The sequence below is a fragment of the Marisediminitalea oceani genome, assembly GCF_003731635.1.
Lineage (GTDB): Bacteria > Pseudomonadota > Gammaproteobacteria > Enterobacterales > Alteromonadaceae > Alteromonas > Alteromonas oceani.
In genome coordinates, this window is record NZ_RCUA01000010.1 from 1 (window position 1) to 57671 (window position 57671).

Annotated in this window: 60 protein-coding genes; 24 read left to right on the forward strand and 36 right to left on the reverse strand. The window is 50.0% G+C overall.

The window, feature by feature from the left end; all coding sequences use genetic code 11:
• Nucleotides 1-390: 390 nt before the first annotated feature.
• Together D9T21_RS02475 and D9T21_RS02480 are read left to right on the forward strand one after the other, a co-directional pair.
• Nucleotides 391-1401: a trypsin-like peptidase domain-containing protein gene (locus D9T21_RS02475; RefSeq protein ID WP_377908574.1), complete on the forward strand. Its 1011-nt coding sequence runs from the start codon at nt 391-393 to the stop codon at nt 1399-1401.
• An 82-nt stretch (nt 1402-1483) separates the two neighbouring features.
• Complete coding sequence (locus D9T21_RS02480) at nt 1484-1957, forward strand: hypothetical protein (protein WP_123323576.1); 474 nt, start codon at nt 1484-1486, stop codon at nt 1955-1957.
• A 13-nt stretch (nt 1958-1970) separates the two neighbouring features.
• On the opposite strand, the gene murA is transcribed toward D9T21_RS02480, so the two are convergent.
• The 7 genes from murA to mlaF all read right to left on the reverse strand — a co-directional run bounded on the left by murA (nt 1971) and on the right by mlaF (nt 6614).
• Entirely contained in the window at nt 1971-3233 is a 1263-nt protein-coding gene (gene murA / locus D9T21_RS02485) for a UDP-N-acetylglucosamine 1-carboxyvinyltransferase (protein ID WP_123323577.1), read from the reverse strand.
• Between the two features lie 18 nt (nt 3234-3251).
• Nucleotides 3252-3509 carry a BolA family protein gene (locus D9T21_RS02490; protein ID WP_105936574.1) on the reverse strand — a complete coding sequence of 86 codons (258 nt, stop codon included), beginning with the start codon at nt 3507-3509 and terminating at the stop codon, nt 3252-3254.
• Between the two features lie 21 nt (nt 3510-3530).
• A complete protein-coding gene (locus tag D9T21_RS02495) occupies nt 3531-3824 on the reverse strand; it encodes an STAS domain-containing protein (protein ID WP_240622056.1) in 294 nt (97 codons plus the stop codon).
• A 2-nt stretch (nt 3825-3826) separates the two neighbouring features.
• Nucleotides 3827-4459 carry an MlaC/ttg2D family ABC transporter substrate-binding protein gene (locus D9T21_RS02500; protein ID WP_123323631.1) on the reverse strand — a complete coding sequence of 211 codons (633 nt, stop codon included), beginning with the start codon at nt 4457-4459 and terminating at the stop codon, nt 3827-3829.
• 96 nt (nt 4460-4555) lie between these two features.
• Nucleotides 4556-5026 (reverse strand): outer membrane lipid asymmetry maintenance protein MlaD, encoded by a 471-nt coding sequence (mlaD, locus tag D9T21_RS02505; RefSeq protein ID WP_105936572.1) that lies wholly within the window; start codon nt 5024-5026, stop codon nt 4556-4558.
• 14 nt (nt 5027-5040) lie between these two features.
• Nucleotides 5041-5817, reverse strand: coding sequence for a lipid asymmetry maintenance ABC transporter permease subunit MlaE (gene mlaE, locus D9T21_RS02510; protein ID WP_105936571.1), 777 nt, complete (start codon nt 5815-5817; stop codon nt 5041-5043).
• A complete protein-coding gene (gene mlaF / locus D9T21_RS02515) occupies nt 5814-6614 on the reverse strand; it encodes a phospholipid ABC transporter ATP-binding protein MlaF (protein ID WP_105936586.1) in 801 nt (266 codons plus the stop codon). The genes mlaE and mlaF overlap by 4 nt, the downstream gene beginning before the upstream one ends.
• 649 nt (nt 6615-7263) lie before the next feature.
• On the opposite strand from mlaF, the gene D9T21_RS02520 reads away from it, so the two are divergent.
• The 11 genes from D9T21_RS02520 (at nt 7264) to D9T21_RS02570 (ending at nt 15051) form a co-directional block, all read left to right on the forward strand.
• Entirely contained in the window at nt 7264-8220 is a 957-nt protein-coding gene (locus D9T21_RS02520; protein WP_123323632.1) for a calcium/sodium antiporter, read from the forward strand.
• Nucleotides 8220-9200: a KpsF/GutQ family sugar-phosphate isomerase gene (locus tag D9T21_RS02525; protein WP_123323578.1), complete on the forward strand. Its 981-nt coding sequence runs from the start codon at nt 8220-8222 to the stop codon at nt 9198-9200. The genes D9T21_RS02520 and D9T21_RS02525 overlap by 1 nt, the downstream gene beginning before the upstream one ends.
• A gap of 5 nt (nt 9201-9205) precedes the next feature.
• Entirely contained in the window at nt 9206-9754 is a 549-nt protein-coding gene (gene kdsC, locus D9T21_RS02530; RefSeq protein ID WP_123323633.1) for a 3-deoxy-manno-octulosonate-8-phosphatase KdsC, read from the forward strand.
• A complete protein-coding gene (lptC, locus tag D9T21_RS02535; RefSeq protein ID WP_123323579.1) occupies nt 9751-10314 on the forward strand; it encodes an LPS export ABC transporter periplasmic protein LptC in 564 nt (187 codons plus the stop codon). The genes kdsC and lptC overlap by 4 nt, the downstream gene beginning before the upstream one ends.
• Entirely contained in the window at nt 10283-10855 is a 573-nt protein-coding gene (lptA, locus tag D9T21_RS02540; protein ID WP_123323580.1) for a lipopolysaccharide transport periplasmic protein LptA, read from the forward strand. The genes lptC and lptA overlap by 32 nt, the downstream gene beginning before the upstream one ends.
• Complete coding sequence (gene lptB, locus D9T21_RS02545) at nt 10852-11577, forward strand: LPS export ABC transporter ATP-binding protein (RefSeq protein WP_105936567.1); 726 nt, start codon at nt 10852-10854, stop codon at nt 11575-11577. The genes lptA and lptB overlap by 4 nt, the downstream gene beginning before the upstream one ends.
• Before the next feature lie 67 nt (nt 11578-11644).
• The gene (locus tag D9T21_RS02550) at nt 11645-13123 is read left to right on the forward strand and encodes an RNA polymerase factor sigma-54 (RefSeq protein ID WP_123323581.1); all 1479 of its coding nucleotides are present in this window, start codon (nt 11645-11647) and stop codon (nt 13121-13123) included.
• 24 nt (nt 13124-13147) lie between these two features.
• Entirely contained in the window at nt 13148-13435 is a 288-nt protein-coding gene (gene hpf, locus D9T21_RS02555) for a ribosome hibernation promoting factor (protein WP_105936565.1), read from the forward strand.
• 15 nt (nt 13436-13450) lie between these two features.
• Nucleotides 13451-13909: a PTS IIA-like nitrogen regulatory protein PtsN gene (gene ptsN / locus D9T21_RS02560; RefSeq protein ID WP_123323582.1), complete on the forward strand. Its 459-nt coding sequence runs from the start codon at nt 13451-13453 to the stop codon at nt 13907-13909.
• A 24-nt stretch (nt 13910-13933) separates the two neighbouring features.
• Entirely contained in the window at nt 13934-14779 is an 846-nt protein-coding gene (rapZ, locus tag D9T21_RS02565) for an RNase adapter RapZ (protein ID WP_105936563.1), read from the forward strand.
• Nucleotides 14779-15051, forward strand: a complete 273-nt coding sequence (locus tag D9T21_RS02570) for an HPr family phosphocarrier protein (protein WP_123323583.1) — start codon at nt 14779-14781, stop codon at nt 15049-15051. The genes rapZ and D9T21_RS02570 overlap by 1 nt, the downstream gene beginning before the upstream one ends.
• Nucleotides 15052-15069: 18 nt before the next feature.
• Here the strand turns inward: D9T21_RS02570 and D9T21_RS02575 are convergent, their stop codons facing one another.
• The 7 genes from D9T21_RS02575 to D9T21_RS02605 form a co-directional block, all read right to left on the reverse strand.
• The gene (locus tag D9T21_RS02575; protein ID WP_123323634.1) at nt 15070-16776 is read right to left on the reverse strand and encodes a bifunctional protein-serine/threonine kinase/phosphatase; all 1707 of its coding nucleotides are present in this window, start codon (nt 16774-16776) and stop codon (nt 15070-15072) included.
• 80 nt (nt 16777-16856) lie between these two features.
• Nucleotides 16857-18323 carry a NarK family nitrate/nitrite MFS transporter gene (locus D9T21_RS02580; RefSeq protein WP_123323584.1) on the reverse strand — a complete coding sequence of 489 codons (1467 nt, stop codon included), beginning with the start codon at nt 18321-18323 and terminating at the stop codon, nt 16857-16859.
• A 278-nt stretch (nt 18324-18601) separates the two neighbouring features.
• Nucleotides 18602-19639, reverse strand: coding sequence for a mechanosensitive ion channel family protein (locus D9T21_RS02585; RefSeq protein ID WP_123323585.1), 1038 nt, complete (start codon nt 19637-19639; stop codon nt 18602-18604).
• A 115-nt stretch (nt 19640-19754) separates the two neighbouring features.
• Nucleotides 19755-20207 carry a hypothetical protein gene (locus tag D9T21_RS02590; RefSeq protein WP_123323586.1) on the reverse strand — a complete coding sequence of 151 codons (453 nt, stop codon included), beginning with the start codon at nt 20205-20207 and terminating at the stop codon, nt 19755-19757.
• Nucleotides 20208-20267: 60 nt separating this feature from the next.
• Nucleotides 20268-20741: an inner membrane protein YiaA gene (gene yiaA / locus D9T21_RS02595; RefSeq protein ID WP_123323587.1), complete on the reverse strand. Its 474-nt coding sequence runs from the start codon at nt 20739-20741 to the stop codon at nt 20268-20270.
• A gap of 14 nt (nt 20742-20755) precedes the next feature.
• Nucleotides 20756-21547, reverse strand: coding sequence for a DUF2145 domain-containing protein (locus tag D9T21_RS02600; protein WP_123323588.1), 792 nt, complete (start codon nt 21545-21547; stop codon nt 20756-20758).
• Between the two features lie 51 nt (nt 21548-21598).
• A complete protein-coding gene (locus tag D9T21_RS02605) occupies nt 21599-21940 on the reverse strand; it encodes a hypothetical protein (protein WP_241155605.1) in 342 nt (113 codons plus the stop codon).
• A gap of 115 nt (nt 21941-22055) precedes the next feature.
• Here D9T21_RS02605 and D9T21_RS02610 point away from each other — a divergent pair, with 115 nt between their 5' ends.
• The 3 genes from D9T21_RS02610 to D9T21_RS02620 all read left to right on the forward strand — a co-directional run bounded on the left by D9T21_RS02610 (nt 22056) and on the right by D9T21_RS02620 (nt 26714).
• Complete coding sequence (locus D9T21_RS02610) at nt 22056-22790, forward strand: helix-turn-helix domain-containing protein (RefSeq protein ID WP_123323590.1); 735 nt, start codon at nt 22056-22058, stop codon at nt 22788-22790.
• Nucleotides 22791-23051: 261 nt separating this feature from the next.
• A complete protein-coding gene (mgtE, locus tag D9T21_RS02615) occupies nt 23052-24410 on the forward strand; it encodes a magnesium transporter (RefSeq protein WP_105936553.1) in 1359 nt (452 codons plus the stop codon).
• A gap of 111 nt (nt 24411-24521) precedes the next feature.
• On the forward strand, nt 24522-26714 hold the full coding sequence (locus D9T21_RS02620) for a prolyl oligopeptidase family serine peptidase (RefSeq protein ID WP_123323591.1): 2193 nt from the start codon (nt 24522-24524) through the stop codon (nt 26712-26714).
• Between the two features lie 92 nt (nt 26715-26806).
• Here the strand turns inward: D9T21_RS02620 and D9T21_RS02625 are convergent, their stop codons facing one another.
• The 10 genes from D9T21_RS02625 to rplM form a co-directional block, all read right to left on the reverse strand.
• The gene (locus D9T21_RS02625) at nt 26807-27520 is read right to left on the reverse strand and encodes a response regulator transcription factor (RefSeq protein ID WP_123323592.1); all 714 of its coding nucleotides are present in this window, start codon (nt 27518-27520) and stop codon (nt 26807-26809) included.
• A 105-nt stretch (nt 27521-27625) separates the two neighbouring features.
• Entirely contained in the window at nt 27626-28333 is a 708-nt protein-coding gene (locus D9T21_RS02630) for a spondin domain-containing protein (protein ID WP_123323593.1), read from the reverse strand.
• Nucleotides 28334-28341: 8 nt separating this feature from the next.
• Nucleotides 28342-29055 carry a spondin domain-containing protein gene (locus D9T21_RS02635; RefSeq protein ID WP_123323594.1) on the reverse strand — a complete coding sequence of 238 codons (714 nt, stop codon included), beginning with the start codon at nt 29053-29055 and terminating at the stop codon, nt 28342-28344.
• Between the two features lie 241 nt (nt 29056-29296).
• Entirely contained in the window at nt 29297-29743 is a 447-nt protein-coding gene (locus D9T21_RS02640) for a ClpXP protease specificity-enhancing factor (RefSeq protein WP_123323595.1), read from the reverse strand.
• A complete protein-coding gene (sspA, locus tag D9T21_RS02645; RefSeq protein WP_105936547.1) occupies nt 29740-30372 on the reverse strand; it encodes a stringent starvation protein SspA in 633 nt (210 codons plus the stop codon). Before sspA ends, D9T21_RS02640 begins: the two co-directional genes overlap by 4 nt.
• 120 nt (nt 30373-30492) lie before the next feature.
• Nucleotides 30493-31227, reverse strand: a complete 735-nt coding sequence (locus D9T21_RS02650; RefSeq protein ID WP_123323596.1) for a cytochrome c1 — start codon at nt 31225-31227, stop codon at nt 30493-30495.
• Complete coding sequence (locus D9T21_RS02655; protein ID WP_123323597.1) at nt 31224-32489, reverse strand: cytochrome b; 1266 nt, start codon at nt 32487-32489, stop codon at nt 31224-31226. The genes D9T21_RS02650 and D9T21_RS02655 overlap by 4 nt, the downstream gene beginning before the upstream one ends.
• Nucleotide 32490: 1 nt before the next feature.
• The gene (gene petA / locus D9T21_RS02660) at nt 32491-33123 is read right to left on the reverse strand and encodes a ubiquinol-cytochrome c reductase iron-sulfur subunit (protein WP_105936544.1); all 633 of its coding nucleotides are present in this window, start codon (nt 33121-33123) and stop codon (nt 32491-32493) included.
• A 414-nt stretch (nt 33124-33537) separates the two neighbouring features.
• Entirely contained in the window at nt 33538-33930 is a 393-nt protein-coding gene (rpsI, locus tag D9T21_RS02665) for a 30S ribosomal protein S9 (protein ID WP_123323598.1), read from the reverse strand.
• Nucleotides 33931-33942: 12 nt separating this feature from the next.
• Nucleotides 33943-34371, reverse strand: a complete 429-nt coding sequence (rplM, locus tag D9T21_RS02670) for a 50S ribosomal protein L13 (protein ID WP_123323635.1) — start codon at nt 34369-34371, stop codon at nt 33943-33945.
• Nucleotides 34372-34641: 270 nt separating this feature from the next.
• Between rplM and D9T21_RS02675 the strand changes: the two genes are divergently transcribed.
• Nucleotides 34642-35544 carry a type 2 periplasmic-binding domain-containing protein gene (locus tag D9T21_RS02675; protein ID WP_164464552.1) on the forward strand — a complete coding sequence of 301 codons (903 nt, stop codon included), beginning with the start codon at nt 34642-34644 and terminating at the stop codon, nt 35542-35544.
• Nucleotides 35545-35559: 15 nt separating this feature from the next.
• Here the strand turns inward: D9T21_RS02675 and mazG are convergent, their stop codons facing one another.
• The 11 genes from mazG to djlA form a co-directional block, all read right to left on the reverse strand.
• On the reverse strand, nt 35560-36372 hold the full coding sequence (gene mazG, locus D9T21_RS02680; RefSeq protein WP_123323600.1) for a nucleoside triphosphate pyrophosphohydrolase: 813 nt from the start codon (nt 36370-36372) through the stop codon (nt 35560-35562).
• Nucleotides 36350-38530, reverse strand: a complete 2181-nt coding sequence (relA, locus tag D9T21_RS02685) for a GTP diphosphokinase (protein ID WP_123323601.1) — start codon at nt 38528-38530, stop codon at nt 36350-36352. The genes mazG and relA overlap by 23 nt, the downstream gene beginning before the upstream one ends.
• A gap of 9 nt (nt 38531-38539) precedes the next feature.
• On the reverse strand, nt 38540-39898 hold the full coding sequence (gene rlmD / locus D9T21_RS02690) for a 23S rRNA (uracil(1939)-C(5))-methyltransferase RlmD (protein WP_123323602.1): 1359 nt from the start codon (nt 39896-39898) through the stop codon (nt 38540-38542).
• 9 nt (nt 39899-39907) lie between these two features.
• Complete coding sequence (gene acpS / locus D9T21_RS02695; protein ID WP_123323603.1) at nt 39908-40288, reverse strand: holo-ACP synthase; 381 nt, start codon at nt 40286-40288, stop codon at nt 39908-39910.
• 18 nt (nt 40289-40306) lie between these two features.
• Nucleotides 40307-41053 (reverse strand): pyridoxine 5'-phosphate synthase, encoded by a 747-nt coding sequence (gene pdxJ / locus D9T21_RS02700; RefSeq protein WP_123323604.1) that lies wholly within the window; start codon nt 41051-41053, stop codon nt 40307-40309.
• A 55-nt stretch (nt 41054-41108) separates the two neighbouring features.
• A complete protein-coding gene (recO, locus tag D9T21_RS02705) occupies nt 41109-41807 on the reverse strand; it encodes a DNA repair protein RecO (protein WP_123323605.1) in 699 nt (232 codons plus the stop codon).
• Nucleotides 41808-41809: 2 nt separating this feature from the next.
• Nucleotides 41810-42079 carry a hypothetical protein gene (locus D9T21_RS02710; RefSeq protein WP_123323606.1) on the reverse strand — a complete coding sequence of 90 codons (270 nt, stop codon included), beginning with the start codon at nt 42077-42079 and terminating at the stop codon, nt 41810-41812.
• A 16-nt stretch (nt 42080-42095) separates the two neighbouring features.
• A complete protein-coding gene (gene recJ, locus D9T21_RS02715; protein WP_123323607.1) occupies nt 42096-43820 on the reverse strand; it encodes a single-stranded-DNA-specific exonuclease RecJ in 1725 nt (574 codons plus the stop codon).
• Between the two features lie 97 nt (nt 43821-43917).
• Nucleotides 43918-44649 (reverse strand): bifunctional protein-disulfide isomerase/oxidoreductase DsbC, encoded by a 732-nt coding sequence (gene dsbC, locus D9T21_RS02720; protein ID WP_123323608.1) that lies wholly within the window; start codon nt 44647-44649, stop codon nt 43918-43920.
• Between the two features lie 196 nt (nt 44650-44845).
• Entirely contained in the window at nt 44846-45760 is a 915-nt protein-coding gene (gene xerD, locus D9T21_RS02725) for a site-specific tyrosine recombinase XerD (RefSeq protein WP_206427220.1), read from the reverse strand.
• Nucleotides 45757-46593 (reverse strand): co-chaperone DjlA, encoded by an 837-nt coding sequence (djlA, locus tag D9T21_RS02730; protein ID WP_123323609.1) that lies wholly within the window; start codon nt 46591-46593, stop codon nt 45757-45759. The genes xerD and djlA overlap by 4 nt, the downstream gene beginning before the upstream one ends.
• A gap of 289 nt (nt 46594-46882) precedes the next feature.
• Here djlA and D9T21_RS02735 point away from each other — a divergent pair, with 289 nt between their 5' ends.
• The 7 genes from D9T21_RS02735 (at nt 46883) to D9T21_RS02765 (ending at nt 55885) form a co-directional block, all read left to right on the forward strand.
• Nucleotides 46883-49198: an LPS-assembly protein LptD gene (locus tag D9T21_RS02735; RefSeq protein WP_241155606.1), complete on the forward strand. Its 2316-nt coding sequence runs from the start codon at nt 46883-46885 to the stop codon at nt 49196-49198.
• Nucleotides 49199-49254: 56 nt separating this feature from the next.
• Nucleotides 49255-50538: a peptidylprolyl isomerase SurA gene (gene surA / locus D9T21_RS02740; RefSeq protein WP_105936528.1), complete on the forward strand. Its 1284-nt coding sequence runs from the start codon at nt 49255-49257 to the stop codon at nt 50536-50538.
• Nucleotides 50539-50553: 15 nt separating this feature from the next.
• Complete coding sequence (gene pdxA / locus D9T21_RS02745; protein WP_123323611.1) at nt 50554-51537, forward strand: 4-hydroxythreonine-4-phosphate dehydrogenase PdxA; 984 nt, start codon at nt 50554-50556, stop codon at nt 51535-51537.
• Nucleotides 51534-52352 (forward strand): 16S rRNA (adenine(1518)-N(6)/adenine(1519)-N(6))-dimethyltransferase RsmA, encoded by an 819-nt coding sequence (gene rsmA, locus D9T21_RS02750; protein ID WP_123323612.1) that lies wholly within the window; start codon nt 51534-51536, stop codon nt 52350-52352. Before pdxA ends, rsmA begins: the two co-directional genes overlap by 4 nt.
• The gene (gene apaG, locus D9T21_RS02755) at nt 52327-52725 is read left to right on the forward strand and encodes a Co2+/Mg2+ efflux protein ApaG (protein WP_123323613.1); all 399 of its coding nucleotides are present in this window, start codon (nt 52327-52329) and stop codon (nt 52723-52725) included. The genes rsmA and apaG overlap by 26 nt, the downstream gene beginning before the upstream one ends.
• A gap of 9 nt (nt 52726-52734) precedes the next feature.
• A complete protein-coding gene (locus tag D9T21_RS02760; RefSeq protein ID WP_123323614.1) occupies nt 52735-53541 on the forward strand; it encodes a symmetrical bis(5'-nucleosyl)-tetraphosphatase in 807 nt (268 codons plus the stop codon).
• 319 nt (nt 53542-53860) lie between these two features.
• On the forward strand, nt 53861-55885 hold the full coding sequence (locus D9T21_RS02765) for a methyl-accepting chemotaxis protein (protein ID WP_123323615.1): 2025 nt from the start codon (nt 53861-53863) through the stop codon (nt 55883-55885).
• 1065 nt (nt 55886-56950) lie between these two features.
• Here D9T21_RS02765 and D9T21_RS02770 read toward each other — a convergent pair.
• Nucleotides 56951-57547 (reverse strand): hypothetical protein, encoded by a 597-nt coding sequence (locus D9T21_RS02770; protein ID WP_123323616.1) that lies wholly within the window; start codon nt 57545-57547, stop codon nt 56951-56953.
• Between the last annotated feature and the right edge of the window lie 124 nt (nt 57548-57671).

Below are 57671 nucleotides of genomic sequence, written 5' to 3' on the forward strand. Positions count from 1 at the left end.
CTGCAGCTAATATACACCGTCAGACCGGCCTACGAGCCGGGATCTCCTTAACCGACTGTCTACCCGTAAATATTCTTTTGAATGAGTAAAACTGTTCAGAAGATCCCCGCTCAAGAGCATGCGGGGATGACGGAGGCGGTGCATGCAGGGATGACAGGGTCATAAGGGATGAGGAAAGTAACGAATGATGAGTTAATAGAAACGTTAGCCCCGATTACATAAGTTGTTTGGCAAAACTACTTATAACCTTCCTGACGAAAATGTTATGATTATCGTTATTATTAATCTCTCTGGGTTGTGGCAGGCCCAACGTCAAGCAGAATAAGAATTAACGTGGCGAGCAGACAACTCTTTTCATATATTTTTCGTTCAGTCTTTTTAGGGCTGGTAGTGGCATTACTTATCCTGTTTCTGGTGCCGGATTTACGCCAGGGTACCGGCTTTGGCACCAGTTGGTTAGCGCAAACGCCACAAAGTGCCAAGCGTGAAACATATTATCCGGCCCTGAGTCGCGCCGCTCCTGCTGTGGTTAACATCTACAGCGTCAGTATTGAGAATAACCCCAATTATTATAATCAGGCGCGGCAACGCACCAGTCTGGGATCTGGCGTTATCATGACCGAATCCGGTTATATCCTTACCTGCCATCACGTTATTAAAGACGCCAACAGTATTTTCGTAGCGCTGCAGGATAACCGGGTCGCCGAAGCGCAAATTATCGGTTCCGACCAGCTTACCGATTTAGCCGTACTCAAAGTGAACGAAAATAACCTGCATGTTATCCCCCAGTTAGAGGAGCCGGATTTACGTGTGGGTGATGTGGTTATGGCCATTGGTAACCCTTATAACCTCGGTCAAACCATCACGCAGGGTATCGTAAGCCGCGCCGGCAGAACCGGTCTTTCCAACAGTTACGTTGATTTTATTCAGACCGATGCGGTACTTAACCAGGGTAACTCTGGTGGTGCACTGGTCGACAGCAACGGCTACCTGGTAGGTATTACCAACGCTAATTTCCAGGTCCGTGATGAACGTCGCGGCACTTACATCGTCGACGGTATCAACTTCGCGGTTCCTTACGAGCTTGCAGTACGGGTGATGGAATCGATTATCACCAATGGCAAAGTCACCCGTGGCCAGTTAGGTTTTATCGGTGAAGAGTTACGCGGCGGCCCCGGCATTGAGGTAAAAGCAGTAGCAGCCAATTCGCCCGCTGCGCAGGCCGGTTTACGCCCGGGCGACATAATTATGTCAATTGATGGCATTCGCCTTGAGAGCGCCTCTAAAGCACTGGATATGATAGCGGAAACCCAACCCGGCACTGTGCTGGAACTGGAAGTCAGCCGCAATGCCAGCTTGTTTACTATGCAGGTCACCGTGGCAGAACTTCAACTTCAGTAGTGTTTTACTAAAAAACTTACGCTGTTTTTGAATTACTCATCTATTATTTAGGTAATGGATCTGCAGTTCAGGAACAATTTTAATGGTAGAAGTGATTACCAGGGTCGACTCCAGCCCAAGCCTTAAATACGGGAGTTACTCCATTCATATCAGTGGTAACCTGTTGTTGTTGTTTTTTCGTGGCACCTGGTCGGAAAAATGTGCGGCAGATTATATTCGCGACGTTTCCCGATTCCGCCACGAGCAAGGTCTTAATCACTTTGCATCCATAGCTATTATCAGTGAATGGCAACTGGGCACGCCCGAAGCGATTAATATGGTGTCTAATGTGATCCGCCGAGGCGCAGAGATGTGCATGGTGGCGCAATTTCTTCTTGCAGAAGGTAACAACCATCTATCGTTACATATCGCACGGCAAAATGTTGAAAAGGCTTTTCCCGGTGCCATTACCGGCGCTGCTCTGGATGACTTCCTACCCGCTCTCGACAAACATGGAATTCATTTTGACGAACAGCGGGTACGAAATATTCTGGCCGCTAATGACCGGTGTGATTAGCAGGTAACGCAGGTTATTCGCTAACCCGCGATACTACTGCGCCCAAACCACCTAGCTTGTGCTCGATGGCTTCGTAGCCACGATCCAGGTGATAAATGCGGCTGATATGGGTTTCACCCTCGGCGACAAGTCCGGCAATGATCAGACTGGCTGATGCTCTTAGGTCGGTTGCCATTACGGGCGCGCCTTTCAACGAAGACTCACCTTTACTTACCGCACTGTTAGTTTCCAGCGCGATTTCCGCGCCCATGCGCTGTAACTCAGGCACATGCATAAAACGGTTTTCAAAGATGGTTTCTGTAATCACGCCGGTGCCTTTTGCAACGGCATTAAGCGCCACAAACTGCGCCTGCATATCGGTAGGAAAGCCCGGGTGAGGCGCGGTTTTTACTTTTACAGCAGTTAACGGCGTGGTGCGACGGTCCAGCTCAATCCAGTCTTTACCGGTTGTAATCACTGCCCCGGCCTGTTGCAGTTTGGATAGCACAGCATCAAGTGTTTCTGGTGCCGCATTTAAGCATTTAACATGGCCGCCGGTTACAGCCGCGGCAACCAGGTAGGTTCCGGTTTCAATGCGATCCGGCAATACCGCGTAATCGCAGCCGTTTAGAGCTTCAACACCATGAATTCGAATCTTATCGGTACCGGCGCCTGAGATACGTGCGCCCATGCTGTTCAGGCAGTTGGCCAGATCAACAATTTCCGGCTCCCGGGCGGCGTTTTCGATAACTGTTTCGCCATCGGCCAGGGCCGCGGCCATCATCAAATTTTCGGTAGCCCCAACACTCACGATATCCATGAAGATACGCGCGCCTTTCAGGCGACCATCAACACTGGCACGTACATAGCCTTCATCTACATTGATAACAGCGCCCATTTTTTCCAGGCCTTCCAGGTGCAGATTAACCGGTCTGGCACCAATGGCACAGCCACCGGGTAAAGACACATTGGCCGTGCCTAATCTGGCCAGCAGCGGGCCGAGCACCAGAATGGATGCGCGCATAGTACGCACTAATTCATAAGAAGCGGTATCACTGGAGAGTTCAGCAGCATGCAACAGTACGGTATTGGTGTCCTGTTGCTCTACGCCTACGCCTAAGTCTTTCAACAGCGCCAGCGTGGTGCTGATATCTTTAAGTTGAGGAACGTTGCTGTACCTGCAGGGCTGTGCCGTTAGCAAGCTGGTCATTAATAATGGCAAGGCGGCGTTTTTAGCGCCAGAAATAACCACTTCGCCATTCAAGGGCGGACTTTTTTTAATAATGAGTTTATCCACTGGTGAATCCTGCGTGGGTTATTGCGGCATATTAAACTGACGCTCGCGCTGCCAGTCTTTTTCAGTAAAGGTTTTAATCGATACAGCATGCATTGAACCATCGGCAATGAATGCATTTAGAGGAGCGTATACCGCTTGCTGGCGTTTCACCCGGCTCATTTCTGCAAAGGCATCGCTCACCGCAATTACGGTAAAGTGTGAGCCGTCACCTTTGACATAAACTTCGGCTAAGTCGAGTTTTTCTTTCAGTAAGCTTTCAATTTCTTTAGTGTCCATGACTCTCCGGCAGTATGGTTTTTACCCGACCGGCAATACGTCGTCGAGTTCGCTGATTTTTGCCAATTTAAGCATTTTTTCCGGCAGGTTGCACAAGGTAATTTTAACCCCTTGCGCATTTCCCTCGCGAATGGCATTGAGTGTCCATGCAAGGCCGGCACTGTCGACTCGCTGCACATCCTGAAAGTCCAGTTCGCAATGTTTAGCAGCGCGCAGGCGCTGCTGTTCACTATTGCCCAGCGAAGACCACCATTCCTGGCTCAGAGTCTGACGATCCAGAGCGCCGTTGAGCTTGATGGTTTGTTTATCGGCCACTATTAATCTGCCTCACGGGTACTGCCATCCAGAGATTTCAGCTGGATAGGCTTAGCGATGCGCTCGCGCATGATTTCAATTACTTTTTCAATGCCTTCAGTACGCATTACCGGCTCATACTGCTTGATTTCGTTTTGCAGCATGCTGATACCTTCGGCAACCATGTCGTAAGCTTTCCACTCTTTATCCTTTTTACGCACTTTAAAAGCCACTTTAATGTCCGGACGTTCGCCATCACGGATAAGTGCACGTACGGTTACCGTTTTATCCCCTTCAAATTCCTGTGGTGGGGAAAACAGCACTTCCTGGTCATCGTAATAGCTCAGTGCATCAGCATAGCTGGTTACCAGATACTGACGAAACACACGAATGTATTCGATCAGTGTCTCGCGATCGGTTTTCTTCATATCGAAATATTTGCCCAGTACTTTAAACGCACTGTACTGGTAATCGATGTAGGGCATCAGTTCTTCGTCCATAATGTCGCGAAGGATTTCAGGGTTAGCGGCAATTTCCTGCTTTGAGGACTTAATACGCTCAAAGGTACGGTTACCGACCTGCTCCACCATTTTATACGGGTCCTGGCTATTGACCTCTGGCAAAGAATCCTGAGCACTTACCGGCAGGACAACCATCACCAGTAATGTAAAAAATGCGGCTAATTTTGCTTTCAACTTCTCTCTCCTAACCTGACAATGCGATGCTTATTAATAAAGACCGGCTTGTTGTCACTATTCTTCACTATTGCGGCTGAACAGGAACTGACCAATCAGTTCTTCCAGCACTAACGCTGAACTGGTGTCCTCGATATAGTCACCTTCAGCCAGATTCTCAACCCCATCGATGGTAAATCCGGGTTCAAAACCAATATATTGTTCGCCGAGTAAACCAGAGGTCAAAATTGACGCCGAACTGGTTTCCGGAAACTCGTTGTATTCACTCTGGATAGTTAACTCAACGACCGGACTATAATCGTCTTTATCCAGCTTGATTGCATTTACGCGACCAATGGTAACGCCGCCCACTTTTACCGGTGAACGAACTTTCAGGCCACCAATGTTTTCAAACTTGGCATACAGGGTGTAGGTATCACCGTCGGTTACCACCGTCTGATTAGCTACCTTTAACGCCAGCAGTAACAAGGCTGCGATAGTCATTAAGACAAACACACCTACCATTAATTCCGTTTTATAACGATTCATCGTACCCAGCCCCCTTATTCAATACCAAACATCAGGGCGGTGAGCACGAAGTCCAACCCTAATACTGCCAATGACGAAAACACCACGGTTTGTGTGGTTGCCTGACTGATACCTTCTGAGGTTGGTATCGAATCATATCCTTTAAATATGGCAATCCAGGTCACAACCAGGGCAAATACGAGGCTTTTTATCACCCCATTTATGACATCTTTGTCCCAATCGACGGTTGCCTGCATAATTGACCAGTAACTGCCGGCATCAACGCCCAGCCAGTCAACGCCAACCAAGTGGCCGCCAAGTATGCCTACTGCAGAGAAAATGAGTGCCAGCATAGGCATGGCTATCATACCGGCCCAAAAGCGTGGCGCGACCACACGGCGCAGCGGATCCACCGCCATCATTTCCAGACTGCTTAATTGTTCAGTGGCTTTCATTAAGCCAATTTCGGCGGTAAGCGCAGAACCTGCGCGGCCTGCAAATAACAGGGCGGTTACCACGGGCCCTAACTCACGCAGCAGCGACAGCGCTACCATGGGACCCAGGCTGCCTTCTGCACCGTAGTCGGTAAGAATGGTGTAGCCCTGTAATGCCATAACCATGCCGATAAACAGGCCTGACACAATAATAATTGCCAGTGACTGCACACCCACCACATAAAGCTGGCGGATGGTTAGCGGGATATTTTTCAGGCTGGGCGCAGCAAACAGCGCGCCGAACAGCATTAATCCAGCCCGGCCGGAGGCAGCTACCCGTTCCAGAGTGTGGCGACCGGTTTGTTGTATCCAGTTCAATCGCTTTCTCCCAAAAATGCTGCTCGTAAATCATCCGCCGGATAGTGAAACGGTACCGGACCATCTGCCTTGCCCTGCAGAAATTGTTGTACCAACTCTGAATCACTACCTTTGATTTGCTCGGCGGTGCCCTCCCCGATAACCCGCTGGTCGGCGAGAATATAGATATAATCGGCGATAGTCAGTACCTCGGTAACATCGTGGGTTACCACAATACTGGTGAGGTTAAGGGCATCGTTAAGCTCGCGGATCAGCTTTACCAGCACGCCCATGGAAATCGGGTCCTGGCCGGCAAATGGCTCATCGTACATAATTAAATCCGGATCCAAAGCAATTGCTCTGGCCAGCGCTGCCCGTCGGGCCATACCGCCGGATAGTTCACTGGGCATCATTTGCGCTGCCCCTCGTAACCCTACAGCCTGCAGCTTAAGAGCAACGATAGTGGCGATGATAGATTCTGATAATTTTGTGTGCTCGCGCAGCGGAAAAGCGACATTATCAAACACGGTCATGTCGGTGAACAATGCGCCACTCTGGAACAGCATGCTCATGCGACGACGATTATGATAAAGCGCTTTGCGACTCATTGCCGGGATGGACTCACCGTCAAAGGTAATATCGCCACCGTCAGGAATGAGTTGTCCGCCTATCAGCTTAAGCAACGTGGTTTTACCTATTCCACTCGGGCCCATCACGGCAGTGATTTTGCCTTTGGGCACACGCAGTGAGATGCCGTCATAAATAACGCGCTCCCCACGGGAAAAGGTCATATTTTTTACGTCGACTAAATAGTCCATGTTACTTTGCATTTCCTGTGCAGGCCTTAGCCCTGAAGCCTGGTTACACTACCCGACTTCGGTTTATCTGTTCCGCGTTCATTGTATGACGGTTTGCTTATTCTGCCTAAACCGAAAAGGTTACAATTTATATCACGAACGCCACTGCAGGATATAGCCTACCAGCGAAGTATATTAGATTTTCATTATCCTGTTATTCGCCCGGAATTTCCGTTTTATTTAACGAATAACATTGTTCTATGCTGTAGAATAGAAGCTGAATCTTCGCTGAAGCTGTTACCAACTTAAGTGCAGAGGATTCTACCATAGTATAAGTCGATTACATACATTCATGTAGGTATATTTAATAACCAGTTGCGCATAGCGTTTAATTCAGCGTCTAATCAATTACTTGCCAATTGCTATCAAATAGCACCACGGTTAACTCTGTGACACTCTACACAAGCATACGTTCCATGACGATGCGACTTGAGCACAGAAAAGCTCCGTCTTTAGCCATTAAAACGCCCCGCAGGTTTATAAAGTTCACTTGATATATATCGCCCCGCCTTTAATAAGACCGTGTTTACGCGTTTTTCTGTCAGGCTAAACATAGGAATAAGCGCATTTTTTTGCGAGAATACAACTTTCGATGGAAGCAGGTTTTGTTGTGATACTTCAGGTAGCTATTTTTCTGGCCGGACTCGCGGTACTAAGCTGGAGTGCCGACAAATTTGTTTACGGCGCTTCTGCCCTGGCCAGGAACATCGGCATCTCTCCCATGATGATTGGTCTGACGATTGTGGCCATGGGTTCGTCGGCACCGGAGATTGTGGTTTCAGCGGTGGCGTCGATCAACGGTAATCCAAACACCGCAGTCGGTAATGCGCTGGGTTCCAATATTACCAATATTGGCCTGGTACTTGGTATTACTGCCCTAATCAAGCCCTTGCTGGTATCGTCGACAACCCTGAAACGGGAGTTCCCGTTATTGCTGGTAATCAACCTGATTGCTGTTTACTTCCTGTATGACGGTGAATTGTCTTCGTTGGAAGGCATCATTCTTATTCTGCTGTTTATTTTTGTGTTAGCCGGGATGGCCTGGATTTCTCTGCTGGTCGACAAAGGCGATCCGCTGATGAATGAAACCAGCGATGAAATTCCCAACGCAGTGGAAACCTCACATGCCGTGCTCTGGATAGGTCTGGGGTTAGTGCTGTTGCCGGTGAGCGCTCAGTTTATGGTAGACTCCGCCGTGCATATTGCACGGTACTTTGGCATGAGCGATTTGGTGATCGGATTAACCATTATTGCCCTGGGCACCAGTTTACCAGAACTAGCGGCCAGTGTAGCCGGTGTGTTGAAAGGCGAAGACGACCTCGCCCTGGGTAATGTCATCGGCTCTAATATTTTTAATTTGCTGGCGGTACTCGGCATGCCTGGGCTAATTGCACCAGGTATCCTTGATGAAAACGCCGCACATCGGGACGCGCTGGTGATGCTGGGACTGACCCTGCTATTATTAGTGTTTAGTTTTAATTTCCGTGGGACACGACGAATCAACCGTGTCGAGGCGGCCCTGCTAGCAGGCTGCTACCTGGGTTATCAGTATTGGTTATTTGCCTAATGACATCACAACAACAATCTTCCTTTATTGAATCAGCCAGGCGCGTTGTCGCAATCGAACAAGCCGCCATTGCCGCGCTGGGCGAACGCTTTGATGAGCGTTTTGTGAAAGCCTGCGAGCTACTTAAAAACTGTCAGGGTAAGGTGGTAGTAAGTGGCATGGGTAAATCAGGTCATGTGGGTAACAAAATTGCCGCCACCCTCGCCAGCACTGGTACGCCGGCATTTTTTATGCACCCGGGCGAAGCCAATCACGGCGATCTGGGCATGCTCGGTTCTAACGATGTGCTGTTAGCCATTTCCAACTCTGGCGAAACCGGTGAACTACTCAATTTGCTGCCCGTAGTAAAACGCCTGAATGTGCCGGTGATAGCCATGACCAACCGCGCAGACAGCACCCTGGGCAAACATGCCGACGTGGTACTCGACATTGGCGTAGAACAGGAAGCCTGTACGCTGGGCCTGGCGCCAACCACCAGCACCACCGTAACGCTGGTAATGGGCGATGCCCTGGCGGTGGCCCTGCTGGACGCCAATGGCTTTACCTCAGATGACTTCGCGCTCTCGCACCCTGGCGGTAGCCTGGGCCGTAAATTACTGCTTACCGTTGCAGACATTATGCTGACCGGTGATGAAATTCCACTGGTCCCCGAGCAGGCAACAGTCTCTGAAGCATTACTGGAGATATCCCGTAAAGGCCTGGGCCTAACCGGCATTACCGATACAGAGCGCAACCTGCTGGGCGTATTTACCGACGGGGATTTACGCCGCTTGCTGGATGCCCGGGTGGATATCCACAATACCCGCGTAGAAGAAGTAATGACCCGTGGGTGTAAAACCTCGCGCGGTGAAGACCTCGCCGTTGAGGCTCTTAACTTAATGGAACAATATAAAATCAGCGCCCTGTTGGTGGTTGATGATAACAACCAGCCAGTGGGTGCGTTTAACATGCACATGCTGTTAAAAGCGGGAGTACTGTAATGAGCATGGTAAAAACCCTGTATACTGAACTTCCCCATGCTTTTTACCAGCAACTGCAACAGATTAAGCTGTTGGTTTGCGATGTGGATGGCGTATTCTCAGATGGACGCATTTATCTGGGCAATCAGGGCGAAGAATTAAAGGCCTTCCATACCCGCGATGGCTATGGCGTTAAAGCATTGGTAAATGCTGGCATTGAAGTGGCGGTTATTACCGGCCGGCGTTCAGCTATCGTTAAGGACCGTATGACATCATTAAAGGTGTCACACATTATTCAGGGTGAAGAAAACAAGGCCGATGCGTTGGCTGAGTTAATCACCTCGCTGGGGCTTAGCCGTGAACAGGTAGCTGCTATTGGTGATGATATGCCGGATACCGGCATGTATACCCACAGCGCGGTTAACATTGCGGTGAAGGATGCGCACCCACAGGTTATTGCGCAGGCAAACTGGGTAACCACCCTGCCGGGCGGCTTTGGAGCGGTAAGGGAAGTGTGTGACACCCTGCTGCAGGCCAATGATAAGTTAAAAGGCATTCTAGGAGCCAGTGTATGAGTAAAGTAGGGCTGAGCATTGCCTGCCTGTTTATTCTGGCCACACTGCTTTACCTGCCCGGGTTTCTGGCTGAAGAACCAGTGATCACTCCGGATCAGGATGTACTGGCTATTACACCGAGTTATAAAGCCCGTAACCTGACCACCACGTTATATAACGAACAGGGTCAGCGCGTACACGAAGTGTTTTCTTCCACCATGGAAAACTACGAGCAACTGGGCTTTGTGCTGTTTTTAGCGCCGCAGTACACCATTTACCAGGAGTCTGGCGAGCCGCCCTGGCAGGTAGTCGCCGACGAAGGGACGTTGTATGATAACAACATGATACAACTGGAAAATAACGTAGTGATTGTGAGTAAGGACCAGGCTGACTTTGTACAGCGGGTAACCACAGACTACCTTGAGATAGATTTGGACCAACAAACCATGGTGTCCGACGCCAGGGTGGAAATTTCGGGGCCTGATTTCCTGATATTTAGTAACGGACTTCGCGCCAACCTATTGAATAAAACTTATGAGTTGAATCAACATGTGCAAACGACTTATTCCCCTGCTAACTAGCCTGTCGCTGGCGCTCGCGCCGGCTGTGGTCATGGCAGCCAAGTCTGATTTCAAAAAAGACATCGAGGTGTTTTCCGAATCCCAGTTCCTCGACGGTAAAAATAAAAAGTCGATCCTGATTGATAATGTTCAGGTTACTCAGGGCTCGTTGAGCATTAAGGCCGACCGGGTAGAAGTAGAAGCTGGCGGTGGCAAGGGCAAGGAAATATTTATCGCTACTGGCAAACCTGCTGTATACAGCCAGACTCTGGACGATGGCCGGGTTGTGGAAGCCCGTGCATTTGAGATCCGTTATGAAGTGGCGAATCGCACTATTTCGCTGGCCGGTGATGCCGAATTGAATCAGAATACCAGTGTCGTAAAAGGTGAAACCATCGTTTACGACATGGAAAAAGAACAACTTAAAGCCACCGGTGACGGCAGCGGCAGTGAAGATGGCCGGGTGCGTACCGTATTTAGTCTGGAAGATATTGAAGCCGTACGCAACGAAAGCAAGGCCAGCGATAGCACAGATGATCAACAGGATGACGACAACGAATGACCACCCTGACCGCCACCCACTTAGCTAAGTCGTATAAGTCCCGGCAGGTAGTAAGGGATGTCAGCGTTGAGGTGTCTGCCGGCCAGATTGTTGGCCTGCTTGGCCCCAATGGCGCAGGTAAAACCACCACCTTTTACATGATTGTAGGCCTGGTGGCGCTGGATAAGGGCGATATTCGCATCGACGAGATGGATCTGACCCGCCAGCCCATGCACGAACGTGCCCGCAACGGGATTGGCTATTTACCCCAGGAAGCCTCTATTTTCAGAAAGTTAACGGTTTTTGACAATATCATGGCAATATTGCAGACACGCAAAGACCTTTCTTCTGCCGAACAGCAAAATGAAGCAGACGCCCTACTTGATGAATTCAATATCAACCATATACGTAATAGTACAGGGATGAGTTTGTCGGGAGGAGAGCGGCGACGGGTAGAAATTGCCCGGGCACTGGCGGCGAATCCGAAATTTATTTTGCTCGATGAACCCTTTGCGGGAGTTGACCCAATTTCGGTTAATGATATAAAGAAGATCATACAACATCTTCGTGACCGCGGAATTGGTATCCTGATTACTGACCACAACGTCCGGGAAACCCTCGACGTCTGTGAGAAAGCCTATATTGTGAGTCAGGGCGAATTAATTGCCCAGGGCACTGCCGAACAGGTTTTAAGTAATCAAAAGGTCAAGGATGTATACCTGGGTGAGCAATTCAGGCTATAGTTAGATACATAAAGACAACAAGTTTTGTCCCTATCAATAACAAGCAAGGCGTTAAGAACAGAAGTAGATGAAACCATCTTTACAGCTCAAATTTAGTCAACAACTTACTATGACGCCACAATTGCAGCAGGCGATTAAACTGCTGCAACTATCTACCCTGGATTTACAACAGGAAATCCAGGAAGCGCTCGATTCGAATCCGTTACTAGAAGTTGATGACAACAGCGACAACGATACGGTTGAGAAAAGTAAACTCGATGCTGAAGCTGATGCCGCAGCAACCGCCAGCACCGATACCAGCATGGACACTAACGAGGCCCTCGAGAAAAACGAGTTGCCCGACGAATTACCCATCGACAGCACCTGGGATGAATATTATTCGGCCTCTTCAGCGCCAGCTCCCGGCCCTGCATCCAATGACGATGAAAATGTTTTTCAGGGTGAAACCACCGACAATATTCAGGACCACCTGCTCTGGCAAATGCGCCTCACGCCCTTCAGTGATGTAGACCGTGCCATTGCCATTGCCATTATTGATTCGATTGACGAGTCAGGATATTTAACCGTAACAGTTGAAGATATCCTGCAGAGCGTCAATACTGAAGATATGGAAGAGCCGGTTGAAGTCGACGAAATTGAATGCGTGCTTAAGCGGATCCAGATGTTCGACCCGATTGGTTCAGGCTCACGTACCCCGCAGGAGTGTCTACTGGTCCAGTTAAAACAATTTGCTCCCGACACGCCATGGCTTAAGGAAGCAAAAATCCTTATCGAAGACTATGCCGACCTGCTGGGCAGCAAGGACTACCGCACCTTAATGCGTAAGTCGCGCCTGAAGGAAGACGATTTGCGTGAAGCAATGCGCTTACTGCAAACCCTTAATCCGCGTCCGGGCAGTGCCTTAATTACTCAGGAGCCTGAGTACGTTATTCCCGACGTATCGGTAACCAAGAAAAAAGGCCGTTGGGTGGTTGAACTCAACCCCGACAGTCTGCCTAAACTGAGCGTAAACCAGCAATATGCTGCGATGAGCCGTCAGGCTCGCAACAGCTCAGATTCGCAGTTTATTCGCTCGCATATGCAGGAAGCCAAATGGTTCATCAAGAGCCTGGAGTCGCGTAACGAAACCTTGCTCAAAGTTGCTAACTGCATTGTGCAGCAGCAAATGGGCTTTTTCGAACACGGCCCGGAAATGATGAAGCCTATGGTCCTCAATGACGTAGCCGAGATGGTTGATATGCATGAATCTACCATTTCGCGGGTAACCACCCAAAAGTATATGCACACCCCCCGCGGTATTTTTGAGTTGAAATATTTCTTCTCCAGCCACGTTGCCACCGAGTCTGGCGGAGAATGTTCATCCACTGCCATCCGCGCTCTGATTAAAAAACTGGTTGCCGCCGAGAAGCCCAGTAAACCACTAAGCGACAGCAAAATTGCTCAATTGTTGGCCGAACAAGGTATTAAAGTTGCCCGGCGGACAATAGCAAAATACCGGGAATCCTTGTCGATTCCGCCGTCTAACCAACGCAAGAGCCTTATTTAGGCCGAAATATAAGGAAGACGAACTATGCAAATAAATCTTACAGGTCATCACATCGAGATAACCGATTCTTTGCGTAATTATGTTGATACCAAGTTTAGTAAACTGGAGCGCCACTTTGATCACATATCCAATGTGCATGTGATCCTCAACGTGGAAAAGCTTGCTCAGAAAGCCGAAGCCACGATGCATTTAAGTGGTGCGGAAGTATTTGCCTCGTCAGAAAATCAAGATATGTATGCCGCGATAGACAGTATGGTCGACAAACTGGATCGCCAGGTAATCAAGCATAAGGAAAAGCTTAAAAAGCACTAGGCCCAAGATAACCTTATGAATATTCAAGCCTTAGTTAGCCTGGATCGCACTGAATGTGCGGTCCAGTGCAACAGTAAAAAACGAATTTTAGAAATCATCAGCGATATAGCTGCCGAAACCAACGCCGAAATTCAAAAAGAAGACGCGCTTAACGCCCTGCTCAGTCGCGAAAAAATGGGCAGCACCGGCATTGGTAATGGTATAGCGTTGCCGCATGGCAGACTGGCTAATCTTTCCAAAGTGACTGCCGTGGTAGTCACCACCACCCCAGCCATTGCCTTTGACGCCATTGATGATAAACCGGTTGATATCTTTTTTGCCATTCTGGTACCAGAAAACCAGACCGAGGGGCATTTACAGACCCTCGCCACTATCGCCGGCAAGTTAAGCCAGAAAAGCATTGTAAAAACCATCCGTAACGCCGAATCGAAGGAACAGGTTATCGCCGCACTATGCGACGAGGCTGCACAGTAGTCCGGCAGGGAGTCTGACAAAACCATGAAACTCATTATTATCAGCGGGCGCTCCGGCTCCGGCAAATCCGTTGCGCTAAGGGCCCTGGAAGATTTAGGCTACTACTGCGTTGATAACATTCCGGTGAATCTGCTCCCCACCCTCACCCATACCGTGGTCGACGAATACGATCAGGTAGCCGTGAGTATCGATGTGCGTAACCTGCCAAAGGATCCCGACGAATTAGTCGAGATCCTAGACTATCTGCCCTCGTCATGGTCGATGACCATCGTGTATCTTGATGCCAGCGATGACATGCTGGTGAAGCGCTTTAGTGAAACCCGCCGCCTGCATCCGCTGGCGAAACTTAACAAGTCACTGGCCGATGCCATTCTGGCAGAAAAAGAACTGCTAGCGCCTATTGTGGAGCGTGCTGACCTGTATATCGACACCGACCGCTTGTCGATTCATCAGTTGGCCGAGCTTATCCGGGAGCGAATTCTGGGTAAGAAAAGCTCAAGACTGGTGCTGGTATTTGAATCCTTTGGCTTTAAGCACGGTATCCCGAAAGACGCAGATTACGTGTTTGATGTGCGGTTTTTACCTAACCCGCACTGGGAACCTGATTTGAAGCATTTAACCGGGCTGGATTCACCGGTTGAGGCCTTTCTGGGCTCTCAACCGATTGTCACCAAGTTTATCTGGCAAATCCAAAACCTGCTCGATACCTGGATGCCGCACCTGGAACGGAATAATCGCAGCTATGTAACCATTGCTATAGGCTGTACCGGAGGCCAGCACCGCTCGGTGTTTGTAGCCCAGTCACTGGCCAAAATATACAGCGATAAGCATCCGGATGTGCAAATCCGTCACCGGGAGTTAAACCGATAATGCGCGTAGAAAAAACTCTTACCATCGTTAATAAACTTGGCCTGCATGCCAGAGCGGCCACACAGTTAGTGCAACTGGCCAATCAGTTTGATGCTGAAATCACCCTTAAGAAGGGGGATAAAGAAGCTAATGCCAACAGTGTGCTGGGGTTAATGCTGATGGAAAGTCACCAGGGCGAACAGGTTGATGTGATCAGCGAAGGCCCGGATGCCGAAGCCGCCATGGCGGCGGTAGAAAACCTGATTGTTGGCCGCTTTAACGAAGACGAATAGTCTCTGCGATCATAGCAGCTAACCACTGATTGACTGCCAAACAATAATCACAAACAAAATAGCGCTGATTAATTGCCACACCAGTACCGGATTGCGTTCGATTAGCGGCTTTGTTACCTCCCCAGAGATAATTTCAGCGGGATTACACAACGCGGTTTCGAAATCCGAAAAGGCCTCAAAGCGTTTACTTTCTTCAGGGTGAGTTATTTTCTTCAGGCAAATATCCAGCCATGCAGGCAAATCTGCTCTAGTCTTTCGAACACTCTGATACCTATATTCATCTGTACTTGCAGGAATATAGTCTTTAAAACCAAACGGCGCATAGGGTAATTTACCGGTAAACATTTCGTAAACGATCACCCCAAGAGAAAACATGTCCGCTTTAAAGCTACTCCGGTTGTGAATCAGAAACTCTGGAGCAATGTAGTGCACTGAGCCTACCGGGTACTTTTCTTGTTGTTGCTCGCCGGTTTCCAGTAACGACGACACCTGAACCGTACCAAAATCGATAAGCTTCACCTCGCCGTGTTCGGTTATCATAATGTTTTCAGGTTTCAGATCCCGATGCACCATGTCATTACGCTGAAATGCCCTTAACGCCTTTACCACTTGTAAAACTATACGGCGCACCTGATCCAGTGATGGTGCTGGATGATCTATCATCCATTGCCTTAATGATTGCCCCTCAATGTATTCGCAGACATGAAAGATAAAATGGGTATTGGCTGGTCTTGGTAATATTTTCATGACGTAGGGGCTGTCCATATTCCGCCCTACCCACTCCTCACGCAAAAAGCCCTGCATAAAATCGGCATCATCCCCATGCTTTACCGTTGGCGCTTTAAGGCCGTAAATCTGCCCACTGGTTTCGTCGACTACTTTGTATAAACAGGAGCGTGTTCCGTTAAATACCTGCTCAATTACCCGAAAACCTTCCAGTTTATGACCTACCTCCAGTGGTGGCGGGATAACCATTTCACTGGCGATTACACCCAGTTCGTTAAGGTTAGCTTCAGGGAGTGCTTCTACCATTGCAATAAAACAAGTGACGTTATCATTGCTCCCGGCATCCAGCGCAGCATCAACAATGTCTCGTGCAGCCTGTTCCGGGTTGTGCATATCCCTGAGCTTTTTGGCAAGCGTTTTGGCGCCCAGAAAATCATGTACCCCATCGGTCGTGAGTAAATAAACTTCGCCCTGTCGTAAAGCGAAAGAAGCAAAGTCAACATCAAGCTTAGCATCCAGTCCTATCGCTCTGGTTAAAATATTTTTACTGCGTTGTTTTATGACATGATCGGTGGATAACTGCTCAAGTAAACCCTCCTGATATCGATAAATCCGACTATCCCCAACATGCATAAGAAAGCCAGTGGCTGATTTGAATATAAGGCAACTCAGCGTAGTTAACATTTGGCTGCCTCCGCCCTGAGCATAATCAAACTGCCCGTAACACCAGCGATTTAAACTGGTTAGAATCTTCCCTACCGAACGTTTAACCGACCAGCTTGACGGTGCCTGAATATAATCATAGATAAAGGTGTTTACCGCTGTGTGCGAGGCATCTTTAGCTTTAGTACAAGCCGATACGCCATCGGCAATAGCGATTACCGCCCCTTTATCTTTGAGTTGAGTACCCTCACCATGCCAGGCCGCGAACGCATCCTGGTTTTCAAATTTAATACCCTGTGAGGTATAACCACCATAGTGAATTTTTAGTGCTGACATGCTCATCTCACAAATATAAAAGCACCTGCCTTAAGGAGAAAGCAGGTGCCCAAACCACTTACGCTGGTTAGCTGTAAACGCTATCCGACCTGAATAAGTTCAACAGTGCCATCTTCATTTACCTCGGTAATTGCACCACTGGGCTCCTTCATCAGCAATAATGTAATAAAACCGAACGCTGCCGTACCACTAATCACCAGAAAAAAGGTACTGGCATCCACAAATGAGTACACTGTCAGATAAGTGACTGCGCCGACGTTTCCGTAGGCTCCGGTCATACCGGCAATTTGCCCGGTAAGACGACGTTTAATTAATGGTACTACTGCAAACACAGCACCTTCTCCGGACTGAACGAAAAATGAGCACGCCATAACCGCCAGTACAGCCAGCCAAATTGGCCAGTTTGCGTCAATGAAGCTTAAAGTAAAGTAACCACCAGCTAAACCGGCGGTTAAGATCAGCAGTGTTTTCTTACGACCAAACTTATCTGAGATAATGCCCCCTCCAGGTCGGGACATCAGATTCATAAAAGCGTACATTCCCGCCAGTAAACCGGCTGTAGCCATTGATAATTCGAAGGTTTCAGCAAAAAAAGCCGGTAACATCGACACTACCGCCAGTTCAGAACCAAAAGTTGCAAAATAAAGAATGTTAAGCACCGCGACTTGCTTAAACTGGTATTGATGTTCAGTAGGCACCGGTTTGGTAAATAGCGAACGATTCACCTTAAAATTCGAGTAGGCGTCGAAGCAGTAAATTCCGAACAGCGCCAGGTAAATCATAGTACAAACGTTAGCGCTAAGCATATCAACGCCACTGGGAGACAGTTTCCAGTTAAGTAGCGCCAGCGCCAGGTACATTGGTGTTTTCATTACCAGCAGGAAGTAAAAGTCGCCCTTGCTGGTCACTTCCATTCCGCCTAGATTCTTTGGCTTAAAATAAGTTGAGCCTTTGGGTGTATCCCTGACGTTGGTGTAATAAATAACACTAAAAATTAAACATAGCACGCCGGTAAGAGCGACGGCGTAACGCCATCCGTCATCACCGCCGAATAGCACCGCCAGGGTGGGCAATGTAAATGCCGCTGCGGCAGAGCCAAAATTTCCCCAACCACCATAAACGCCTTCTGCAGTACCCAGTTCTTTGGGGGGGAACCACTCACTGACCATTCGAATACCAATGACAAACCCAGCCCCGATAAAGCCCAGTGCAAACCGGGCAATAGCTAACTGGATAAAGTCGCTGGCAAAGGCAAACATAAAACAAGGTATTGCACAAATGGCCAGAAGTGAAGAGTAAACTAAACGTGGGCCATATTTATCAGTTAAGGCACCAATAATAACCCGGGCCGGAATAGTCAGTGCCACATTAAGGATCAGCAAGGTTTTCCATTCTTCTATACTCAGCCCCATGTCATTCATAATGACCTGTTTCAGCGGCGCCATATTAAACCACACCATAAAAGTAACGAAGAAAACCATCCAGGAAAGATGAAGAATTTTCATTTTCCCGCTAAAGGAAAATATATTGAATTTATCTGCGCTCATGAAATTGTGTCCTAAAAAACAAAAAGCCCGCGCTCTGTAAACAGAGTGCGGGCTTCATTACCAAATCAATTTCCCAAAACTAGTGCAAAAAATACGCCATATAAAAACAACCATAAAATCATAGGGGTAAATTATAAACTTGCGTAACCCCAGCTCTTTTATGCACCATAAAAGAGCGAGATAACCAATTAAGTGCAACGCCTTGAATAGTAATAACCCTACTTAATACAGGTCTACAAAGCCAATACTTCTCTTTTCCTCACGCCCTGTTACGCATTCTACGACAAAATATTCGCCCCCTGCTCTGGTGCTCTGGCTTGTTCTGCCTGGCGGCGGATATCGTCATTTTCACTGGAGACATCGTCATGCGCGGCTGAGTGTTTCTCTGGGGTTGCCGCGGGTTTGCTGACGATGCGTTGTTTAACCGGTGCTTTTTGCTCGCTAACCTGCTCCTGACTATTCACCATCGTCACCGGCACGCCCTGCGGGAAAATCACTTCACGTGCGTCATCCGGCATACTGATACCCTGAACGGTAAACAGCTCTACCAGGTCGCGCATTAATACCGATGCCATTTTAATTACACTGGTACTTTCTACGTCGATCCAGAAATACACTTTGAGATTTACCGTCGCCGAGCCAAGCTCATCAACCAGCACTAATGGCTCAGGTTCTTTAAGTACGTTAGGGTGCTCACCAATGAGCTGTAACGCCAACCGCTGAGCCTGCTGACAATCCGCATCGTAGCCTATGCCTAAGGTAAACTGGCCACGCATTTTAGGGTTTGCGGTGAGATTTTTAATGGTCCCTTTGTAAATCACAGCATTGGGGATCTGAATATGATTGCCATCGAAGTCTACCAGCGTGGTAGCCCGCGTGGTGACTTTCTGAACCACCCCGGTATAACTATTTATTTGCACCACGTCATCAATGCGGAACGGGCGCTGCACTGTTAATAGCAAACTGGCTATCATGTTTTCCGCGATATCCCGAAAGGCAAATCCCAGAATGAGCCCCAGCACACCAGTACCGCTCATTATCGCCACGGCAAACTCGGTAAGGCCGGAAAGTTTCAAAAAGATATACAGTGCAAGCAGAATAAGAACCAGGCTCACCGCGCGCTGGCTTACCGAACGCAACAGCGGGCTGGAAGAAAGGTAACGAACAGGTCTAATCAAAGCTTGTGAAACACGTCCGGCGAGCCACAAGGTCAGCATCAATATAACTAACCCCAATGCAATAGCAGGCAGCTTCACGATAAAAGCCTGCCAGTATGCCTCTAACGAGGTAACCAGTTCACTGGTAGAGGATCCCATTAATCTATTCCTTTGCGCTGTTCCTGCTAGTTAATAATCGCTTTTCCCATGAATAGATCAGAAATGCCAGGGCCCCCTGGCATCACACAGTTCATTGCGTTGTTACTCCGATATATTACCGTTTGAAGAGCCGCACCCCGAGCTTCGTCAACACAAACACAGCTCCACCGGTAAGCGCCCCTATCCATGCTGCGTGGATAGGTACAAAGATTAGTGCCAACGCAGAAGTTGAGGATGTGTGGGCCGTGGTATACAGTGAATGCTGCATACCCCAATAGCCGCAAAAATGAATTGCCGCAATGGCCAATAAGGCCAGCCAGAGAGCGAGCTTGCCTGGCACGGAACGTTTCAGACTGGTCGTTAGCCCCACCAGCAGCAGAGCACCGTAGGGAATGGCTCTGAATGCTGCGGCAAATAGCAGACTGTCGATAGTTAAAAACCGCGTAACCCTGGCAAATCCTTCTGCCACGCCGTAATCGCCAACGAATATTGCCAGTACCCAGTCCACCAGGGTTTCATTAATAACAACGAAGGCGATAATTAGCACTATCCAGAAACTTTTACCCATCACTCAATCCTTGTTTAGTTTATTACCTGAATATCGATAGTAAGTAGCCAGCAGGGCGACTTACTCAGCATCCGGAACGAAAGTGGTTGCCTGTCTCGTGGTTGATTGATTAGTGGCGGTCTCGGATTTCGCCTCAGCACAATCCCGCACGTTCTTTTGCACGGTAATAGCGGCAAACATACTCAATACAAAGGCCATCCCGAAAAAGCCCTTTTCACTGAGTGCCAGTTGCGCGTTGTACAACCCCACAATTAACAGAGCGATAGCGGCCACAGTAGCTACGCCACAAGCGATAAAGTAGGCACGGGTTACTTCAATCCCAGCCATTTTATCGCGGATGGTTTTCTGTAAAGACACCACTGCGAAAAGCCCCAGTAGCATTACGGTCAGGTAGTAGCCTTTTTCATTAAGCTGCATATAAGCGTTAAATAAACCAATCAGATAACTGGCAACCCCAATAATCAGCGCCGCTACTGCAGCAATCCGAAAAGCCTTGGTAGGTGTATTTGTCATTGTCTGAGCTGAGTATTCCATGATGATATCCTTGATTAAATAGCTTGAGTGCGGCCGTTGGCATAGAGCACTACGGCATGTTGAGACAAGTTAAACTGCGTTAAATAGTGGCTAATAGTGGTAAAGGTAGCTGTGCGAACCCGCCCTTTGTGATCAGAAGTAGTTACACCGTCTGTCACCATACTGCCTACCGCCAGCTTTAGCGGGCTGATGTGGACTCGCTGAGGCTTAAAATAGGCGACGTTATTGGCTTTAATTCGCTTTTTATCCGCGGTTTGGTACAGGGCCGCCTGCAGCATATCCAGGGTGAATTCAGTACAGTTCTGGCGCTCGCTGTTAAATGGATTGGCTATCACCGAATAACGGGGATTGTGCAAACCAAGGTGCTTTTGTTCACTGATTAGCGCTATGAGCCGTTCCTGCACCGCCGGGGTTGGTATTACAATGCCAGCCTTAAGCGTTTGGGCGCCCCAGAAAAAATCCACCGGGTAATCAACAATGATGTCGCTGCGACCCGGATCGTCGGCGCGCTGATAGAGATTGTGAATAGCGTATCCGTATTCGGTACTCCCATCATCCAGGCTGATAGCAGAGTAAATCGCTACCGCTGTATGGGTAAAATGAATACCTTTTGGCAGATCTTTTTGCTGACGGCCGACCCGACCGATAATAAAGGCATGAGCCTGATGCTCTGCCGCATAGCGCTCTACTTGCTTGGCAAAGTCAATGATCTGCTCAGGTTGAAACACCGATTTTGACGGGGTCTGACTGCCGGCCTGGGCGCCGGCAGTAAGTATAATCAATAGTACTGCAATAATGACTCGCATAACCTGCTCCTTGTCGAATTAACCCTTAGGGCGAACCCTGAGGGTGAACCCTTACTGTTTTACCGTTTGTTCTACCACGACTTCTGAGGGCGGTGGGTCGCGCGTGATCACGCGGGTAGTAATAGTGAGAGGTTTAGTGTTTCGCTGATGTTTGGCATGCAGCGCTTTAACCGAGTGGTGGGTTGAGTCGGCGACAGCCACCACGCTCATGCCGGTAACAATCACCGGTGCTGCTACTACGGCACTGGCTACCGATGCCGTTGACGCAGCACCTTCCACACTGGCCAGTACACTGTGTTTACTGGCCTGACCGCTGTGATCAACAGAATCAGCCGCCATAGCTCCCTGACTAACAACAACACTGGTAAGTAACGCAATAACTAATTTCTTCATGGTCATATTCCTTCATTGGTTGGTTCCCCTTCAAGCTAATCCCCGGTAGAAAATAAGTAAACTCAATTAAAATTTGTAGTATATTCCTACACCAAAGGTATCGGAATTTAATACTATGAGTCAGATTAAGCAGGTAACACAGCGTTTAAAGCAATTACTTAAGGAACAGGGAATGACCTATAAATCCCTGTCTGAACAACTGCAACTGAGTGAAGCGAGTATAAAACGGTGCTTCTCACAACAGAGTTTTACCCTGGAGCGCCTGGAGCAGGTTTGTGAGGCTTTAGGACTCACCCTGAGCGATGTGTTTATTCAGGTTGCCCAAACTCAGCCTCGGGTTTCCCAACTATCGGAAGCGCAGGAGCGCGAACTGCTGGAGAATCCGCGCTTGCTGTTGGCCGCGGTGTGTGTGCGCGACGGCTGGCAATTTAACGAGATAATTGACTACTACGCTATCAGCGAGCCTGAAGCCGTGCGCCTGATGGTAAAACTGGATCGCCTGAAGTTGATTGAATTTCTGCCCGGTAATCGCTATCGCCTGTTGATTGCCCAGGACTTTCGGTGGATCCCCGGCGGCCCTCTGGAAAGGTTTATGGAACAGGAAGTAATGGTCAAGTTTATGGCGCCAAAGAAAAACGAACCCTGGGCTTTTCGTTTTTACCTGCGCGGGCGCTATTCGGCAAGCTCGGTGGAAATTATTCAGCGCCGGCTCAATCAGCTAACCCGGGAGGCGGCCGAGCTCAATGAAGAAGATGCCCGCTTACCCATAAACGAACGAACGCATATGGGCTTGCTCATGGCAATGCGCCCCTGGGAACCGTCCCTATTTGAGGCGATGCGCCGGGAATAAGCAATATGGCCTCTTCATGCACCGCCTGAAGGCTATTGTTTTCTACCAATTAAAGTAACAAGGACTCCCAACGCCAGGCGAACCTATTTTTTGATATTTCCCGGGCATGATACTCACTAAATTGTCATAACCTTTAGCTATACAAATCACATTAAAACTCGCCAGACAGAATAAAAAAGCGCCAGTTAACATTTTAATCCATGACAGAAATCAGCCTCTGAGTTACCCTTACAGGCATAGCGATATTCTTAAGGATTACGGGTGGCAGAAGCGATTGAAGCGAATTATGCGCGTGGACAATTACGTGCCATCAATCAGGCGCTGTCTGAGGGTCGCTTTGTTTCTGTGCGCAAGCAACTGCACGAAATGCCCCCCAGCGACGTCGCGCTGATTCTTGAGTCCAGCCCCACTAAAACCCGTGATGACCTGTGGGAATTACTCGACAGTGATTTTCACGGCGATGTTATCGAAGAGCTCTCCGAAGAAGTCCGTAACGGTATTATTGCCAAAATGATGCCCGCCAAGGTGGTCGATGCCCTCGAAGACATGGACACCGACGATCTTGCCGAAACCCTGTCGAGCCTGCCGGAAGAAGTGTTGCAGGATGTCTTGCAGTCTATGGATGCCCAGGACCGCCATCGTGCAGAACAAGCCATGTCCTACGGTGAGGAAACCGCTGGTTTCATCATGAACACCGACACCATTACGCTGCGTCCGGAAGTCTCCATTGATGTGGTGCTGCGGTATCTGCGTCTGAAAGGTGAGCTGCCGGAAAATACCGATACGTTTTACGTTGTCAGCCGCACCGATAATCTGGTTGGCATTGTGCCTGTAGCGCGGCTACTCACTACCGATCCGGAAGCCAAGGTGTCTGATGTCATGGACGAAGAGCCGGAAGCTATTCCGGTGAATATGCCCGATGACGAAGTGGCCAGCATGTTTGAACGGTATAACTGGCTATCGGCACCGGTAGTCGACGACAAGCACCGTCTGGTAGGCCGGATCACCATTGATGACGTGGTGGATATTATTCGTGAAGACGCCGAACACTCGATGATGAGTATGGCCGGTCTGGATGATGAAGAAGATACCTTCGCCCCGGTGTGGCAAAGTACCCGGCGACGCTCGGTATGGCTCGGCGTTAACCTGCTTACCGCCCTGATGGCCGCTGCTGTAAGCGATTTATTTGAAGCGACGCTGAGTCAACTGGCGGTACTGGCCATTCTTAATACCATTGTGCCCAGTATGGGTGGCGTGGCAGGTAACCAAACCCTCACCTTAGTGATCCGCGGTATGGCTCTGGGCCACGTAAACCCGTCTAACTCGCGCTGGCTGATCACCAAGGAGTTTGCCATCGGTCTGCTCAATGGTGTGATCTGGGCAGTCCTGATTGCTACCGTGATTGCCGCATGGAAACAAGACCTTACACTCGGTATTATCATTGCCTTCGCGATGCTTATGAACATGATTGCCGCTGCGCTGTCAGGCGCTACACTACCTATTGTGATGAAAAAACTGCGTATCGATCCTGCCCTGGCAGGCAGTGTCATTCTGACAACCATCACCGACGTTGTGGGTATCTTTGCATTTTTAGGCACCGCAACCCTGTTTCTGGTGTAGCGGCACCGCGCCCCGTCTGCACTTACTGTATAACAACCAATAATTAAAATAGTGTGCCGTTATCATCCGCCGCTGAGAGATGTGCGGCGCATCTGTCAAAGGAGAGAATACATGGAACTGATCCGCTCTTTGAGCATGGCCGTGGCCACCGCACTCGCGCTAAGCGGCTGCATGACACCGCAAAACACCACTACAGAGGAAGCCGCCAGTGCGGTACCCCCTGCCGCCTCTGCCACCACTGAAGATCCTTACCTGTGGTTGGAAGAAGTAGAAGGCGACAGGGCACTTAGCTGGGTGCGTAACCAGAACCAGCGCACCCTGAGCGACCTTCAGGCGAATCCAATTTATGCCGACCTGAATGAGCAGGCGCTCGAAGTAGTTAACTCATCTGAGCGTATTCCCTACGGTACTATCCGCGATGGCTATGTTTACAACTTCTGGCAGGATGCAACGAATATAAGGGGCCTCTGGCGCCGCACCACGCTCGAAAGCTATGCCAGCGAAGCCCCCCAATGGGAAACGATCCTCGACTTCGACAAACTGGCCGAAAGCGAAAATAAAAACTGGGTGTATAAAGGCGCTAACTGTTACACCGCCAAGGCAAAAGCCGATTACAAATGCCTGATTAGCTTATCCAATGGCGGCAAAGACGCGGTGGTGATCCGTGAGTTTGACCTTGCCAGCAAGAGCTTTGTGAGTGACGGCTTTACCCTGCCCGAGGCCAAATCCGGAGTGGCCTGGGTTGATTATAATACACTTTTGGTCGCGACTGACTGGGGCGGCGATGGCAGTACGTTAACGGCTTCCGGCTACCCGTCTACCGTTAAGCGCTGGCAACGCGGTACATCACTTAGCGAAGCCACACCTTTGTTTAGCGGCAATAAAACCGATGTTGGCGTATTCCCTTACACCCAGGAGCGGGATGACGGAACCCGTCTGGAAGGGGTGGTGGTTGCCCCCACTTTCTTTACCCGCGAAAATTATATTTTCCCGGCCGGTAAAGATGCAGTGCGCCTGCCGCTGCCAGATAAAGCCGATATCGTTGGCTTATTTGAAGGGCAACTGATATTTACCATCAAACAAGACTGGACCGTGGAAGCCGGTGGCGGTGCCACCCATTATTCTACCGGTAGCTTGCTGGCGATGCCTTTCACTGAAGCAGGCGAAATCACCCCTGAAACTGTGCCCGAGGTGATCTTTGAACCTAACGATCGTCAGGCCATCGAAGGTGTTTCGATGACTCAGGGACAACTGCTGATGACCTTAAGCGACAATGTGGTAGGTAAAGTGTTTGCCATCACCAAAGCCAGTAATCAATGGCAACGGGAACGACTCGACTTGCCTGCCAATGGCACTCTGTCGGTCTCTTTTGCCGATAAGGATGAAGCCACGGTACTGATCAATTACGAAGGCTTCCTGACGCCCGATTCATTAATGAGTTACTCACCGCAAAGCGGCGAAATTAAAACGTTAAAGAGCCTGCCAAGCTGGTTTAACGCTGACGACCTGGTAGTAGAGCAAAAAGAAGCAAAATCGAAAGACGGCACTATGGTTCCATTTTTCGTGATCCATAAAAAAGGCATTAAGCACGATGGCAAAACGCCTACCCTGCTGTATGGCTATGGCGGCTTTCAAATCTCTATGCGACCCAGCTACAGTGGCTTAAGAGGCAAGCTGTGGTTAGAACGGGGCGGTGCTTTTGTGCTGGCGAATATTCGTGGCGGCGGTGAATTCGGGCCTAAGTGGCATCAGGCCGGTCTGAAAACCAACCGTCAGGTGGTTTATGACGACTTTATCGCAGTAGGCGAATGGCTGATTGATCACAAGCTGACGTCTCCTGAACATCTGGGGATCCAGGGCGGCTCTAACGGTGGCCTGTTAATGGGTGTTATGCTCACTCAACGCCCCGATTTGTGGAATGCAGTGATTGTGCAGGTGCCGCTACTCGATATGTTGCGTTTCCACCTGCTGCTGGCCGGCGCCAGCTGGGTGGGTGAATACGGCTCACCAGAAGTGCCCGAAGAGCGCGAATGGCTGGAAAAAATGTCGCCCTACCACAACTTTGATGCCGATGCGGATTACCCGGAACCGTTCTTTGTGACCTCCACCAAGGATGACAGGGTACATCCCGGACACGCCCGTAAGATGGCTAAATTGTTTGAAGCCGCAGGCAAGCCGTTTTTGTACTACGAGAACATCGACGGTGGTCACTCAGCAGCGGCTAACCAGCAGGAAACCGCTAAGCGGGTAGCACTTGAATTTACCTACCTGACTGAGAAACTGATGGCTGAAAGCGCAGATTAAGCCTGCTGATTTTCACCAGAAAAGCCCACAAGAAAGCCCGTTACGTTAACGGGCTTTTTTCATTTTAATGGCTAATCAATGACCCCAGTCCCCTAAGCGGATTGGGATAACTGTAAACAGTCGCTATTAAATTTGTAGCCTACGCCCCACACCGTCTCGACAAGATGAGCGCCGCCTTTGGTTTTACCCAACTTGGCACGCAGGCGGTTCACATGACTGGCCACTGTGTGTTCAAAGCCCCCATAATGATACCCCCAGACTGACGTTAACAACTGCTCTCTGGAAAATACCTGATCCGGGTGACTGGCTAAAAAATGCAGCAACGAGAATTCCTTTGCGGTAAGCGCTAATGCCTGGCCGTCCAGCTCGGCTCGATGATAGCTGTTATCAATATAGAAGCGACCGATGCGAACCGGGTGCTCACTGCTTTTATCCTCTGTAGTTCGACCGGCTGCGCGGCGTAACTGAACCCTTATCCGGGCCTGTACTTCGGCCGGATTAAACGGATATTCAATGTAATCCTGTGCACCGAGTTCAAGGCTGACAATACGCTCTGAATCACAGCCCTGATGGGCCATAACGATGATTGCGCTATCGGGTAACTTAGTCTGAAGCTGGGCAATCAGCTCAAAGTGTTCGGCAAGCTTGCTGTAGCTGTCGATAATGATTACCGGGTAGCGTTTTTGCAAGCAACGCTGAATGACTCCGGATGAAGTGCATACCAGTTCACAGTTTTCGCTGATCCGCTCAACGCAAGTAAGTAGCGGCCGACAATGATGACGATTATCGCTGACAATTAGAATCATTCCCTCTCCCGGTCTGTTGCCTGACTGCAGACGCAGTCAGCGTACCTGTTATTAATCAACAGACCGGAAGACAGGAAACTTTATTCCACTTTTTTACTACCGTGATTATTCAACCCGGGTAATGGTGAGTTTTACCGCTGGATTATCAAAACGATGCGCAGCGGTAAGAACCGACATCGTCAGGCCGTCGTCAGCCGACACCACGCCAGGGTGAAAGCTCACCAAATCGGCATCGTCCCGTTCCGCATTATAGCCTTCCCCGCCATCGGCAGGGCCGGGAATAGTGCCTGCAACCTCGCTGTTGGCTTCTGTACCTGCATCGAGGACTGGCAATACCATAGTCATGCTCTGGTTCACTTCAAGTTCACCCAAAGCATGGCCGGTAATACCGGCAAACGAGTCGTTGGTGTTAACCAGCATGGTAGCAACGCTGATAAACGTATCAGGTTCATTGACCACCGTAACAGTTATGGCTTCACTGCTACCCGGCGCGATGGGTCCTGCACCTGATGCCGATGCCATTACCCCTTCTGAGGCAGTAAAATCGCTATTATCACCACCCTCAGCAAGTACTTCTAATGCCGCCGAAGCTGACATACCAACTTCCCACATAACCGCATCACCATGCAGCGCTACACCCACCGGCGAAAGCGGTTGTCCCTGCGTCAGGTTTTGAACTGTCACCTCATAGGAATACGAGACATCAGCAGGTGGTACCGGGGCTGGCTCGTCATCATCGTTATGATCACATGCAGTCAGGGCCAGGCAGCTTAACGCTAGCATTGAAAGCCCAAATCGTTTTTGTATAACCATGGGACCTCCTACTCAGATACTGTAACGGTGACCATGGCAACAGGGTTTAACCAGCGCTGGACGGTATTGGAAATATCAGACATACCAGCCTCGGTATCATTGTCGCCAAGGTTTCCGGGGTGAATATGTACCGTGGCATTGGTAACTTCGCTGGTTACGCCACTACCACCTGTGCCCACCAGGTCCTCAAGCGGTGGTGGAACAGGCAGACCCGGTGCGCCAGGTGCGCCGCCGCCGCGAATTTCATCGTTGGCTTCAGTGCCCGCATCATAGGCATTAATATACACGGTATAAGTACCCGGCTCTTCAGGGATCATCCAGCTATTCAGGCCAATAAAGCCATCATTAGTGGGCAGCATCATGGCAACAATAGACAATGCAGTATTGCCGTCCATGGTCGACAAAGTCGTTGTCGTCGCTGCAGTAGGCATTAATAAACCACCGGCGGGATTTGCTACGGTATCGGCACTTAATGCATCGACTGCCGTTTCAAAACCAGAAATATCACCGCCTTCGGCCATCGCCTGCAGCTCTGTGCTGGCGGCTTCGCCTACATTGAAAAGCTGCTGTTCGGGGCTATGGGCCGTAATTAAAATAGGCGTAAAATAAATACCGCGAGTGAGGTTTTGCACGGTTACTTCAAGCTCGGCGGCCTGAGCGAATCCGCTCATTGCAGTCAGGCCGGTGGCGACCATCAAGGGTGTCAGTTGCTTTAGTTTCATAAATATTCCTTTTGCGCTTAATCATTCTCAGGCCTCGATAGTTCGCTGGATTAGTTGTATACACCGCCAGATACCGAGGATTAGAAAATCGGAGCCACGCCTGAGCGCGTTATCAACCGTTCTTCATAGCGCTAAGCATGGCCGACAAAGTTCGCAAAAGTTTCACAGAAAAATCACAATTTTCAGGCATAAAAAAACCGGCGATTAAGCCGGTTTTTAAAGTTTATCTATTCACGCCAGATTATTTAATGACCTTCAGATTTGGTTTACCACGAGGTTTTGGTGGCGTCTGAGGCGGCACCTCAGCGTCTGTTTTGGCTTCTTCCAGAACCGGAGCGCTGTCGTCTGCTTCGGGCTCATCAGCCGGCATGCCCTCAGGGGCAAATACCGTACCAGCGCCATTCTCGCGCGCGTAGATAGCCAGAACCGCCTCACAAGGCATACTCAGGCTGCGCGGCTGGCCACTAAAACGGGCCTGAAACGACAAACCATCTTTATCCAGATAGAAATTAACACAGGCAGACGGCGAGATGTTCAGCACAATCTGACCGTCTTTAACAAATTCCTGTGGCACATCAACCAGATTATTTGTGGCGTCTACAACAATGTAGGGCGTAAGATCGTTATCAACAATCCAGTCGAAAAACGCTTTCAACAAATACGGTTGGTTGGAGGTCATTTGACTCATAACGGGTTATGAATTTCGCGTTCTTGATCAGTCAGCGACGCTTTGAACGAGCTTCTTGAGAAGATACGGTTCATGTAAGCGTGGATGTCTTTAGCGCCACCACCGTTTAGCTCAATGCCCAGGGCAGGTAAACGCCATAACAGCGGCGCCAGGTAGCAATCTACCAGACTGAATTCTTCGCTCATAAAGTAAGGCATTTCGGCAAACACCGGCGCCAGGCTTAACAGCGCTTCGCGTAAATCGTTGCGGGCAGTTTCCACATCACCTTCGCCACGGAAGATTTGCGCTGCCAGGCTGTACCAGTCCTGTTCGATGCGGTGCATCATCAGGCGGCTCTGACCACGGGATACCGGATAAACAGGCATCAGCGGCGGATGAGGAAAACGCTCATCAAGGTATTCCATGATGATGTGAGACTTATACAGCACTAATTCACGATCAACCAAAGTGGGCACTGTTCCATAAGGGTTCAGCTCCATCAGGTCTTCAGGCAGTTTGGTGGGATCAGTGTAGCTGATCTCAACGCCAACGCCTTTTTCGGCCAATACAATACGAACCTGATGACTATAGATGTCAATCGTGTCTGAGAACAACGTCATGATTGAACGCTTATTCGCGGCTACGGCCATTCATTCTCCTCCGAGATACATTAAATCGAGCATGGTTGAACGCTAATTTGCGGCCAACATAAACTAAAAAAAGGGGGCGAGAGGCCCCCTGTCATTTATTATACTATAAAACCCTGACGATTAGTGAACGTCTCGCCAGAATTCTTTCTTAAGCATGAACACAAATACAAACAGTACCAGGATGAAGATCAGTACCCATTTACCAATGGATTCGGACTCCAGACGGAACGGTTCGCCGGTATATTCCAGGTAGTTAACCAGATCCAGAATAGCCTGGTCGTATTCTTCGGTTGTCAGTGCACCGTCACCGTCGGTTTTAATACCGGCGTGACGCATTACTGTTTCACCATCTACCATTGCTTCTTCTTCAACCATGCGCGGCGTACCTTGCAGTGGTTGCAGCACGTGCGGCATACCTACTTCAGGGAATACCGTGTTGTTTACGCCAAACGGACGCGACTCATCCACGTAGAAAGAACGCAGGTAAGTGTAAATCCAGTCTGCGCCACGAACACGGGCAACCAGAGTCAGATCCGGCGGCGCCGCACCAAACCACTGAGCTGCAGATTCTGCTGGCATAGAGCGCTCAATGTAGTCTGAGATTTTCTCACCGGTGAACTGCAGGTTTTCTTCTGCCAGTTCTTCCGGAATGCCCAGGTCGTTGAACGTACGCTGGTAGCGCTGATACTGCTGGCCGTGACAACCAAGGCAGTAGTTCATGAATAATTTCGCACCACGCTGCAACGACGCTTTGTCGCTCAAATCGTAGTTAGCTTTGTCCAGGTGGACGTTGCCGCCAGCGGCCAGAGCCATCCCAGGCAACAGCAACGCCAGTACACAAATTAGTTTTCTCATTTAGGGATCCTCGCTGGTACAGGCTTAGTTGTTTCATTTTTACTGTAGATAAACAGCAGGATGAAGAAACCGAAATACATCACTGTTAAGATTTGCGACGCAGTAATTTTCCAGTTTTCCTGAGGCGTACCGCCTAAGTAACCTAAGAAAATAAACACACCGGCAAACACAAGCAGGTTCAGCTTATGCAGACCGCTGCGATAGCGCCATGACTTAACTGTACCGCGGTCGAACCAAGGTAACAGGAACAGGAAGATAATCGCACCAAACATCGCGATAACCCCAAACAGCTTATCCGGAACCGCTTTCAGAATCGCGTAGAACGGCGTGAAGTACCATACCGGGAAGATGTGAGCAGGCGTTTTCAGCGGGTTAGCAATTTCAAAGTTTGGATGCTCAAGGAATTTACCGCCCATTTCCGGCGCAAAGAACATGATGTAAGTAAACGCCGCCAGGAAAATACAGAACGCTACCAGGTCTTTCAACACGATGTGCGGGAAGAACGGTACGATATCATCTGCGATGTCATACTTGCTGGTGTAGTACTCGTGAATTTCGAACTTGGTTTTTTCGTCTTCTGACAGGCTGCCTTTCTTATGCTTGATTGCCACGCCATCAGGGTTGTTAGAACCCACTTCGTGCAGTGCAATGATATGCAGGAACACTAAAATAACGATAACCAGTGGCAGTGCAATAACGTGCAGTGCAAAGAAACGGTTTAGTGTGGCACCAGAGATAACGTAGTCACCCTGAATCCATTGTACTAAGTCCGGGCCAATCACCGGAATGGCACTGAACAGTGATACGATTACCTGTGCCCCCCAGTAAGACATCTGACCCCATGGCAATACGTATCCCATGAAGGCTTCAGCCATCAGGGCCAGGTAAATCAGCATACCGAAGATCCACAGCAGCTCACGTGGCTTCTGGTAAGAACCGTAGATCATGCCACGGAACATGTGCATGTATACCACGATAAAGAACGCTGACGCGCCGGTGCTGTGCATATAACGGATGATCCATCCGTAATCGATTTCACGCATGATGTATTCAACCGACGCGAAGGCGCCTTCGGCAGTTGGGTTGAAGTTCATGGTTAACCAGATACCGGTGACGATTTGGTTTACTAATACAATGGTGGCCAGAAACCCGAACACGTACCAGAAGTTCATGTTACGTGGTGCCGGATACTGGATAGCGTGCATGTTGGCCACACGCATCATTGGGATACGTGCTTCAATCCAGGCTAGAAATGCTTGCATGTTACGCAACCTCCGCTTCTGAACCAATGATCACTGTTGTGTCGTCAACAAACTGATACGGTGGAACAACCAGATTTAATGGCGCTGGAACGTTTTGGAAAACGCGACCGGCCATATCGAATTTAGAACCGTGGCACGGGCAGAAGAAGCCTTCTGGCACGCCTTCAACGTATTCTTCAAACGCACCATCTTTCATGTGTTGTGGAGAGCAACCAAGATGCGTACAAATACCTACCAGGATGAGGTATTCCTCTTTCATTGAGCGGTACTGGTTCTGCGCAAATGCAGGTTGTTGCTCATTTTCAGAGTTAGGGTCACGTAACTGATCTTCGTGTTGACCAAGTTCTGCCAGGATTTCAGGCGTACGACGTACGATCCATACCGGCTTGCTTCGCCACATAACACGAATCAGCTGGCCAGGTTCGATTGCGCTGATATCAACTTCTACATCAGCACCGGCCGCTTTCGCTTTTGCACTCGGATTCCAGGACGCAACGAAAGGTACAGCTGCACCTACTACACCCACACCACCAACAACCGATGTCGCAACGGTTAAAAACCGACGACGCGGATTATCTTGCGGTTTGTTATCACTCAGCGCAGACTCTTTTGCATCTACAGATACATTGCTCATCCACTTTTCTCCAGGTTTTGGATAATATGAAAACCCGCAAATCACCGCCCCAGGCGGGTTTTACAGGCTTTCATTAAACTTGTCGTGTCCGTATCGCCAGACCGTTTCAGCGAGGTGGCGATTTAGCACGAAAGATTGTCATAATTTTCGACCGAAAATGATAAAAGAAAACCCCCTCAAAACACAAGGAATTACTGGAATTAACTGGATAAATATTTGCGCCAAATCAGGCCGGGAAAGCTGCCTGAGACGAAAGTCGTAGTCAGATTTACGGCTCTACACAATATTTTTACATTTAATTATCACAATTGTGCATCAGGCGCTTCGCGCTTTGCCCGAAAGCGTAAAAATCCCTGTACGTGAGGCATAAAAAAACCCGGCATAAGCCGGGTTTTTGCATTCTGTAAAAACGTATTAACGTTTTGAGAATTGTGGTTTCTTACGTGCTTTATGAAGACCCACTTTCTTACGTTCAACGCGACGAGCGTCACGAGTAACGAAGCCTGCTTTACGCAGCGCTGGGCGAAGTGCTTCATCATATTCCATCAGTGCACGGGTGATACCGTGACGGATTGCACCAGCCTGACCGTTTGAACCACCACCTTTAACAGTGATGTACAGGTCAAACTTTTCAGTCATTTCTACCAGTTCCAGTGGCTGACGAACAACCATGCACTCGGTTTCACGACCAAAGTACTCGTCAAGAGCACGTGAGTTTACTGTGATGTTTCCTGTACCTGGACGCAGGAATACACGAGCAGTAGAACTTTTGCGACGGCCAGTGCCGTAATATTGAGTATCTGCCATGTGATAAGCTCCTTAAATGTCCAATACTTGAGGCTGTTGAGCAGTGTGCTTGTGTTCAGCACCTGCGTAAACTTTGAGCTTACGGAACATTGCACGGCCCAGAGGACCTTTTGGCAACATACCTTTAACCGCTTTTTCAAGCACCATTTCTGGCTTGTGAGCAAGCAGCTTCTCAAAGTTAGTCTCTTTAAGACCACCAGGATAACCGGTGTGAGCGTAGTACATTTTGCCCTTCGCTTTGTTACCAGTTACAGTAATTTTCTCAGCGTTGATAACTACAATGTAGTCACCAGTGTCAACGTGAGGAGTATACTCAGGCTTATGCTTACCACGTAAACGCAGTGCGATTTCAGAAGCCAAGCGACCCAGAGTTTTGTCTGTGGCGTCTACCACATACCAGTCACGGGCTACCGTTTCTGGCTTTGCAACAAAAGTTTTCATTTTAAAATTCACCGAAATAATTCGTCGTTACTTTGGTTATGACCGCTACCGTTTGATTAATAGCGCTTCAAACCTACCTAAAATCAATCTATTGACCCCTTCGAGTCTGATGATTCTTCCACCTTCCCACAGGTGGGTGTAACTGGGCAGGGCGCGAATTATACAGCATTTGCACAAAAAGCATACCCCTAATAAGGCAAAAAATTAAATTGGCGCAAGCTTTATTCGTCGACTAATCTTGATAGCGAAGTCAATCATATATTGCTGTTTATGAAACCCTTTTCATTTTTACTTTTGCTCCCCCTGGTATTCAGCCCGGCAGGCTTCGCTAACAATGCGCCAGAAAAAGTAATTTTCACACGCGCCTTTGCTGATGAAGCATACGGGTATTATCACGCACAGGTGCTGAGGCGGTTACTGGAATTAACGCCAGAGTTTGGCGCAGCGGTGGCAGAGCCACACCCCCAACCTATGCCCCAGGCCAGGCAAATCATTAAGCTTCAGAGTGGCGAAGCCCATGTAATGTGGAGTGCTACATCAGCGGCGCGTGAAAAAAAGTTACTCACGGTTCGTTTTCCATTGCTGCAGGGCCTGGCCGGCTACCGGGTGCTGGTGATCCATAAATTCAAACAAGGCAGCTATCCTGCAGATGTAACAGAATCAACGCTGCAGTCATACCTCGGTGTACAAGGTGCAGACTGGCCCGATTTAACCGTACTCAAACACAATGGTTACAAGGTTGAAGGGCTGCCTTGGAGTCTGTGGTTTGCCAATATGTTTATTGCCGTAGAAAAAGGGCTGGTAGATTATTTCCCGCGCAATGTTATCGAAGTTTCAAACGATCTGAAGCGACACGCCGATAAGTCAGTCAAACTTGAGGACAACGTGCTATTGCGCTACCCCAGTTACGAGTATTTTTTTGTATCACCAAAACATCCGGAACTGTTAAAGCGGCTGTATACCGGGCTGCTAAGAATGCTGGATAACGGTGAGCTTAAAAGCTATTTTGACAAGCACTATAATCATCGCCGGGCACTACAACTGGCGACTCAGGATTCCCGCACCATCTTCGAGCTGGAAAACCCCGGTATTATGCAGACATTTGAAAATCCACTATGGAGCCTGAGTCCGGCTCCCATGCGCGCCTACCTTAAAGCACGGGTTGCAGAGTAACAAAGAAAAAAGCCCTCAGGCACTGGTTTCTTTATGTTTTACCCGTTGCCATAGTTGCTCAAGTTCATCCAGCGAGTGCGCTTCAAGACCGCCCTTTTCATCTTTGGCCATCGCTTCAACCACGGCAAACCGTCTGGCGAATTTATTACTGGCCCTGCGTAGGGCAGCGTCGGCATCTACATTACAATGCCGTGCCAGGTTAACCATGGCAAAGAGTGCATCACCAATTTCAGCTTCGAGGGCCTGCTGATCGCGCTTAGGCGCATCCAGCTCTGCCTGTATTTCCGCTACTTCCTCGCGCACTTTATCAGCCACCGGGGCTACATCAGGCCAGTCAAAACCCACTCGCGCGCATTTCTTTTGAATTTTCTGAGCGTACATTAACGCCGGCAGACCGGTGGGAACACTGTCCAGTAAGGCTTTTGGGGCGTTTTTACGCTCCTGTGCCTTAATAGCCTCCCATTGCTCCGCTAAGCCGGCGTCGTCGGTGGTCGCCTCGCCAAAAACATGGGGATGGCGGCGCACCATCTTATCGCTGATCGCATTGGCGATATCGGTAAAGTCGAATTGCTTTGATTCATTGCCAATTTGCGCGTAAAAAACGATTTGAAACAGCAGATCACCGAGCTCATCCTTAATCTCATCCGGTGCCCCACGTTCTATAGCATCTGCTGCCTCATAGGCTTCCTCGATGGTGTAACGGGTAAGCGACTGCATGGTTTGCTGCACATCCCACGGACACCCTGATTGCGGGTCGCGCAGGCGCGCCATGATATCAAGTAAGCGGGCTAGCGCCGCCTCCGGTTCAGTTGGTTTTTCGTCTGACATCAATGATGTCCTTCAGTTGTCGCAAGCGGTTCGTCAGGCGGCTCAGGGCTTCCACATCAGAGACTTCCACCGAGACTGAAATCAGTGCCGTGTGGCTGTTTTTATCGCTCAGACTGTTTACACCGAGCAGGGCTACGCCCTCGTTGGCCAGTACCGTGGTGATGTCGCGTAACAGACCGGTGCGGTCGTTACATTCGATATCCAGATTGGCTTCGTAGCCTACGTTCAGATCTTCTGACCAGCTTACCTCAATTTGCCGTTCCGGATGCTGATTAAGCAAGTTTTGTAGTTGCTCACAGCTGTCTTTGTGCACGCTTACGCCACGCCCCTGAGTGATATAACCCAAAATATGGTCACCGGGCACCGGCTGACAGCAGTTGGCCAGCTGGCTCATCAGGTTACCAACGCCCTGCACTACCACGCTATCAGGCTTATTTTTGCCCCGCGCAGCTTTGCGGGTTTTAACCTTAGGACTCAGTTCTTCAACTTCTGGCGGTGGCGCCGATAATTGTTGCAGGTGATGTACCACAGACATTACCCGCACATCGCCGGCGCCTATGGCGGCAAACAGTTCGTCTGTACTTGGTACATTAAAGCGCTCACAGGCATCGGCCGCCATTTTAACCGGCAGACCAGCGCGCTGGAGTTCGCGCTCCAACAATTCTTTACCCGCTTGCTGATTTTTCTCTTTATCCTGTTTCTTGAAGAAACTGTGGATCGTCGCCCGGGCCCGTGATGAATGAACATAGCCTAAACCGGGATGTAACCAGTCTCGCGACGGGTTGGGCTCTTTGCCGGTCAGGATCCCAACCTGATCGCCGCTTTGCAGCTGATAGGTAAACGGCACAATACGGCCGTTGATCTTGGCGCCGATACAGCGATGGCCAACGTTGCTGTGAATGTAATAGGCAAAATCCACCGGCGTGGAACCCTGAGGTAAATCAATGACATCGCCGCGCGGCGTAAAGACATACACGCGGTCGTCAAATACCTGGCTGCGTAGTTCTTCAACCAGATCGCCCGACTCAGCCACCTCTTCCTGCCATTGCAGAATTTTACGTAACCAGTTAATCCGTTCATCGTAGCCAGAAACCTTACCGGCACTGCCCTCTTTGTATTTCCAGTGAGCCGCCACACCCAGTTCTGCATCCTGATGCATTTTCTGGGTACGGATCTGGATCTCTACCGGCTTTCCTTGCGGGCCGACTATTACCGTATGAATCGACTGATAACCATTGGGTTTAGGCGTGGCAATATAGTCGTCAAACTCTTTGGGAATATGCTTGAAGTGAGCATGCACGGTACCCAGCGCCGCGTAGCAATCCTGCAATCGCTCGGCAATGATCCGCACCGCCCGGATATCAAACAGCTGCTCGAAGGTCAGGCGCTTTTTCTGCATCTTTTTCCAGATGCTGTAGATGTGTTTTGGCCGTCCGTAAACCTCGGCCTTGATGTGTTCGTTATTGAGGAGATCCTGCAGCGAGCCCACCACATTGTCGATATATTCCGCGCGTTCCCGCCGTTTACCATCCAGCTGTTTGGCTATCTGTTTATAAGTGGTTGGGTGCAAATAGCGAAAGGCTAAATCTTCCAGTTCCCATTTTAACTGACCAATGCCAAGGCGGTTAGCCAGCGGAGCGTAAATGGTGGCACACTCCCGGGCAACCATAACCCGGGTTTCTTCATCGGCTTTTTTGACCTGTTGCAGAGCGCAGATCCGCTCAGCCATTTTGATCACCACCGCCCGTACGTCTTCCACCATGGCAAGCAGCATGCGACGGATACTGTCAATGTGTTGCTCATCAGGTGCAGAGAGCTTACTTTCGGATTGCTTGCGATTATGCAGCATCCGAATCGCTTCCATCCGACGAACCCCCACTACCAGCTGTTCTATTTCAGTACCAAAGTTTTCTGCCACCTCAGCATCAGATAAATCATGCTGCTGACAATAGGGATAAACCAGCGCGGCCTGCAGCGTTGCATCGTCCATATTGAGCTGGTGAAGGATCTCCACCATCTCCTGCCCGACCAGCAGTTTATCCGGCATATGCGAAATATCGCGCAGCTTCTGAGCGGTACTTTCAGACAGATTAAGACTGGCCAGCCATTCTTCAAATGGCGGCCGGTGTTCTTCATGTACTGTGCGGGTTGAAACCATATTTACCTCTTACCCTTTAGCCACTCGTTCGAGTAACGCCATCAACTCAATATGCTGGGTATACGGGAACATTTCCATTATGCCGAGTTTCACAATCCGATACCCTGCTTGCAGCAGCGGTGCCAGATCGCGATTAAAGGTTGCCGGATTGCAAGATACGTACACGACTGACTCAACTCTGGCTTTGGCAATTTGCTGGCAGGCTTCCATAGCCCCTTCCCGGGATGGATCCAGCAACACTTTATGATATTTTTTTATTGCCAGAGCGTTAAGTTCTGCCTCGTTACTTAAATCGGCAGTGCGCCACTGAATATTAGTAATGCCTTGTTGTCGGGCAATTTTTTCGCCTTTTTGCACCATTGTGGAAACCCCTTCCACCGCAGTAACACTGGCGCAACGCTGTGCCAGGGGCAGGGAAAAGTTACCTAAACCGCTAAACAGATCGAGTACGTTGTGCTGCGCTTCTGGCGCCAGCCAGTCGAGCGCTTGCTCAACCATGGCCAGATTTACCTCTGCATTAACCTGAATAAAATCTTCGGTGGTAACCGCCAGTGATAAATCATGCGCCGTCGCGCACAGCAATTCGTCCACCGGCGCATGCAGCGTCTCGCTGTGCTCGCCTGAATCCAGGCGCAACAAGAGTGTTTGCGCTTCAGCAAATGCCACCAACAAGGCCCGATCATCAGCCGATAAAGCTCTGGTACAACGAAGCGTAACGCCAATTCCATTATACCCTTTTAGCAGGCTGATATGGCCAATAGCGGTGCGCCCGGATAGCTGCTCAACCAGATCATGTAACGGCGGTAGCAGTTCATTCAATTCTGGTTCCAGCACCGGGCACTGCCTGACATTGACAACTTTATCGCTTTTTGACGCTCTGAATCCCAGCGCCAGGGGCTTACCTTTGCGGGCATCAATAGCGAGGCGCGTTTTTCGCCGATACGTATCGCGGGGACTGCGTAAAGGTGCCACCCAGGGTAGTTCGTTTAAAGAGTGAGTGAGCCTGATTTGCTCATCCAGCGCCTGTTGTCGCCAGGCGAGCGCAGCGTCGCGCTCAACGTGCTGCAACTGGCAGCCGCCACATTGCTCGTATACCGGGCAGAAAGGCGTTTGCCGCGCCGGGGCAGGTTCAAGCACTTTGGTTACATGGCCTTCACAGACTTGTTTTTTACTGCGCGTAATGGCTACCTGACAGGTTTCACCGGGCAGCGCGCCGTCAACAAACAGCACCGGCTGATGGGTTCGGCAAACACCGCGCCCGCGGGGATCCCACTTTTCCAGCGTCACCGTTGCAGACGATACCTGAGCAGGCCCTTTTCGTTTTCCGCCGGTGCGACGCTTACCGCCGCCCTGATAAATGCTAACCATTACCTTGCCTCACCGTGTTTCCAGGATCACCGTAGCCACGGCGTAATGTTGTTCATCAGATAAACTTAAGTGAGCACACACTATACCTTTTAGCCTACATTTTTCGGCAAACTCACCGCTGTAATGCAGCACTGGTGCACCCCCTTCGTTATTGCTGACACAAAGCTGTTGCCAGCTAATGCCCCGGCCTATTCCGGTTCCCAGCGCTTTCACCGCCGCTTCTTTCGCGGCAAATCGTTTAGCCAGATACCTGACCGGCTGATTGTGAGAGGTATAAATGTCCCATTCATCCGGCGTCAGCACCCGTCGCGCGAGGCGATCCCGGGAGCCATCCTCCATTTCAAAACGGGCAATTTCAACGATATCAGTTCCCAAGCCTGCAATGGCCATGGTCAGCTCCGGTGGTAATTAGCCGATACTTGCCTGTACACGCGCTTCCTGCATAAGGCTGCGCATATCAGCCACGGCTTTGTGCAAACCGTCAAACGCGGCACGGGCGATGATGGCATGACCGATATTAAGCTCAATAAGCTGTGGGATAGCCGCAATGGGTTTTACATTGTGATAGTGCAATCCATGACCTGCGTTTACCTTCAGCCCCAGGTTATCGGCATACTCAACACCACTGCGAATTTGCGCCAGGTGCTCCAGTTGCTCTGCTTCACTGGTTGCATCGGCGTAGTGGCCGGTATGTATTTCGATATATGGTGCCCCGGTTGCTTTTGCGGCATCAAGCTGGCGTTCATCGCCATCGATAAACAGGGAAACCAGGATATTGGCTTCGGCCAGACGCTGGCAGGCATCTGTCATACGACTCAGATTACCGGCCACATCGAGCCCGCCTTCGGTGGTTAACTCTTCACGCTTTTCCGGCACCAGGCAACAAAATACAGGTTTAACCTGTTCGGCAATACCGAGCATTTCTTCGGTGACGGCCATTTCCAGATTGAGCCGGGTATTAATCGTTTGTGCCAGCAAGGTAACGTCGCGGTCTTTAATGTGGCGACGGTCTTCCCGAAGATGCACGGTTATGCCGTCTGCGCCTGCGCGTTCTGCGATATCCGCAGCATGCACCGGATCGGGGTAAGAGGTACCACGCGCATTTCGCAGCGTAGCGATATGATCAATATTAACGCCAAGCAGAATATCTTTCATTCCCAGGGTCCTGGATTACATTACAAACTGAAGTGGCGCGTATTGTAGCAGTGATTCAGCGGGAGGCCAAAAAGAGCTCACGACTTTTCAATGGCTTGTCACCCACAAAGGGATGCAGAGCCAACCGGCATAAACGCTTTGCCGCCTTTAATCCCGGCGGGCTGAAATCCTGTTCAGCCAGCATCAGTAGTTCGGTACCGGAAAAACTGAGTTTGCTTGCCTGTTTAACCTGACAAAAGCCCAGCTCAGGCACCAGTTCATAGTGAAAAGTGGGTTCGATGGGATCATTGGAAGCCGCGTCGGTGGTGAAGTCTGGCATCACACCAAGCTCTTGCAACAGTGCCAGTTCATATTGACGCAGGATATATTCGGCAGCCGCCTGTTCCGGCTGCAATGCTGCCAGAGCTGTTGCGTAGGCGCTGAACAGCTCTGCCGCCTCGACACCGCCGGGCAATACCCGGTTAGTGATCTCATTGACATACAGGGCACAATAAAGTGCATTTCCGGTAAGCATGCGCAGAGCGCCATTGCTCTCTAATTGGGTTAGGTTTTTTAAATCGCTTTTGCCACTTAGCTGTACCCGCAATGCCTGGAAGGGTTGCAGCAGACTTCGGCGATCAGATTTGGCGCTGCGCACACCACGGGCTACGGCGCTGACGCGGCCGAGTTCGAGGGTAAAGAAATCAACAATAAAGCTGGTTTCACGATAGGGGCGTCGATGCAAAACATAGGCATTCAACCAGCTGTTAGCCATGATTATGCCCGCTTGATCCGCACAACTTTCATTTGTTCAAACTCCATACCAGCAACCGTTTCCACAGTGCGGTAGTAGGTCATATTCACCCGCGCGCCCTGCAGTGACTGATAGGGTTTGGTGCGTTTAAACACAAAGGGCGCATCGACATTTTCAATCATTACGGTATGACGAACCCAGTCACCATCCTGACGCTGCACATGAGAAACCACTTTCATGTTCTCACTGTGAGTCAGTGACTGATGTCGTTTTAGCAGCTTATCCACACTCATAGCAATTCTTTACCTGTCAGGCCAGGGGAGCCAGAGCTTCCACCAGCAATTGCAGCGATTCCCTGCCCCGATAGTAATTCACATCCAGCTGATACGCCAATTGCACCTGCTTAACATTAGGATCAGGCCAGACATCCGGATCAATATTAAACGCGATGGCGTCAAACTCCTCGCCGCTGTCGGGGTGTGCAAGCACCATCTTAAGGTGACGCTCGCCGACAATGCGCTGTTGAATCAGCTGGAAAATGCCGTCAAATAACGGCGGCTGAAAGCCCTGGCCGAAAGGACCGGCCTGGCGCAATACCTGTGCAGTGGGCAAATTAAGGATATGTGGCTCCAGTTCGCCATCACTGAGGATGATGTTCGGGTCGTCAATGTCAGCCAGAGCCGCTTTAACATGACTGGTAAAGGCGGCGGTAAAGGCGGAAAGATTGGCAGTCTGGATTGATAACCCGGCGGCTGCCGCGTGCCCGCCAAATTTATCAATCAGGCCCGGCTGAGCGGTACTTACGGCCTCCAGAATGTCGCGGATATGCACCCCGGCAATGGAGCGCGCAGAGCCTTTTATGGTTTCGTCATCCTGTTTGGCAAAGACAATGGTAGGTCGTTTATATTCATCTTTCAGCCGACCCGCCACGATCCCGATTACGCCCTGGTGAAAATGCTCATCGAAAAGTACGATAGCATCCGGCGGTGCACTGCTGTCGAGTTGCACCGATGCCAGCGTTTCCTGGGCCTGCTGTTTCATTTCCTGTTCAATGGTTCGCCGCTGCTGGTTAAGCCGGTCGAGCTCCGTCGCCCGCGCCCGGGCTTCCATGGTATCACTGCAAAGCAGACACTCTATCCCGGCAGCCATATCATCCAGACGACCAGCGGCATTCAGCCGGGGGCCAATCACAAAGCCCAGATCCGTTGCGGTCAATCGGCTGGCATGACGCTGAGCCACGTCCAGTAAGGCGGTAATTCCCGGCCGACATTGCCCGGCACGGATCCGTTGCAGGCCCTGATGAACTAAAATACGGTTATTCTGATCAAGCGGCACCACGTCCGCTACCGTGCCTACGGCCACAATATCGAGTAAATTAGCTAAATTAGGCACCTGCAGGCCCTGCCGGGTAAACCAGTCGCGCCCTTCCAGTTCAGCCCGCAGTGCCAGCATAAGGTAAAACGCCACGCCAACGCCGGCGAGGTTCTTCGACGCAAAATCACAATCCGGCTGATTAGGATTAACGATAGCAGTAGCCGCGGGCAACGTTTCGCCGGGTAAATGGTGATCAGTTACTATTACTTCCATGCCCAGCTCGTTGGCCCGCTGAACCCCTGCGTGGCAGGAAATGCCATTATCAACGGTGATAATTAACGGCGTTCCCCGCTCGGCCGCTACCTCAACAATCTGTGGCGAAAGCCCGTAACCAAAATCAAACCGGTTAGGTACCAGGTAATCCACCTGGGTTGCTCCCATCTGCCCCAATGCCAGCATACACAGCGCGGTGCTGGTAGCGCCATCGGCATCAAAGTCGCCGATAATGGTAATCGGTTGCTGCTCAATAATGGCATTAGCGATGCGCGCCGCGGCTTTGTCGCAGCCCAGTAAGTCGCGATAATGCAGCAGTGACCGGGCACCAGTATTTAATTGCTCGGCAGACTGAATAGAACGGCCACGGTAAACCCGCTCAAGAACCGGATGTAGTGCCGTGTCAAAAGTATCGGTTAACGGCCGGCGCCTGATGTGTAAACTCATAAATTAGCTATGATTCGTTGCTGGAACTGAAAAGAAATCTGACTGGTGAAGCAACCGGATACCTGTGAGGCACGGTATCCGGTGATTGGTAAATAAATTAACCGGCGATCTGTTTAAGCGCCGATAGCAGCTGTTCTGGAGGCTGGTAGCCTGGAATGATACTGCCATCGCTGAGTACGATGTTAGGTGTACCATTTACGCCAATCTTACGACCAAAACGAAATTGCTCGGCGATATCGTTATCACAGCTGTTAGGCGTTACGCTGCTGCCTGATTTGGCATTGGTCATGGCTTTTTTCGGATCGGCAGAACACCAAACCGATACCATTTGACGATAGACCGGGCTGTTCAGGCCAGCACGAGGATACGCCAGATATCTAACGGTAATGCCTTCTTCGTTGTACTGAGCAATCTGCTCGTGCAGCTTACGGCAGTATCCGCAGGTAGTGTCGGTGAACACGGTCACAACATATTGTTCGTCTTCTGCTTTAAATTCAATGTAAGAATCATCAAATTGCTTTAAACCATCCAGGCGCATTTCTGACAGCGCGGTTTCGGTTTCGTTACGCATTTCTTCGTCGAGATTGTAAACCCGTGCCTGGAGTAAATAGGTACCATCCGCGCTTACGTAGAACAGGCCGTTTTCGGTACTTATTTGCAGTAAGCCATCAACAGGTGAGTCGGCGATGGCATCTACCCGCCACTTCAGCGTGGTTTCGATTTTCGCTTTAACGCTCTCTTTATCTGCCGCATCGGCCAGTACATTTGCAGTTGCAGCTACCGAAACAACACTCAGCACTGCCAGTAAACTGCGAAGAAACACTTTCATTTAATCACTCCTGAAAACCACTCGGATTATGGCCTTTACGGCCTCTGGGGTGCTGAAATTGCAGCACATTGTTTTCTTTAAGACCGGCATTTAACCGTAAAATTCGCTCTAGTGTATCAAAAAATCCCGCTCTGGCGATGATTGCCATCGACAATTACCCCCACGCTCATCGAATCGGCCCTGCCGATGGATTGTCTTATCCCCTAGGATGATGCTCTGTAATCAGGTTTTGAAGTCTCTCTGTGGCAACATGGGTATAAATTTGCGTGGTTGACAGATCGCTGTGGCCCAATAGCATTTGCACCACCCGCAGGTCGGCACCATGATTGAGTAGATGGGTTGCGAAGGCATGACGCAGCGTATGGGGAGACAATTCCGTACGGATCCCGGCCTTTACTGCATAGTGCTTAATGCGATGCCAGAAAGTCTGGCGGGTCATCTGTACCCCACGGTTACTGACAAACACCACGTCGGTCTGATGCTTTAACAATTGCGGGCGAGCACTGTGTAAATAATCCTGGAGCGCATCTAACGCATTTTCACCCAGCGGTACCAGGCGCTCTTTATTGCCTTTCCCCATCACCCGCACCAGACCTTGCTGCAAACTGACTTCAGACAGCCGCAGGCCAATCAGCTCACTGACCCGCAGGCCGGTAGCATAAAGCACTTCGAGCATGCATTTATCGCGACATTCAATGGGTTCTTCCACCTCAGGCGCATCGAGCAAAGCCTCAACATCGGCCTCACTCAGGGTACCCGGTAACTTTTTGGCCGCCTTGGGGATTGCCAGTTGACTGACCGGATTATCCTTACGCTGGTTGTCGGTAACCAGATAGCGGTAAAACTGCCGCATAGCGCTGATGTTGCGCTGAGTACTGCGCGCCGACAGTCCGCGCTGCTCGCGAAACATCAGGTAGTCCTGCATGTCGGTGAGACTGGCCTGCTTCAGACTGATAGAACGACTGGTCAGGAAGCCCGCCACATGACACAGATCCCGGCGATAACTCTGCTGAGTATTATCGCTTAAGCCTTTTTCGAGCCACAGCATTTCGATAAAGGCTTCTATCAGGTCAAGATCGGCCTCGCCGGGTGGCGGCATTTTCTGACTCATTTAAAACCGCGCCGCTCTTTTATCAGCTCGTAGGCAGCCTGAATATCCTGGGCTTTATTTTTGGCGATTTCCATCGCCTGTTCCGGCAACCCTTTAGAGGCCAGTTTGTCCGGGTGATGCTCAGACATTCGCTTACGATAAGCACGTTTGATAGCCTTTTCATCATCGCTGGCCGTTACCCCTAACACGGCATAGGCATCTTCCAGAGACGGCCCACTGCTTTGCTGAGTACCCTGACGTTGGTGACTACCGCGCCCCTGACTTCTAAAGCGCACCTCGGCCTCAAACATGGCAATAAGATAATCGAGATCGCGACGCACAAACCCCAGCGCTTTAGCGACTTTCTCCAACACCCGGTATTCTTCGTTGGCCAGCCGGCCATCGGCAAATGCCGCCTGAATTAGAATTTCCAGAAATACCTGCAGTATGTCCCGGCGGCCATGACAGGATTCGTATAATTGCTTAAGAATATCGGCAATAGGAAAGTCCCGCGATTTACCTTCCCGGAAAGCCTGTTGCGCTTCCTGACGAGCCTGCCCCTGCAATTGCATGTCGTCCATCAGACGTGAAGCGACCTTTATTTCTGCTTCTGTGACTTTACCGTCAGATTTTGCCAGGTGGCCCAGAGCCGCAAACAGACTATGGAAAAATATGGCCTGTTGTTGCAACGCATCCTGACTGGAGAAAAAGCGTCCGAAACCGCCCATCCGGCCGAAATCCTGACTGTAGCCCTTGTCGAACATGTAGCCGACAAAGAACCCCAGAATGGCGCCCGGTATTTTTAAAAACATCATTCCGAAAATTAAACCCAGTAATCTGCCCCAAATCGGCATGCATTCCCCCTGCAACTGCGACGCCCCGCGCCGAACTGGTTGATAAACAGGCGTAACAACCAGTAAAAAGATAAGATGTTAAGCACTATAACCAATGGTTATTCGCTTGAGAAGTCGCCCACATCATTGCTTTAAAGCAAATAAATGGGGATAAGATATGAATTTTTCGATTTTTTTAGGGTCTGCTGTTGGTAATTGGCGGCGAAGTGCATAGAATTAGCGCCTTATCAGAACTGACATCGGCGCCCCTACCAGCCGAATAATCCTTAGAAGCACCGAGAATAATAATTTGCTGTCGAAAACTACACAACTTGCTCAGCAGCATGGCCAACGAAACACCCGGGCACCCAGACAACCAATCAGCCGCCACCGGCGCATGAATGGCGCCCTGGTTTGGCTTGCTTTGGCAGGTTTAAACAGTCTTGCCTGGCAGGCAAATGCGCAGACCGCCATTAATAACAATGCGCTTTGTATGGCCGTACCGGCGCCCTTTGACAGCTCGCAATTGCTTCAAAGAAAGCAGGTTCAGGTTACTGCCGACGCCGCAGAAATCCGCGAAAACCAGTTTGCCCTGTTTGAAGGGGATGTGGATATTGTAACCGACAGTGCCATTATTCACGCCAACACGGCTGAGGTTACCGATAATGGCCGCGCCTTATCGGCCAGTGGTGACGTGAGTTATCGCAGTCCTGCTCTTACTGTCAGCAGCGACTTGCTGTCGGTGGACTCGGTTGAGCAAACCTTAAAGCTGGAAAATACGCAGTATCAGCTTACCGGTTTTGTAGGCCATGGTGCCGCCGGTGAGATTGATATAGGTACTCAGCAAGGTATCGCCCTGCGTGATGTCAGCTTTACCACCTGCCCGCTGGACCAGCAGGACTGGCGGCTTGAAGCCTCCGAAATCAGTATTGAACCCGGCGACACCCTCGGTGAAGCGCGTCATACCCGCTTTTATCTGGGCGATGTGCCGGTGCTGTATTTGCCCTATTTCGCTTTTCCGGTCAGTAACCAACGCCAAACCGGCTTGCTGTTTCCGATCATCAGCAGTTCCAGCGCTACCGGGGTAGATTATGAGCAGCCGTTTTACTGGAATATTGCGCCCAATTATGACATGACCATCTCGCCGCGGCTGATGACTAACCGTGGCCTGCAGTTAAAAACGGAATTCCGCTATCTGACCAACTCCTCCGGTGGTCAGATGCACCTCGAATATTTAAATAATGATACAAAACTGGCCAGCGACGACAGCCGCTATTTTTACCGTTTACAGCATCACGGCATGTTATCGGATAACTGGCAGCTCAACGTGGATTTCAACGGCATCAGCGACAACAACTATGTGGTTGACCTGGGCTCGGACTTTTACAATCGCTCGGATACTACTATCAACCGTACCATTGGCTTGGATTATTACAGTCAGTCGCTGGATATGAGCCTGTACTTACGTGATTTTGAAACCCTGGGCGACTTCGATGCCATTTACCGCGCCCTGCCGGAAGCAAAGCTCCAATGGCGTAACAGCCTCGGTGAGTTACTGACTTTTAAGGTGGACTCTGAGCTGGCGTACTTTGATAATGCCCAGGATACCAGGCCGGACGCCCTGCGCTGGCATCTGGCTCCCACCGTTGCGCTTCCCTATCAGCGTTACTGGGGTGAGGTTACGGCTGAACTAACGGCCATGAATACCTATTACAAACAAACCAACATTGCCAACACCGAACTGGACGAAGAGGTGAACCGCACCCTGTATCAGGGCCGACTGTTCAGCACCCTTTACCTGGAAAAGAACGACCAGCTGTTTGGCAATGATGTCACCATTACTTTTGAGCCCAAGGTTCAGTATCTGTATACCTCCTATGAAGACCAGAGCAATATTGGTTTATACGACACCACTGCGCTGTTAACCGATGTAAACGGACTATTTCGCGGCCAGGAATTTACCGGTCTTGACCGTATCAGTGACAATGACCAGATTACGGTGGGTGCAACCTCACGCATAATTGATGACAACAACAGGGAACAATTTGTTATCAGTCTGGGTCAGATATTCTACCTGTCGGACTCGCAGGTCACCACGGCAGTGGACGATCGCAACCGTTCGGCACTGGCCGGCGAACTGGACTGGCGTTTTGATGACAGCTGGTTTGTTCATTCGGCAGTGCAAATTGCCACCGACAATGACAAGGTTGAACGCAGCAGTATGGCGCTGGAATATCGTCTCGACGCCACACGGCTGGTACAACTGAGTCACCGGTTTGTGCGCGATCTGTCGGGTGAAACTATCGATCAGTTCGGTGTATCAGCGAGCTGGCCGATTGGCGAAAACTGGCAGGTAGTCGGGCGTTCTTATCGCGATTTAGAGCGAGACAGAAGCATCGAAAACTATTTTGGGTTACAGTATGAGTCCTGCTGCTGGGCAGTACGGATTGTTGCCCAGCGAAGTCTGAGTAACCGTTACGACGTAACGGGCCAGCAAAATACCAATGAGTTTGACTCAAGTATTGCTCTGCAATTTATTTTTAAAGGGATCGGTTCATCCCGGTCGAATCGGGCTATGCTCGAAGACGGCATGTTCGGCTATCGACAGCCTTACGTGTTAAATTAAATGCGCCGGTATCCCGCAAAGGAACACGGCAGTATTAACAACAAGCAAGAGAGTTTATGAAGTATTTTATTCGGGGTTTGTTTTTAAGTCTGGTAATGAGCTTACCAGTCATGGCCCAAACCGAGCTACTCGACAAAGTGGCGGTGATTGTTGATCAGGGTGTGGTACTGGAAAGTGAAGTACGGGCACTGGTTAATGAAGTAAAAGCAGACGCGGCAGCCAAAGATCAGCGCCTGCCTTCTGACGAAGCCCTGCGCACTCAGGCTATTGAGCGCCTGATACTGAAAAACCTGCAACTGCAAATGGCAGAGCGCATGGGGATCCGGGTAAGTGATCCACAGCTTGACCAGACCATTGCCAACATCGCTGCCGGTGAAGGCGCAACTGTTGAGCAACTGCGTGATGAAATTACCCGTCAGGGCATTGCCTACAATGACTACCGCGAACAGGTTCGCGAGGAAATCATTATGGGTGAAGTACGTCGCGCTAACGTGCGCCGTCGAATCTACATCACTTCGCAGGAAATCGCTAACCTGGTAGACCTGATGGAACAACAGGGTTCTGCTCAGGCAGAGTATGAACTTGGTCACATTCTGATTGGTTTCCCGCCGGAAACCACTGATGCCGACGTAGCCGATGCCCGCGAACGTGCTGATAAAGTACTTAACCTGCTGGATGAAGGCTCTGAGTTTTCCCGTCTGGCCATTGCCGCCTCTTCAGGCTCTGAAGCGTTGGACGGCGGTAACATGGGTTGGATGAACATTAACGCCATGCCCACTCTGTTTGCCGAAGCGGTACAGGGCAAGCGCAAAGGTGAGGTTATCGGCCCAATTCGTAGTGGTGCCGGTTTCCACATCCTGAAAATTCTCGATACCCGCGGTATTGAGGTTGTGGAAGTAGAAGAAGTTAACGCCCGACACATTCTGATCCAGCCGTCCATTATTCTCAGTGAAGAGCGTGCCCGCAGTATGCTGGTTGAGTTTAAGGAACAGGTGCAGGCTGGCGACGCCGACTTTGCCGAGCTGGCAAAAGAGCACTCAGCAGACCCAGGTTCTGCCCTGCGTGGTGGTGAGCTGGGGTGGTCAGATCCAAGCATCTATGTGCCCGAATTTAAAGAAGCACTGGCTAATTTGGAGCCCGGAGAGTACAGTGAACCTGTACGTACGCAACACGGTTGGCATTTAATTCAGTTGCTCGACCGTCGTATCGACGATGCCACAGAACAACGCAAGGAAGATAAAGCCCACCAGCTACTGTTTAACCGTAAATTTGCGGAAGAGAGTGAGAACTGGTTACGTGAAATGCGTGACTCGGCTTATATCGAAGTCCTTAGTGATTAAAATTAAGGTCTGACTATGACACCGCTTAAAATTGCCATAACGCCAGGCGAACCCGCTGGCGTTGGCCCCGATCTGGTTATCGAACTGGCACAACAGGAATGGCCGGCACAATTGGTTATTTTTGCCGACGAAACCATGATGCAGGAACGCGCTGCGGCATTAAACATGCCGCTTAAGCTGATACCATACCCCCATGGCGAAACACGAATTCAGGCGCAGGGAGAACTGTTTATTCAGGCGATTCCTACTGCCGTGCCGGTTGAGCCCGGCGTATTGAGCAGCGATAACGGCCACTACGTGGTAGAAACCCTGCGTCAGGCTTGCCAAGCCAACATCGAAGGCGACTTTGACGCTGTGGTCACCGGGCCGGTAAACAAAGGCATTATCAATAAAGCGGGAATTTCCTTTAGCGGCCACACTGAGTATTTCGCCCACCAGTCTAATACCATTGATGTGGTGATGCTGCTGGCAACCGAAGGTTTGAATGTGGCTCTGGCTACTACCCACATTCCGCTGGAATATGTATCCCGGGCTATCACCCGCGAGCGCCTGCACAAGGTCATTCATATCATTCATACCGATCTGAAGCTTAAATTTAATATCACCAGGCCGCATATCTATGTGTGTGGTCTTAATCCGCATGCCGGTGAAGACGGCCACATTGGCCGCGAAGAAATCGAAACCATTAGCCCTGCACTGGACGAACTGCGCGCTGAAGGTATTCACCTCACCGGGCCCTTGCCTGCTGATACCATTTTCCAGCCTAAATACCTGGAAGATGCCGATGTCGTTTTGGCCATGTATCACGACCAGGGACTTCCCGTGCTAAAATATAAGGGCTTTGGTGCGGCGGTGAATATTACTTTGGGTCTGCCGTTTATTCGCACCTCAGTAGATCATGGTACTGCGCTGGATCTGGCCGCAAAAGGTCAGGCCGACAGCGGCAGTTTTACCAAAGCATTGAACAAAGCAATTGAACTGGCTCATCATCAACAATGAATAAAACCCATTTAGGCCATACCGCCCGTAAGCGGTTTGGCCAGAATTTTTTAAACGACACCTTTGTGATAGAGCAAATTGTCGATGCCATTAATCCGCAGGACGGCGAGAATCTCGTTGAAATTGGCCCTGGTCTGGGCGCGCTTACCGATCCGGTTTGTGAGCGGGTTAGCGCGCTGACGGTGATTGAACTGGACCGGGATCTGGCCAAACGCCTGCGTCATCACCCGTTTCATGGCAGCAAGCTGACCATTGTTGAACAGGACGCCCTGACCGTAGACTTTAACGATTTAGCCAAACCTGATGCGCCTTTGCGGGTCTTTGGTAATCTGCCTTACAACATTTCCACGCCTATCATGTTTCACCTGTTTTCCCACGCAGGGATCATTGGCGACATGCATTTTATGCTGCAAAAGGAAGTGGTTAACCGTTTGGCTGCCAGCCCTGGTAATAAAAATTACGGCCGTTTATCGGTTATGGCGCAGTATTACTGTAAGGTTCAACCGGTACTCAATGTACCGCCAGGTGCCTTTGTGCCGCCACCGAAGGTGGAGTCGGCCGTGGTCCGTCTTTCCCCCCATCAAACCCCGGTGGTGACGGTTAGTGATGTAAAAATGCTTGAACGTGTTTGCACGATGGCGTTTAATCAACGCAGAAAGACCATACGTAATAGTCTGAAAGACTGTATTGACGAAGCACAGTTAGAAGCGCTTGGCCTTGATCCAACCCGACGGGCTGAGACACTGTCGCTCGATGATTTTGCAACCATTGCGAATTGGGTGAGTGAACATGACAGCACCGAAGACCGAACATAATCCGGCCGACCTGGTAACCGTAAGAGTAGTAACGCGGCACTTACCAGAGCATTTGCCCTCAGACAGCGATAAATATGCCTTTGCGTATCAGATTACTGTGATCAATCACAATAGCTTCGCGGTAAAGCTGACTCACCGCTACTGGCTGGTAACTGATGCAAATGGCAAAGAAACCGAAGTCAGCGGCGAAGGTGTGGTAGGTAAACAACCCACCATTGAACCCGGTGACAGCTTTCAATATACCAGTGGCTCCGTAATTGATACGGAGGTAGGCACTATGCAGGGATATTACGATATGAAAACCGCCGACGGCGATGTTTTCAGAGTACCCATAGAGCCGTTCCGCCTCGCGCTACCCAATATCATCAACTAACTTATAGTAATGGCATCATATGTAATTGGCGACATTCAGGGGTGTTACGCCGGGCTTCGCCGTTTGCTCGACAGCGTTAGCTTTGAGCCCGGCCGCGATAGCCTGTATGCCGTGGGCGATCTGATTGCCCGTGGTGAGGACTCACTGAGTACGCTGCGTTATCTGCGTTCATTAGGCAGCAGCTTTTTCAGCGTGCTGGGTAATCACGACCTGCATTTTTTATCGGTGTCGCAAGGAATAAAAAAAGCCAAGCGTAGTGATAACCTTGAGCCTCTGTTGAAAGCTCCGGATATTGAGGAGCTCACCGCCTGGCTAAGGCAGTGGCCGCTGGCAATGGCTCTTGATGAAAAGCATACCATGGTGCATGCCGGTTTATATCCGGGCTGGTCGACAACTCAGTTACTGACGTACAGTCAGGAAATCGCCGAACAACTCAAAAGCGTAAAGTGGTGCCAGCTACTCGAAAACATGTACGGCGATGGCCCGCCGAAGTGGAATGACAAACTCAGCGGTAAACAGCGGCAACGATTTATCATCAATGCCACCACCCGAATGCGCTTTGTCCGCCCCTCACTGGCCCTTAACTTATCGGTAAAATCAGCGCCAAAGGATGCACCTTCTTCACTGCGCCCCTGGTTTGACATCCCCAATCAGCAGTTAAAAGCCGAAGAACGCATTTTATTCGGCCACTGGGCGGCACTGCAGGGCAACACTTCTTCTAACCAGTTTGTAGCTCTCGATACAGGTTACGTCTGGGGCAACACCATGACCCTCTGGCACAAAGAAACCAACGAATGCATTTCGGTATCTGCGTAACCTTGTCTCAACGACTATACTAATGGGCAACCATTGATTAAATAATTTAACTATTGGCAAAACTGTCCGATAAGGAATAGTGAGCTGATACAAAAATCCGCTGAAAAAGTTCTAATACTTTTGTATCAGTTTTAAAAGATTGGTATAACTAATCTTGCGGGGGAACCAGCTCCTCTGCAACAGATTATCCGGTTTATTGCTTGCTTTGAGGGGATGCAACGCTGCAATACTAAAGGAACCGGTTAACACCAGACTCCGAACAGGCACAGTTCATATTTGTTTGGAACGCCAAAACTATAATAATGCTCTGGGAGCTACAATGAATTTAACGGTAAAAGCACGGGTTGTTCTCGGCTTCTTCACGATAAGTGTGCTGCTGCTAATCATCAGCGGAGTGTCTCTGATTAACCTTCGTTCTCTACAAAATGATGTAGGCGAAGTGAACACCGTGGCAGTACCCACAGTTATCGGCAGCAATACGCTTAAAGCCTCATTTTTAAATATGGGCCGTCTGGTTTTCGAAGCTTATGTGTCTGATGAACTGTCTACTGTCAAAGAAAAACAAACACAATTTGAAGAAGCCAGTCAGAATTTTACCAATGCGTACAGCGCACTGGCATCAACGGTAAAAAACGATCCGAAACTTAGCGCTGCTTTGCAAAACGTAAATGGTATCTCGCAGGAATACCTGGCCACAGTTAACGGTTTATATGCCAGCCACAACAGTTATTTGTCCCGCCGTAACGATGTTGAAGACCGCTTAATGGACGTTGAGGATAACGCTGACGACGCCTCCACCTACCTGCTCGATTTCAGCGACTTACGCGAAGTACAAAGCAATGCTAGTCTGCGCCGTGCCTCAGAGCTAGGCGGCGAATTGGAAACCCGCCTGCTTACGCTTATCACGGTAACGTCTGACTACATGAAAACCCAGACACTGGTTCGTGCCGACACCTTGGGTAACGAAGTAAAATTTGCCGTGGATGCCATTCGGGAACAGCTCGATGCCATGCTCAGCGCTGCTAATGGACAGGATTCATCCGGCACGCTGGAAGAAGTGGAGTCGCTGGTTAATGATGCTATCGATGCGGTAACCGGCAGCGATGGCGTGGTGCAATTGCATGTATCGCGCTTGGAACTGCGCAACCAGACTGAGAAGGCCCTTGGCAAATCTGAAGAAATGGCGGCCAACGCGGTAAGCGAGCTCGAACAGCTACTCAATCTGACCAATGCCAAAGTAAAAACGCTGGAAGAACAGGTGACCAGTAACGTAAGTTTTGGCACCACGCTGGTAGTGGTTATCGTTCTGGCCTCACTGATTATTGCCTTCTTTACCGGTTATAAAACCGTTAATGCCATTACCATTCCGCTTAAAAAGGTCAACGACTTACTCAACATCGCCTCTTCCGGCGATCTGACCCATAATCTGGATGACTCCAGTAAAGATGAATTTGGCCAGTTGGCGAAAAACTGTAATAAGTTGATCCTCAGCCTTAAAGAGCTGATCCGCGGTATTAACGTGCGCGCCGAGCAACTCGCTGCGGCTTCAGAGCAAACCTCAGCCGTTACCACGCAAACCACTAAGTCTATCCAGGATCAGAAAGCGCAAATTGGCCTGGTAGCCACGGCAACCACAGAAATGCATTCCACTTCGCAGATGGTCTCGCAAAATGCCGAAGATACGTTGCTTGAAATTCGTAATGCCGACCAGGAATCGAACAAGGTTCGTGACATTTCACTGGAGAACAAGGCCACCATTGAAGTACTTGCCCGCGATGTAGAAGACGCCGCTCAGGTTATTCACAAGCTTCATCAGGACAGCGCCAGCATCGGTAGCATCCTTGATGTTATTCGCGGCATCGCCGATCAAACTAACCTGCTGGCACTGAACGCCGCCATTGAGGCAGCCCGTGCCGGTGAGCAAGGCCGGGGCTTTGCTGTGGTAGCCGACGAAGTTCGTACCCTGGCCAGCCGTACCCAGGAGTCGACTCAGGAAATCAACGCGATGATCGAAGTTCTGCAGGAAGGCGCAGAGAAAGCGGTATCGGTGATGGATCAGGGTAAACAACAAACCGCCAAGTGTGTTGAACAAACCGAACTGGCTACCCAGGCCCTCGACATTATTTCTGAGGCCGTTAAACGGGCTCACGATGTAAGTAGCCAGATTGAGCAATCAGCCCGTGAGCAGAACCTGGTATCACAGGATATTTCTGAGAAGCTGGAAACCATTGTTGGTATCGCAGAAGAGACCACGGTGGGTGCACAACAAACGTCAGAGTCGAGCGAAGAAGTCGCCCGGCTGGCCGAAGAACTGCAAAGCTCAATCCGACAGTTTAAGGTGTAAAAACACTAACGTGTTTTTACATCCCGGAAACGCCAAGGGCGTTATCCGGGATCCCCTGAACCGTCTGATTAACCTAATCAATCTCACGTTTTATACCCCGGAAGCTTCGCAGAAGCTATCCGGGGTCTCAATGTCATCCCGGAATTTTCGCAGAAAATATCCGGGCCCCCCTTTCCTGTTACCGTGGGTCTGAAAAGAGCGACATAAAAAGCGGGACATTTTAAATGAGTCACGCTGCTCAGGAGATACCGGCTCAGAGGCCGGTATGACAGCTTATTTTTGACCGAAATACTTCTCCCTACCACCCCGGAAGCTTCGCAGAAAATATCCGGGACCTCCGTCTTTGTTATCGCAGGCTCAAAAGCTCTTCGAACGATTACGCAACGCTGTAGAAATTGAAATCAATGCCCGCATCAGCATTCTGTCGGGGTGCCGACTACACCCAGAGGGGAGGTGGCTCCCCTCTGGACTCCTGCCAGTTCTTTAATCGCGAAGTTGCATACTGGTGGCGGGCAGGTAAAACCTATCGCCCAGAGCGGGCGTCCTGCCCGCGCTGGCCGGAGCCGACATCCATGACGGCTCTACGCTTTTACTTGATCTGCGCGCCACCAGTATTTCGCGATACAAAGAACCAAATTAAAAGCAGGATGTTTTAAATGAATCATGCTGCTCATGAGATACCGGCTCGGTGGCCGGTATGACAGATTTTTTTGACCAGAATACTTTTCACAGTCATCCCGGAATTTTCGCAGAAAATATCCGGGCCCCCTTCCCTGTTGTCGTGGGTCTGAAACATCAGAATAAAAAACGGGATATTTTAAATGAGTCATGCTGCTCAGGAGATACCGGCTCGGTGGCCGGTATGACAGATTTTTTTGACCGGAATACTTTTCACAGTCATCCCGGAATTTTCGCAGAAAATATCCGGGATCCCCTTCTCTGTTATCGTGGGTCTAAACGTCAAAATAAAAAGCGGGATGTTTTTCATAAGTCACGCAGCTCAGGAGATACCGGCTTGGAGGCCGGTATGACGGTACTTTTTATCGGGGTCTTCTTCCACTTTCTCTATTCTGTACCAAACACTTCAGCAATACTCCCGGCAATATCATGGCCGCCTTTATCACTGTCCCAGGTTACCGATATCACGCACCAACGCCTACCGTCGTTTACCAACTGGAAGGTATTAATACCTTTCGAGTAAGCCGGTTTGTTCGGTGATTCCCGCGATTCGTAGGCACTGATAACCGTTGCCATGTGTCCTACCTGAATGGTTTGATTGTAAGTCTCGGTTTCATAAAACCCCACATCCTTAAACAGTAATTTATTGAGTTCCACAAACTCACTAGCAGTCAGTACTGAAATATCCGGCATCCCCTCGCGATGAAACAACGGTGTGATGGTCGCAGTGGGCGCAAACAGCTCGTGGAGTAACTGCCAGTTACGTTCCTCGCCCGGCGCGCCAGACACCACGTCATATAAAGCCGGTACGATGTTAGGCAAGGTCTCAGCCTCACTTCGAAAAGGGCCACAAAAATGCGGTTCTTCCAGCACCACAGCGGCCTGCACCTCCTGCGGGACAAACAGGTTCAGAATCATCACTAACAGAGCCAGAACAATGGCCAGTTTTGGTGCGCAGAAACAAGGTTTAAAACTAAATAGCATCGTGTAATTTTCCGTGGCTAAATGATGTGAGCTAGCTTACAACCTGACTCAATAGCATGTTGCACCGGGCGTCCAAAACTCTTAACCAATCGTATAATTTACACAAAGTGTGTCTCCACTGAAC

Excerpts from the sequence above, each read along its gene's own strand:
- D9T21_RS02480 (WP_123323576.1), top strand. The coding sequence starts at position 1,484 with ATGGTAGAAGTGATTACCAGGGTCGACTCCAGCCCAAGCCTTAAATAC.
- D9T21_RS02490 (WP_105936574.1), bottom strand. The coding sequence starts at position 3,509 with ATGGACACTAAAGAAATTGAAAGCTTACTGAAAGAAAAACTCGACTTA.
- D9T21_RS02500 (WP_123323631.1), bottom strand. The coding sequence starts at position 4,459 with ATGGTTGTCCTGCCGGTAAGTGCTCAGGATTCTTTGCCAGAGGTCAAT.
- mlaD (WP_105936572.1), bottom strand. The coding sequence starts at position 5,026 with ATGAATCGTTATAAAACGGAATTAATGGTAGGTGTGTTTGTCTTAATG.
- mlaF (WP_105936586.1), bottom strand. The coding sequence starts at position 6,614 with ATGGACTATTTAGTCGACGTAAAAAATATGACCTTTTCCCGTGGGGAG.
- D9T21_RS02525 (WP_123323578.1), top strand. The coding sequence starts at position 8,220 with ATGACATCACAACAACAATCTTCCTTTATTGAATCAGCCAGGCGCGTT.
- kdsC (WP_123323633.1), top strand. The coding sequence starts at position 9,206 with ATGGTAAAAACCCTGTATACTGAACTTCCCCATGCTTTTTACCAGCAA.
- lptC (WP_123323579.1), top strand. The coding sequence starts at position 9,751 with ATGAGTAAAGTAGGGCTGAGCATTGCCTGCCTGTTTATTCTGGCCACA.
- lptA (WP_123323580.1), top strand. The coding sequence starts at position 10,283 with ATGTGCAAACGACTTATTCCCCTGCTAACTAGCCTGTCGCTGGCGCTC.
- lptB (WP_105936567.1), top strand. The coding sequence starts at position 10,852 with ATGACCACCCTGACCGCCACCCACTTAGCTAAGTCGTATAAGTCCCGG.
- D9T21_RS02550 (WP_123323581.1), top strand. The coding sequence starts at position 11,645 with ATGAAACCATCTTTACAGCTCAAATTTAGTCAACAACTTACTATGACG.
- hpf (WP_105936565.1), top strand. The coding sequence starts at position 13,148 with ATGCAAATAAATCTTACAGGTCATCACATCGAGATAACCGATTCTTTG.
- ptsN (WP_123323582.1), top strand. The coding sequence starts at position 13,451 with ATGAATATTCAAGCCTTAGTTAGCCTGGATCGCACTGAATGTGCGGTC.
- rapZ (WP_105936563.1), top strand. The coding sequence starts at position 13,934 with ATGAAACTCATTATTATCAGCGGGCGCTCCGGCTCCGGCAAATCCGTT.
- D9T21_RS02570 (WP_123323583.1), top strand. The coding sequence starts at position 14,779 with ATGCGCGTAGAAAAAACTCTTACCATCGTTAATAAACTTGGCCTGCAT.
- D9T21_RS02575 (WP_123323634.1), bottom strand. The coding sequence starts at position 16,776 with ATGTCAGCACTAAAAATTCACTATGGTGGTTATACCTCACAGGGTATT.
- D9T21_RS02580 (WP_123323584.1), bottom strand. The coding sequence starts at position 18,323 with ATGAGCGCAGATAAATTCAATATATTTTCCTTTAGCGGGAAAATGAAA.
- D9T21_RS02585 (WP_123323585.1), bottom strand. The coding sequence starts at position 19,639 with ATGGGATCCTCTACCAGTGAACTGGTTACCTCGTTAGAGGCATACTGG.
- D9T21_RS02590 (WP_123323586.1), bottom strand. The coding sequence starts at position 20,207 with ATGGGTAAAAGTTTCTGGATAGTGCTAATTATCGCCTTCGTTGTTATT.
- yiaA (WP_123323587.1), bottom strand. The coding sequence starts at position 20,741 with ATGGAATACTCAGCTCAGACAATGACAAATACACCTACCAAGGCTTTT.
- D9T21_RS02600 (WP_123323588.1), bottom strand. The coding sequence starts at position 21,547 with ATGCGAGTCATTATTGCAGTACTATTGATTATACTTACTGCCGGCGCC.
- D9T21_RS02605 (WP_241155605.1), bottom strand. The coding sequence starts at position 21,940 with ATGAAGAAATTAGTTATTGCGTTACTTACCAGTGTTGTTGTTAGTCAG.
- D9T21_RS02610 (WP_123323590.1), top strand. The coding sequence starts at position 22,056 with ATGAGTCAGATTAAGCAGGTAACACAGCGTTTAAAGCAATTACTTAAG.
- D9T21_RS02620 (WP_123323591.1), top strand. The coding sequence starts at position 24,522 with ATGGAACTGATCCGCTCTTTGAGCATGGCCGTGGCCACCGCACTCGCG.
- D9T21_RS02625 (WP_123323592.1), bottom strand. The coding sequence starts at position 27,520 with ATGATTCTAATTGTCAGCGATAATCGTCATCATTGTCGGCCGCTACTT.
- D9T21_RS02630 (WP_123323593.1), bottom strand. The coding sequence starts at position 28,333 with ATGGTTATACAAAAACGATTTGGGCTTTCAATGCTAGCGTTAAGCTGC.
- D9T21_RS02635 (WP_123323594.1), bottom strand. The coding sequence starts at position 29,055 with ATGAAACTAAAGCAACTGACACCCTTGATGGTCGCCACCGGCCTGACT.
- D9T21_RS02640 (WP_123323595.1), bottom strand. The coding sequence starts at position 29,743 with ATGAGTCAAATGACCTCCAACCAACCGTATTTGTTGAAAGCGTTTTTC.
- sspA (WP_105936547.1), bottom strand. The coding sequence starts at position 30,372 with ATGGCCGTAGCCGCGAATAAGCGTTCAATCATGACGTTGTTCTCAGAC.
- D9T21_RS02650 (WP_123323596.1), bottom strand. The coding sequence starts at position 31,227 with ATGAGAAAACTAATTTGTGTACTGGCGTTGCTGTTGCCTGGGATGGCT.
- D9T21_RS02655 (WP_123323597.1), bottom strand. The coding sequence starts at position 32,489 with ATGCAAGCATTTCTAGCCTGGATTGAAGCACGTATCCCAATGATGCGT.
- petA (WP_105936544.1), bottom strand. The coding sequence starts at position 33,123 with ATGAGCAATGTATCTGTAGATGCAAAAGAGTCTGCGCTGAGTGATAAC.
- rpsI (WP_123323598.1), bottom strand. The coding sequence starts at position 33,930 with ATGGCAGATACTCAATATTACGGCACTGGCCGTCGCAAAAGTTCTACT.
- rplM (WP_123323635.1), bottom strand. The coding sequence starts at position 34,371 with ATGAAAACTTTTGTTGCAAAGCCAGAAACGGTAGCCCGTGACTGGTAT.
- D9T21_RS02675 (WP_164464552.1), top strand. The coding sequence starts at position 34,642 with ATGAAACCCTTTTCATTTTTACTTTTGCTCCCCCTGGTATTCAGCCCG.
- mazG (WP_123323600.1), bottom strand. The coding sequence starts at position 36,372 with ATGTCAGACGAAAAACCAACTGAACCGGAGGCGGCGCTAGCCCGCTTA.
- relA (WP_123323601.1), bottom strand. The coding sequence starts at position 38,530 with ATGGTTTCAACCCGCACAGTACATGAAGAACACCGGCCGCCATTTGAA.
- rlmD (WP_123323602.1), bottom strand. The coding sequence starts at position 39,898 with ATGGTTAGCATTTATCAGGGCGGCGGTAAGCGTCGCACCGGCGGAAAA.
- acpS (WP_123323603.1), bottom strand. The coding sequence starts at position 40,288 with ATGGCCATTGCAGGCTTGGGAACTGATATCGTTGAAATTGCCCGTTTT.
- pdxJ (WP_123323604.1), bottom strand. The coding sequence starts at position 41,053 with ATGAAAGATATTCTGCTTGGCGTTAATATTGATCATATCGCTACGCTG.
- recO (WP_123323605.1), bottom strand. The coding sequence starts at position 41,807 with ATGGCTAACAGCTGGTTGAATGCCTATGTTTTGCATCGACGCCCCTAT.
- D9T21_RS02710 (WP_123323606.1), bottom strand. The coding sequence starts at position 42,079 with ATGAGTGTGGATAAGCTGCTAAAACGACATCAGTCACTGACTCACAGT.
- recJ (WP_123323607.1), bottom strand. The coding sequence starts at position 43,820 with ATGAGTTTACACATCAGGCGCCGGCCGTTAACCGATACTTTTGACACG.
- dsbC (WP_123323608.1), bottom strand. The coding sequence starts at position 44,649 with ATGAAAGTGTTTCTTCGCAGTTTACTGGCAGTGCTGAGTGTTGTTTCG.
- xerD (WP_206427220.1), bottom strand. The coding sequence starts at position 45,760 with ATGAGTCAGAAAATGCCGCCACCCGGCGAGGCCGATCTTGACCTGATA.
- djlA (WP_123323609.1), bottom strand. The coding sequence starts at position 46,593 with ATGCCGATTTGGGGCAGATTACTGGGTTTAATTTTCGGAATGATGTTT.
- surA (WP_105936528.1), top strand. The coding sequence starts at position 49,255 with ATGAAGTATTTTATTCGGGGTTTGTTTTTAAGTCTGGTAATGAGCTTA.
- pdxA (WP_123323611.1), top strand. The coding sequence starts at position 50,554 with ATGACACCGCTTAAAATTGCCATAACGCCAGGCGAACCCGCTGGCGTT.
- rsmA (WP_123323612.1), top strand. The coding sequence starts at position 51,534 with ATGAATAAAACCCATTTAGGCCATACCGCCCGTAAGCGGTTTGGCCAG.
- apaG (WP_123323613.1), top strand. The coding sequence starts at position 52,327 with ATGACAGCACCGAAGACCGAACATAATCCGGCCGACCTGGTAACCGTA.
- D9T21_RS02760 (WP_123323614.1), top strand. The coding sequence starts at position 52,735 with ATGGCATCATATGTAATTGGCGACATTCAGGGGTGTTACGCCGGGCTT.
- D9T21_RS02765 (WP_123323615.1), top strand. The coding sequence starts at position 53,861 with ATGAATTTAACGGTAAAAGCACGGGTTGTTCTCGGCTTCTTCACGATA.
- D9T21_RS02770 (WP_123323616.1), bottom strand. The coding sequence starts at position 57,547 with ATGCTATTTAGTTTTAAACCTTGTTTCTGCGCACCAAAACTGGCCATT.